Source organism: Roseburia sp. OF03-24, from assembly GCF_003463035.1.
Taxonomy (GTDB): domain Bacteria; phylum Bacillota; class Clostridia; order Lachnospirales; family Lachnospiraceae; genus Roseburia; species Roseburia rectibacter.
On record NZ_QSCK01000024.1, the window covers coordinates 1 to 57,671 of the forward strand.

The following is a 57,671-nucleotide window of genomic DNA, read 5'->3' on the forward strand; positions in this document are numbered from 1 at the left end:
TGGTGTGAGAGGTCGGGAAATCACTCAGATTTCCCTCCTACTCGATTATACGGTGATATGGATTTTAAAATACTTTGCTTAATGGGAAAATTCTGTTAGAATAAAAAACATCACGACGGAAGGGAAAAATAGACGATATAATGAAAAAAGCAGTATTTTTTGATATAGACGGTACATTATGGGATTTTAAGATGAATATACCGGAAAGCACAAAAGAAGCATTGAAAGAACTAAGAAAAAACGGGCATTATGCCTTCCTGTGCAGTGGAAGAAGCAGATCCAATATCAAAAGTCCCAAATTACTGGCACTCGGGTTTGATGGCATTGTGGCAGCATGCGGCACACATATTGAATTCGAGGGAGAAAAGTTATTTGAACTTTTACTGACCAACGAACAAATCAAACATATTCTTACAGTACTTAGAAAATACCAGATACCAATGGTACTAGAGGGACCAAATTATATTTATGTGGATGAAAAAGACTTCAAGGATGATCCATATGTCATTTATCTGAGAAATGAGCTTGGGGAAAACCTAAAAAGTATTACCGGAATTGCACAATATGAGGTAAATAAGCTGAGTGCGGAACTTGGAAATGCAGATGTAGAACTTGTCAGGAAAGAACTGGGAACGGAGTTTGATATGATCGTCCATGAGCCGGATGGAATATTAGAGATCGGGCAGGCGGGGCATTCCAAGGCAAGTGGCATTGAGCGTCTCTGTGCGTTTCTTGGAATCGCAAAAGAAGATACTTATGCATTCGGGGATAGTGCTAATGATGTGGAAATGCTTGAATTTGTGGCACATGGGATTGCCATGGGAAATGGTACGGATGTGGCAAAGAATGCGGCAGAATTTATTACCACAGATATCCATAAAGATGGGATCTGGAACGGACTGAAACATTATGGGCTGATCTGAATAAAAGACAGGGGGAAAAATATGGCAAATATCATGGATTATATGGACTGGCGCGGAGATTTATCGTTTGAGGCAGATGAATTTAATGAAGTTGATAATCTGATTTTAGCGCAGCTTGCATATGTTGATTTTGAGGGGATCGTTACAGCAGAGGAAAATGCGCCGGCTGTACCGCTTAAGGAGGCATCCGGACAATTTTGGGAAAAGAATGATAAAGACGAAATCTTGGCACGGGTATCCATGACGAAATCGGCCCCGTTTGTTATGGAGAAAATGGCGGAAACAAAACGTTTTTCGGATGTAAAACTACGCTGCTATGTCAATGAGATACGGGATGAGGAACAGTTTCAGTTTTCGGCGGTCTGTGTGGAACTGCCGGATGACAGCCTGTATGTGGCATTTCGCGGAACAGACAACACGATCACGGGCTGGCGGGAAGATTTTAATATGGGTTATCTGTCAGAAACGCCGGGACAGCTCCGGGCAGTGGAATATTTGAACCGTGCAGTGACAGACAAAAAGCAGAGGGTGCGTGTCGGCGGCCATTCAAAGGGTGGAAATTTTGCCGTGTATGCCTCCGTAAAATGTGATCCGCAGATCCAGAACCAGATTTTAAATGTGTACAGCAATGATGGTCCGGGATTCCGGAGCGATATGGTGGAAAGCACAGAGTACCAGCGCATGCTGCCGAAGCTGCACACGATCCTGCCGGAATCTTCCATTGTCGGAATGCTCTTAGAACATCAGGAGTCGTTTGAAGTTGTCAAGAGCTCAAACAGCGGGATCCAGCAGCACGATGCCATGTCATGGGAGGTACTCGGAAGATTTTTTGAACATGTGGATCAGGTTGCGGCGCAGAGCCTGTTGTTGGATGAAACGATAAAATCATGGATTTACCAGTTAGACGGGGAAGAGAGAGCACAGATCGTGGAGACGGCATTTGATATGATCGAAAAAGTCGGGATCCGTACGGTAGATGATTTTTACCACAGTAAATGGAAGAAAATACAGGAACTGATGAAAGAAACCAGTAAACTTTCACCGGAGCGGCAGAAACTGTTTTCAAGAGCCTTAAAACTGCTTTGGATGGAAGGAAATAAAGCAATGAAGGAGACAGTAAAACAGACCGTAAAACGCACGGTAAAACAGTCTCCGCTGAAAAAATAAAAAAAGTATAAAATCACAGAAAATGAGTGAACTTATAAAAAAACGAGAAAAAGAGAGAAAAAATAAGAAAATATTGGAATAAATAATTATAAATAGAAATATATTTGGTTGCAGATTCAAATATAAAAATCTATTATATGAACCATAAGTTAGCACTCAAAAGAAATGAGTGCTAATAACTACTCAAAAGAAATAAAACAGATGATCATAAGCAGGAGGTAAGCAACATGAAATTAGTTCCATTAAGCGACAGAGTCGTATTAAAACAGTGTGAGGCAGAGGAAACCACAAAATCAGGTATCATCCTTACAAGCAGTGCACAGGAAAAACCACAGGAGGCAGAGGTTATTGCCGTAGGTCCTGGTGGAATGGTTGATGGAAAAGAAGTTACCATGCAGGTAAAAGCCGGACAGAAGGTAATTTATTCAAAATACGCAGGAACAGAAGTAAAATTAGACGGAGAAGAATACATTATCGTAAAACAAAATGATATTCTTGCAGTCGTAGAATAAATAATTGTTCAATGTAAAACAGATTTTTATCATTAATAAATTTCAGAAAGAGGTAGACAGATATGGCAAAGGAAATTAAATATGGCACAGAAGCAAGAGCAGCATTAGGTGCAGGTGTAGATAAACTGGCAAATACCGTAAGAGTAACATTAGGACCGAAAGGAAGAAACGTAGTACTTGACAAATCCTATGGTGCTCCGCTGATCACAAATGATGGTGTTACGATCGCAAAAGAGATCGAGTTAGAAGATGCATTCGAGAACATGGGTGCACAGCTTGTAAAAGAAGTTGCAACAAAGACAAACGATGTTGCAGGTGATGGTACCACAACAGCAACTGTTTTAGCACAGGCAATGGTACAGGAAGGTATGAAGAACCTTGAGGCAGGTGCTAACCCGATCATCCTCCGCCGTGGTATGAAGAAAGCAACAGACAAAGCAGTAGAAGCAATTCTTGCAATGTCCTCAAAAGTAAATGGCAAAGACCAGATCGCAAAAGTAGCTGCAATCTCTGCAGGAGATGAGAATGTTGGTAACATGGTTGCTGATGCAATGGAAAAAGTTTCCAACGATGGTGTTATCACGATCGAGGAATCTAAGACAATGCAGACAGAGCTTGATTTAGTAGAAGGTATGCAGTTTGACCGTGGTTATGTATCTGCTTACATGTGCACAGATATGGATAAAATGGAAGCAGTATTAGACGATCCATATATCCTGATCACAGATAAGAAGATCAGCAACATTCAGGAGATCCTTCCTCTGTTAGAGCAGATCGTACAGAGCGGTGCAAGATTACTTATCATCGCTGAGGATATCGAGGGTGAGGCACTTACCACTTTGATCGTCAACAAACTGCGTGGTACATTCAATGTAGTAGCTGTCAAAGCACCTGGCTATGGTGACAGAAGAAAAGCAATGCTTGAAGATATCGCAATCTTAACAGGTGGTCAGGTGATCAGCTCTGATCTTGGTCTGGAATTAAAAGACACAACTATGGATCAGTTAGGCCGTGCAAAATCTGTAAAAGTCCAGAAAGAGAACACAGTGATCGTTGACGGTGCTGGTGACAAAGATGCGATCGCAAGCAGAGTAAACCAGATCCGTGGACAGATCGAGGAGACAACATCTGAGTTTGATAAAGAAAAATTACAGGAGAGACTTGCAAAATTAGCAGGTGGCGTTGCAGTTATCCGTGTCGGTGCAGCAACTGAGACAGAGATGAAAGAAGCAAAACTTCGTATGGAAGATGCTTTAAACGCAACAAGAGCAGCAGTCGAAGAAGGTATCATCGCAGGTGGCGGTTCTGCATATATCCATGCAACCAAAGCTGTTGCTGAGTTAGCTGACACCTTAGAGGGTGATGAGAAGACTGGTGCAAAAGTTATCTTAAAAGCTCTGGAAGCTCCATTATACTATATCTCTGCAAATGCAGGACTTGAGGGCGCTGTTATCATCAATAAGGTAAAAGAGTCTAAAGACGGTATCGGATTCAATGCAGCAACCGAAGAGTATGTAGATATGGTTGAGAACGGTATTCTTGACCCGGTTAAAGTTACAAGAACAGCATTACAGAACGCAACTTCTGTTGCATCTACACTGCTTACAACAGAGTCTGTTGTTGCTAATATCAAAGAAGATGCTCCGGCAGTTCCGGCAGGCAACCCTGGCATGGGAATGATGTAATAACAGGTCTCTAAGAGAAAAAACAATAGATTGTATGGCTTTGTGATACAATCTGTTGTAATAAATAAGAATGTGAAAAACACAGCAGATTGTAAAGATCTGCTGTGTTTTTTAAATTCATAGGAAATTACGCATCTCGCGGAGAAGAAGTTAGCTGTAAACAGCACCGCTCGAGCGCGAAAGAGTCGCAAGCGACTCTTTGTTCTAGGAAAATGCGTTGAAAATTGTGCTGAAAATAAGATTTTATATTTTGATGAATTACAAAAACAAATGCCGGTGAACAGATTTGTCTGACCGGATATTTACCGGAGCAGGCAGGCAAGCAGTCTGTCATTATCCTCTGGATTCATGATACAGAGCCGGATGTACTTGTTATCCAGAAATGGGAATGTGGAGCAGTCACGGATCATCATTTTTTCACGGATCGCACGGTCAAATAGATCCTGGGAAGTAAGGTCATCTTTTAAAATGCGTACCAGCATGAAATTGCCGCTTGGTTCATATACTTTAAAATCAGGGCTTTTCTGGAATGTCTGATAAATTCTTGCACGCTCTGAAGAGATCAGGTCTTTGGTAGCTTTGATGTATGCAGTGTCACGGAACATCGTCTCTCCGGCAACGACAGCCAGGGAATTGATCGTCCATGGATTTTTTCTGGTATTGATAGATTTGATCAGATCACGGTTGCCTGTGATCGCATAGCCGAGGCGGAGTCCCGGTGCCGCGAAAAATTTTGAGGTGCCACGTAAAATGACAATATTGTTATAATAGTTTGTCAGTGGCACAGCGGAGATATCAGCCATATTATCGGCAAATTCCACATAAGTTTCATCCACCATGACATAAATGTCATGTTCCTTGCATGCATCTAAGATGTGACGCATTTCTGTTCTTGTAATGCAGGATGATGTAGGGTTGTTCGGGTTACATATAACGATCAGATCAATGCTTTCGTTCAGATGAGAGATAAAATCATCAACATCTAAACGGAAATTATCCTTTTCGCGAAGCGGATAATAGAGTGTCGTACCTCCGCCAAGAGAGATCTCACGTTCGTATTCGGAATAAGTAGGACCGATGACCATTGCCTTTTTCGGGTGCTCAATCTGTATAAAAAGAGAGATCAGTTCTGTGGAACCGTTACCTACGATGACGTTTTCATATTCTGTACCGCAGTATTCTGCGATGCATTTACGAAGAGATGTATATTCCCTGTCAGGATATGTCGTGATCACATCGATCTGCTCGGAAAGAGCGGTACGAAGAAGCGGTGATACGCCAAGCGGGTTAACATTTGCAGAAAAACTGACGATCTCTTCTTTTCTGATGCCGTAGATCTGCTCTATTTTTTCTAAATCACTTCCGTGAAAATGGTCTTTGTGTTTTATCATTGCGAACTCCTCCAAATTGGTTTATAATCTATTATAATGATTGTCATTGAAAAAGCAAGCAATTAAAAGAGAAAAAGCGGGTGTCGATTTGCGAAGACGGATACAACAACTGGCAAGGGGAAAATTCGAACACTTAAAGCCATCTCTTTCAATTTCTGTGGATAAAATTGACATTACTGCAATGGAAGGAAATGATGTTTCGGGGGATTTTGTGATCACAAGCACAAATCATGTGCCGATGCGTGGAATCGTATATTCTTCCAATCCGAGGATGGAATGTCTGACACCACAGTTTGAAGGGGAAGAAATAAGGATTCGTTACCAATTTCATAGTTATGGTCTGGTTGAAGGTGATATTCAAAAAGGAGAGTTCTGTATTGTAGTAGAACAGGGTGAATATAACCTTTCTTTTGTTGTGTCTGTTTCTAAATTGTATGCGGAATCTTCTGTCGGGAAAATAAAAAATTTATCCGATTTTGCCAGACTGTCAGAAAATGATTTTGAAGAGGCATTTCATCTGTTTTATTCTGGAAAATTTAAAAATATATTTCATCCTGGTGAAAAAAGAGAAATGCTTTTGTATGAGGGATTGTCAAAAGGAACTCCCTCCGGTCAAAAGGTAGAAGAGTTTTTGATCGGTATTCATAAAAAGAAGCGTACAGAGGTTTTACTAAAAGAGAGCAATGCTGTATTTTATCAGGTACATGAAAACAGACTGGAAACTTTTCAGATAAACAGAAGCCAGCACGGTTATCTTGAAATCAGAGTCAGTTCAGATGCAGGTTTTTTAGCCTTGAAGAAGCCAAGGGTTACCGATGAGATGTTCGTGGGGAGCGTCTGCGATGTAGAATATTACATTGTGGCAGAAAAAATGCATGCCGGAAAGAATTTTGGAAAGATATGTCTGGAAGTGCCGGGACAGGAAACGTTAATTTATCATGTATGTGCCACATCAAAGCCGGAAAATGCTACAGAAAATGAACCTGTTTTTTTAGATATCCAGAAATCCAGAGCAAAATTAATGCAGCTTTATCTGGAATACCGCCTGAAGCGGATCGTGACAGGCGTATGGGCGAACCAGTCGGGAGTTATTTTAGACCATTTATCTACTTTGTGTAAGGATGAAAAAATATATGGACTGATGAAAGCACAGGCACTGATCATCAATCGCCAGAGACAGGAGGCATCCTGGATTTTAGATGATTTTAAACGGACATGTGAGGATCATACAAGCCCGGAATGGGGATATTATCTTTATCTGTGCACACTGATGGAACGGGAGCCGTCTTACGTAGATCGTCTGACGATAGAGGTGGAGCAGATTTTTAAAATGCATCCGGATGATTCAATGCTGTTCTGGGTGCTGTTATTTTTAAAAGAAGAGTATTATCAGAAACCGGCAGAAAGGTTAGAAGCAGTCCGGGACTGGATGCGTTATGATAACAGTCCGTATTTTTATCTGGAGGCATATTATCTGATCTGGCAGGACCCTTATTTACTGACAAAACTTGGAACATTTGAAACACGCATATTATACTGGACTGCAAAATGGGGTGTTATGACAAGGGATATTGCAATACAGGTAACGGGTCTTGTCGCAGGGAAAAAGGAGTATCATCCGTTTCTATACCGTATTTTAGAAGCATGTTATGAGGTAAAACCAGATGATGAAATGTTGACGACGGTGTTGGGATATCTGATCCGCAGCCAGTGCTTTGGTGCAAAATATCATCACTGGTATGAGCTTGGAATAGAACGAGAGATTCGTATTACAAGCCTGTATGAAGCATATCTTTTATCACTGGATGGAAGAAAACTTGAGCGTGTACCGAAGATGATTCAGATGTATTTTCAGTATGACAGTGGATTGTCCTGGCAGCAGAAGGCGGTTTTATTTGTCAATATTATTGCGGCAAAAAAAATACAGCCTGATGTATATCAGAAGTATCTGCCGATCATAGAACGCTTTGCGATGGAGCAGCTTGAGGCAGGTCATGTAGATGATAATCTGGCTGTGATTTATGATGAGATGTTTGCACAGGGTATCATAAATGCGGATATTGCACATTGGGCATCTGAAATTCTTTTTACACATAAGGTGATCTGCACAGATTCACGTGCCGCAAAGATAGAAGTTTATGAATACGCATGCAACAATGCAGATAATAAGGAAGCCGTGATCCGGAACGGAGCAGCATATTTTACCGTACATACAAAGGATTACTGCCTGATCATGGAAGATATTTATGGCAATCGTTTTTGCGGGGATATTGGTTATTACGAAGAGCCGTTGATGGACATTGACGGCTGTGTAAAGAAGTGTATGGAGTTTGCACAGGAAGAATTGCCTTATATTCTTTATTCCATGCAGCAGAAGGGCGGAGAAGAAGTTGATGACCCGGATTTTCCGGGTGTGTGGGCTGTTTTGAAATCACCGTTGGTAAGTGACCGCTATAAAAGAGATGTTGCAGAACAGGTTATATCATTTTATCGGAAAAGAAAGTATGAGGCAGGATGCCTGACTGGTCTGGATCATAAACTCTTATCAACAGCTTCGCGTCGTATGCTGATGCAGTATCTGACAGAAGAACATTTGTATGAAACAGCGTATCGAATGGCAGAAGAATGTGGATATGAGCATATGGATACGGCAGCATGTGTCTCTTTATGCAGTTATGCGATCCATACAGCAGGTTTTGAGGAAGATGATTTTCTGCTTGGATTTGCAGAGTACGTATTTTACAGGGGCATCTATAATGATGTAATTCTTATTTATCTCTGCAAATATTATAATGGCGCAACAAAGACCATGGCGGAAATCTGGAAAGCAGCCGGCGAGTTTGATATAGATACGTTTGATCTTGAGGAGCGTATTTTAAGTCAGATGCTTTATTCGACTGACTATATTGCGGATGTGGAAGATATCTATGAAAGTTATGTAAAAGGCGGGGGACGGGAACTGATCTGCATGGCATATTTATCTTATTTTGCAGATGCATGGCTGGTGCGGGATATGGTGGTACCTGAGTATGTGTTTGAACAGATTTTTGTACGCTATCAGGAAGGTAATCCGCTGAACGATGCATGTAAACTGGGGCTGCTGAAATATTTTTCGGAGAAAGAACACTTATCAGATGTAATGTACCGGGCGTCTGATGAGTTGTTGGAAGAGTACACATCACAGAACCGTTACTTTGATTTTTTTCTGGAGTTTGAGAAAAAATTGCGTTTGAAATATCATTTGTATGATAAAGCATTTGTAGAATATCATACAGATCCGGGACGAAAGATTATGATTCATTTTAGTCTGGATGGGGAGCATTATGAGCAATCGCTGCTAAATGAGGTTTATGATGGTATTTTTGTCAAAGAATTTATTTTGTTTTTTGGCGAATCTGTACTTTATTATATGACAGAGCAGGAAAAGACAGAGGAGAAGATAACGGAAAGTGCATGTTTAAATTGCAGAAATGTACCGGATGAAGAAAGTCATGGACGATATGAGATGTTAAATGATATGCTGATGCATCATGCGATGGGAGAACGCGATGCGCAAAAGAGAGAAATGAAACAATACTATGGAATGCAGATGGTAACAAAAGAGGTATTTCATATTTTATAAGTAAGAGGGAGAAAAGTGGAAAAAATGCCGTATTATCTGGGCATTGATCTTGATAATGACAATGCTGTGATAAGTTACTTCCAATTGAATATGAGAGAACCGGAGACGGTCAGTACGGTAGCAGGCAGTGAGGTGTACCAGATTCCTTTGATGCTGGCAAAAAAACATGGAATTGGTCAGTGGTTTGTTGGTGAAGAGGCGAAGCGTCTCGCACTTTTGCAGGGGGAGGAAGCAGTGTCCGGACTGCTTCATGCAGCCCTTTCGGGACAGGAATTTTTCGTGGAGGGAGAAACTTATAAAGCAGAAGAACTGCTGGCGCTTTACATAAAAAAACTGATATATCTGGCAGGAAAACTGGGGAATCCCGTGACACCTGATTTTTTGGTTATCACGCTTGAGCAGTTGTCAAGGGAGGTGACTGAACTCTTTATCCGTGTGGCAGAGCGGATTGGAATACACGATGGAAGACTGACACTCATTGACAGGAGAGAGAGCTTTTATTATTTTGCCTTCAGTCAGCAAAAAGAATTATGGCTGCATGATGTGTATCTGTTTGATAACCGTGGAGACGAAGTATGGTGCAGAAGACTTGAACGTGATCAAAGGACTATGCCACAGCTTGTCACGATCAGTGAGGAACAGCGCAATATAGACAGAGCAGGCAAGGATGCCAGCTTTTTGAAAGTTGTAACAGAAGCCGTATCGGGACATATTGTTTCAGCGGTATATCTGACTGGAGATGGTTTTGATGGTGAATGGATGAAAGAGTCTCTTTCTTTCTTATGTAAAGGCCGTCGGGTCTTTATGGGGAAAAATCTATATTCCAAGGGAGCGTGTTATGCAGCGGCAAGAAAGTGTATGAAAACAGAAAACAGCTGGCAGTTTGTCTATATGGGCGATAACGAGATGAAAGTAAACGTCAGCCTAAAAGTGCAAAGACAGGGGAAAACGGAGCTTTTGACACTAATCAATGCAGGGGATAACTGGTATGAGACAGTTGGAGAATGTGAGGTATTGCTGGATGGATCAAATGAGATCGATTTCTGGCTGCAGCTGCCAAACAGTAAGGAGGCGCAGATTGAAAAACTTACACTTGCGGATCTGCCAAAGCGGCCTCCGCGTACAACGCGTCTCCGTATCAAAGCACAGCCGGTTTCTGATATGGAAGTAAAGATTAAGATCAAAGATCTGGGGTTTGGAGAAATCTTTAAGAGCTCGGACAAAACGTGGGAATATATGATGTCACTGGGAGCAGTGAAATAGATGAAAGAGAGGCAGGAAAGACGAATGGGCGATTTGATCTTATGTAACCAGCAGTTGGCGGCGATGCCTTATTATATTGAAAATGTATCGTTAAATGTTTATTCGTTGGATGAACTGTGTTATTATATCAAAAATAATACCTGTCTTTTGGATGCGGATTTCATGGACGACGAATTGTGTGACTGGGTGGAACATGAGCTGGGGCTGCCGGAGGTGGCAGAGAACCTTAGACATATTAAGGATGGAGGGGGGGTTTTATCAGAATTTACCGGCTGCCTGATGTCTGCGTGTGGTTATTGCACACCAGAGGAACAAAAGCAGATCAGAAATACACTTCAGGATATGGAGCATAAATCGGCATTTGAATGCGGAAAAATCAAAGCTGACCGTTATCTTGAAAATCAAAAATACATAAACAGTATTACGGAGTACAGAAAGCTCTTGCAGTCGGAAGAGAATGAAAAGCCCCAGATGGTTGGTGCCGTGTGGCATAATCTTGGCACAGCATATGCAAGGCTGTTTTTATTTGAACAGGCAGCTGACTGCTATGCAAGGGCGTACGAAAAAAACGACGATGAAGAATCTTTGCGGGAGTGTCTGATGGCATGCCGTTGCAATCATGATGAGCGGGCGTTTGGACGCATGGTGGAATATTTTAAAATAACATCTGAGAAAGCAAAAGAAATTGCAGATGAATTGAGCAGATGCAGCAGAAGTGATGCGATATGTCAGTTTGAAACAATGCTTGATGAGTGGGATGCCGGGGATGAAAAGGTATGGGAGATGCAGCTTGAGGAATGGAAAAAACAGTACAGGAAGGATTGTATGGTATAAATGAAATTTTTTAACAGATGGAAGAAACGTAGTTTTGAAGAAAAAATGGATGATTTAAACCAGACTGTGCTGACGGAAAACAACATAAAAAATCCGAAACAGGTGGAACAATATGTTGTAGAGCGATTAGAACAGATGATCGATATCACACAGGAAATCGAGGAGGAAAAGTCAGAGTATCGCACAGTCACATCTTATCTTAACGACATTCAGAAATTAGAGGATCTTCCGGAGCCTGAAAAGAAAAAAATTGCAGATGTGGCACAGAATGTTGTGCAGTTAAACAGCGCGAGAAATTCGTTCCTGAATTCAGAAAAAAAACTGACTGATGCGCAGTTTGCGCAGCTTGAGCAGGAAGAGAAAGCCATGCCGGAAGCAATCAAGCGTCTCAGCTCGAATGAACTTTATCAGGATACTATAAAAAAAGATATGAAATACCTTGAAAGAGAAAAATCAAGGTGGCTGTTACACCGTGAATATCTGATGCATCAGCAGAAAAGTTTAAAAAATTTATTATATATCATTCTTGCGGTCGTGGCAGCAGTGGCAGTAACACTTATCACGTTACAGTTTGGATTTAAGGTTGATACATATTATGCATGGATGATACTGATTTTTGTTATGGCAGTGGCAGTTTGTGCAGATTATCTGAAGATGCTGCACAATGATTCTGAAATAAAATTAGCGGAACGAAGTGCAAACAAGGCAATTCTGTTACTTAATAAGGTGAAGTTTAAGTATGTCAATATCACAAATGCGATTGATTATGCCTGTGAGAAATATCATGTAAGAAGAGCTTCGGAATTGAATCAGCTGTGGCAGTATTATATGGATGCAGTGCGCGAACGTGAAAAATATCAGCGCACAAATGAAGATCTTGAATATTTTAACAGCAGACTGGTACGTGCCTTAAACCAGTATCAGCTATATGATGCACAGGTGTGGATCACACAGGCAGCTGCGCTGATCGATCCAAAGGAAATGGTAGAAGTTAAGCACGGACTGATTCTGCGCAGACAGAAATTAAGAGACAGGATTGAGTATAATGTCACAGAAATGAAAAACCAAAGGGAGGAAGCGTTAAAACTTTCTGTAAAAGCCGGAAATATGAAACCTCAGATTGATGAGATCATCAATGCGATTGACCGGTTGATGGAGACAATGTAGGTTTAGAACTGCGTGCAACATGTCTGTATAAGACGTGCTGCACGCAGTTTTTTGTCAGTTTGCTCTGTTATTTTCCACATCCCGGATCAAATTCCGGATTGCACATATAAAAGTTTTTGCTGTCGAGTTCTTCCAAAACAAGACGTAGACCCTCACCAAAACGCTGGAAGTGGACAATTTCCCGCTGGCGCAGAAAACGGATCGGTTCACAGACTTCCGGGTCTTTTACGAGACGTAAAATGTTATCGTAGGTAGTACGGGCTTTCTGTTCTGCAGCCATATCTTCAAACAGATCAGTGATCGCATCCCCTTTGCTTTGAAATTCACATGCATTAAACGGGATACCACCTGCCGCCTGCGGCCAGATTCCGGCAGTGTGGTCAACATAGTAAGGAGCAAAACCAGCGGATTCAAGTTCTTCCGCACTTAAACCTCTGGTAAGCTGCCGGACGATAGCAGCAATCATTTCAAGGTGGGCTAATTCTTCCGTTCCAATATCTGTCAGCAGCCCTGCTACCTTATTATAGGGCATGCTATATCTCTGCGAAAGGTAACGGAATGATGCAGCAGCCTCTCCATCTGGTCCTCCATACTGACTGATGATGATCTGTGCGATTTTGGCATTGGGTCTTGTAATGTTGACTGGGAACTGTAAACGCTTTTCATAGTTCCACATTTAACAGTCACCTCCTTCCCAAGGCCAGGGATCTGATGCCCAGCACCAGTAATTATCCGGATTTGCAGTGTCGATGGTAAGCGGTGTGTAATTTTGTGCGTATGCGCGCAGCGCTGTGCGCCGCAGATCAGCATAATGATTGAAATATTTTAAAGCATTTTCATCATCTGGATGAGTGTCAAGATATTCTGTGATTTCCACGACTGCAAAGCTGACCATGTCGATCCAGTGAAGAAGCTGTGATTGATTCATCTGACTGATCATCATCGGCATCTACCTCCTTTTGCAGCTAAAAATGGTTTATCCAGTTCTGGAAAGATTGTTCCTGCACTAAGTGCACGATCCGGTTCGTAAACAGAAGAAAATTGCTGCCAGGGAACATAGGCCATGGCGAGTACATGATCTGAATCGCAACTGGGATTCCCTGAAGGGGAGATACATTCCATGCAAGGCATAGATTCTGCATTTGGTGCAGAAGAAACAGGTGAACGTCCGCAGGAACGACCTGCATTCCCGGACATATGATAAGGTCTCATAATTGTTCTATTCCTTTTATCGTTAATTTTATAGTAAGATATGTAGAAAAGAAGATTTTTGTGCACGTATGAACATGATGTAAAAAAATAACTGAATATAGTCAAAAAAGCCTGCTTTTATATCGAAAAAAGCAAAAACGTGATTGATAAATATGTAAAAAGCCTGTAAAATAGATAAGTGATGTAGTGATAAGACGGCATAATACGAGAAAGGGGAATTAGAATGAAAAAAAGAATCGTTGCAGGAATGCTGTTTACGACAATCTTGTGTATGGCGTTCGGAGGCTGTGGAAATACGGCAGATCAGAAAAGTACAAACAGTGATGGCGCTGTGGAGTCAGTAGTACCGGGGGCAGAAGCATCTACAGAAATTGCTTTTGGAGATACGGAAGCGGATAACGGAGTGGTACAGCTGAAAGTCTGGTCAGAGGAAGATAATTTTGATATGTTAAACCAGATGATAGACAGTTTTAAACAGAAATATGCCGGGGAGGCAAAGCTTGAGATAACATTGGAGCAGAATGCAGATTCTGATACAAAGGATGTCTTATTAGGAGATATTCATAATGGTGCAGATGTTTTCTCGTTTGCGGATGACCAGCTTTCTGCAATGGTTGCAGCAGGTGCGTTATATCCGGTGCCAAATGCAGATGAGGTAAAAAATGCAAATTTAGAGGAGGCAGTTTCAGCTGCATCTATTAATGATACATTGTATGCTTATCCGATGACGGCAGATAATGGATATTTCCTTTATTATGATAAAAATGTTCTTTCTGATACAGATGTTCAGACGATGGATGGAATATTAGCAGCGCTGGATGCTGCCGGTAAATCGTTTTCCATGGAGTTAAATTCTGGATGGTATCTGTATTCGTTTTTTGGAAACACAGGTTTAGAGTTTGGTATCAATGATGATGGTGTGACAAACTATTGTAACTGGAATTCAACGGATGGAGCGATTAAGGGAATTGATGTAGCACAGTCTATTTTAAATATTACAACCAACCCGGCATTTATCAGTCAGCCGGATGGCGATTTTGTTACCGGAGTACAGAATGGTACAATCGGTGCCGGAATCAGTGGTGTATGGAATGCTGTTTCCATTAAAGAGGCTTGGGGAGACGACTATGGTGCAGTAAAGCTTCCGACCTATACAGTAGCAGGACAGCAGATACAGATGTCATCCTTTACCGGATATAAAATGATGGGTGTGAATACGTATTCAAAATATCCGGAATGGGCTGCAAAATTAGCAGACTGGCTTACAAACGAGGAAAACCAGACCATTCGTTTTGAAGAGAGAAATCAGGGACCGTCTAATACCAATGCGGCAGCGTCGGATGCTGTAAAACAGGTACCGGCAATCCAGGCTGTTATTGCACAGTCTGAGTTTGGTAAACTGCAGCGTGTTGGAAACAGTTACTGGGATGCATGTTCTGCATTTGGTGATACGATGGCAGCAGGCAATCCATCCGGACAGGATCTTCAGGAAATTATGGATATACTTGTTGATGGTATCACGGCATCCACGGCTAAATAAGTAACAGGAGGACAAATCACATTATGAAAAAACAGGGACGTTTCAGCACAAAAATGATCATACTGATTCCAGTGTTTGTTCTTGGAATTGTGTCCATTATTTCGAGTATTCTGGCAGTAAGGAATATCCGTAAAGTCAATGCAAATGCAACACAGATCGCAAATGGCTATATGGTCTGTATCGCAGATTTAGGGTCGATTCAGAAAGAAACGGAAAAAATTCACCGTCTTGGATTATCACATATTGTTGCAACAGATCTTGATTCCATGATTTCTCTTGTAGATGTCATCCGCTCAGAACAAACGGTGCTTGATGGATATCTGTCAGATTTTGAACAGTTTATAGATGATTCGGATCGTGAAAATTATGAAGCGATATTGTCAAATTATGATGGGTTAAAATATGAGATCGCAAATCTTATGGCATATAGTGCAAATGGAAATAAAGAGGCTGCCTATGCCTTGGCAAACGGCGCGATTTCAGAGTATGCAGACAAGATTGATCAGAATATCACGGCAATTCAGGAAATAGTAAATAACAATGCGGACACAGCAAAAACGCAGTTGACGGCTGTATATAATTATTCACTGACTGTTAGTTTTATTACCATTGCGGTAAGTATAGCATCTCTGCTGGTTGCAGTATTTTCCGTATTAAAGATGGTAATTGTACCTCTTTCTAAAACACAGAAAGAGATTACCGGAATCATTGACGGTATTGATAAACGGGAAGGTGACCTGACTAAACGTGTGACAATCATGTCGAACCAGGAAGTGGCAGCAGTCGGCAGTGGCATTAACCTTTTCATGGGAAAATTACAGGATATTTTTAAGACGATCATTCATAATTCAAAACGTATGGAAACGGTAGTCAATGAAGTCCGTGAAAGTGTTATGACATCAAACAGCAGTGTGTCTGATCTGTCTGCATTAACGGAGGAACTTTCAGCTACCATGCAGGAGATGTCAGATAATGCTTCTTTGATCAATTCCAATACGGAATCTGTTGCGGGAGAGGTAAATCAGATTGCGGAGCGTACAACTGAGATTAATAATTATACGAAGGAAATGAAAGGTCATGCGGATTCCATGGAATCTGCTGCGCGTTCTAATATGGAATCTACCGGCACGAAAGTCAATGAGATTCTTGAGGTGTTAAACAGGGCGATTGAGGACAGTAACAGTGTAAATCAGGTAAATAGCCTGACGGATGATATTTTGAATATTGCAAGCCAGACAAACCTGCTTGCATTAAATGCATCTATTGAAGCAGCCAGAGCAGGGGATGCAGGACGCGGTTTTGCTGTTGTTGCAACAGAGATCAGTCAGCTTGCAGCTGCCAGTCAGGAAGCTGCAAACCGTATCCAGCAGATCAACAGTGTTGTAACTCAGGCAGTGCATAATTTAGCAGACAATGCAAATGGACTGGTACAATATATGAACGAGTCGATTCTTCCAGAGTTTGAAGAATTTGTAACGGCCGGAAGTGAGTATAAAAACAAGGCAACCTACATAGAGAATGCCATGAATGAATTCGAATCAAAGACGGATTCATTAAAGAACACAATGATTGAGATACAGAAATCGATCAATACGATTGCACATGCCATCGAGGAGGGGGCAAAAGGTGTCAGCAATGCGGCAGACAGTACACAGGTACTTGTTACAGATATGGAGAATATCTCAAGCCGTATGGATGAGAACTTTGAAATTGCAACCGATTTAAAGAAAGAAACGGCGATATTTACAAAACTATAATGCTGGCATTGCACCTGAAGGGAAAATGTTTTAAGTATGCAGAGACAGGAGAACGATCCTGTCTCTGCTTTTTACCGTTATATTTCGATTTGTGAACTTGTCAGCAGGGAAAAATTGTTATATAATGACGTGTACGGCATTTGAAATTTGAAAATCTTTTCCGGATCATAAAGATGGAAAATGAGAATACAGGAGGAAAATAAAAAATGAGCAAAGTAAGAACAAGATTTGCACCAAGTCCGACAGGAAGAATGCATGTGGGAAATCTGCGTTCTGCATTATATGAATTTTTGATCGCAAAACATGCAGGCGGCGACTTTATGCTTCGTATCGAGGATACGGATCAGGAGCGCTTTGTAGAAGGTGCAGTTGATATTATATATCATACCTTAGAGGAGACAGGCTTAGTACATGATGAGGGACCAGATAAAGATGGCGGTTATGGTCCATACGTACAGAGTGAGCGTATGAAGACCGGTATCTATATGAAATATGCAAAAGAACTGGTCGAAAAAGGCGAGGCATATTACTGCTTCTGTGATAAGGAGCGTTTAGAGTCTTTAAAAACAGAGGTGGATGGTAAAGAGATCATGATGTATGATAAACACTGCCTGCATCTGAGCAAAGAAGAAGTAGAAGCAAATCTTGCTGCTGGCAAACCATTTGTAATCCGTCAGAATATTCCAAATGAAGGAACAACAACATTTCATGATGAACTGTACGGAGATATTACGGTAGATAATGCTGAGCTTGACGATATGATCCTGATCAAATCTGACGGATATCCAACCTATAATTTTGCAAACGTGGTTGACGATCATACCATGAACATCACACATGTGGTACGTGGAAATGAGTATCTTTCCTCTTCGCCAAAATATCAGCGTCTGTATGATGCATTTGGCTGGGAATCACCGGTTTACATCCATCTGCCGCTGATCACGGATGAAAACCACAAGAAACTTTCTAAGAGAAGCGGACATTCTTCTTTTGAAGATTTGTTAGAGCAGGGATTTTTAAGTGAAGCAGTTGTAAACTATATCTCACTGCTTGGCTGGAGTCCGGAAGATAACAGAGAAATTTTTACCTTAGATGAGCTGATCAAAGAATTTGATTACCACAGAATCAGCAAATCACCGGCGGTTTTTGATTATACAAAATTAAAATGGATGAATGGTGAATACATCAAAGCTATGGATTTTGACAGCTTCTATGAAAAAGCAGAGCCATATATCCGCGAGGTGATTACAAAGGATCTTGATTTAAAGAAAATTGCAGCAATGGTAAAGACCAGAATCGAGGTATTCCCGGATATCAAAGAGCATATTGATTTCTTTGAGGCGCTTCCGGAATATGATGTGGCAATGTACACGCACAAGAAGATGAAAACAAACGCAGAAACATCTTTAAAGGTATTAAAGGATGTACTTCCACTGTTAGAAGCACAGGAAGATTACAGCAATGACGCATTGTATGCAACATTATTGAAATATGTGGAAGAGACTGGCGTGAAGAATGGCTATGTAATGTGGCCGATCCGTACCGCTGTTTCCGGTAAGCAGATGACGCCGGGTGGTGCAACAGAACTGATGGAAGTGCTTGGAAAAGAAGAATCCATCGCGCGCATCAAAAAGGGTATTGAATTGTTAGAACAGTAAGATTTTTTGACAGGCAGGGAGATTTTAAATTTCCCTGCCGTTTCAAATCTATGAATTGAGGTAATCTATGAGCTTTAATGCATCACAGACACGGGCAATCCATCATAAAAATGGACCCATGCTCGTTCTCGCCGGACCAGGTTCCGGAAAAACCCTTGTAATTACGGAACGCACGAAATATCTGATCGAAGAGTGTGGGATAGATCCGGCGCAGATTCTTGTTATCACATTTACAAAAGCTGCGGCAACAGAGATGAAACGCAGGTTTCAGCGGAAGATGAACAGATCATGTCCGGTAACATTTGGTACATTCCATGCGGTTTATTTTGCAATCTTAAAGCATGCATATAATTACAGTGCGGATAATATTGCGAGAGAGGAACAACGCTATCAGTGTATGAGAGAGATCATAGCGAAGGAACATCTGACCTATGAGGATGAGACGGAATTTATCACTTCCTTGCTGGGGGAGATCAGTCTGGTCAAAAATTCAGGAATACAGATCGCAAATTATTATTCGAAAAACTGTGCGGAAACTGTGTTCCGGAAGGTGTACCGTGAATATCATGAGTTTTTGTATAAAAACAGACTGATCGATTTTGATGATATGCTGGTATACACGAAAGAACTTTTTGAGCAGCGCCCCGATATCCTTGCGGCGTGGCAGAATAAATACCGCTATATTTTGATTGATGAGTTCCAGGATATCAACCGGATTCAGTATGATATTATAAAAATGCTGGCAGGAGAGCGTAAAAATCTGTTTATCGTGGGAGACGATGACCAGTCAATCTATCGTTTCCGCGGCGCAAAACCGGAAATCATGCTGCATTTTAAAGATGATTATCCGGAAGCGGAGACTGTTCTTTTGGATGTGAATTACCGTTCGACAAAAAATATTGTGGCAAGTGCCGGCTGTCTTATCAGTCACAATAAAGAACGCTTTACGAAAAAAATCGAAGCTGCTGACCAGGGAGACATTCCGATCGAGTGGCAGCAGTTTGAAAGCCAGCGCAAAGAAAATGCGCGTATTATCTGGGATATTCAGGAGGCAGTGGAAAGAGGGGCAAAATATGAGGAATTTGCAGTACTTTTCCGTACCAATACGCAGCCGAGACTTCTGATGGAGCAGTTGATGGAATATAATATACCATTCCGGACAAGAGACACTGTACCAAATTTATATGAACACTGGATTGCAAAAGATATCTTTGCATATATAAGAATTGCGATGGGAAGCAGGGAAAGAAGGGATTTCCTGCAGATCATGAACCGGCCCAAACGCTATATCAGCAGGGAATCATTAGACGAGGAGACGGTGGCATTTGATGTATGGGAATGGTACTATGAGGAACAGCCGTGGGTGGCAAAGCGCATCGAAAAATTAGAGGGCGATATCCGTATGTTAGAGAGATTAAGTCCGTATGCGGCGATCAATTACATCCGGAAGGCAATCGGATATGATGAGTTTTGTACAGAATATGCGGATTACAGACGTATCAAAGCGGATGATCTGTTTGATGTTTTGGATGAGCTCCTGGATGCAGCGAGGGAATATAAGACTTATGATGCGTGGTTTGACCACATTGAAAATTACACAAAAGAGCTGCAGGAATTTTACCGCGTGCAGAATCAGAACCCGAACAGTGTTGCGTTAGCAACATTACATAGTGCAAAAGGTCTGGAATATGAAAATGTCTATATCATTGACGTCAATGAGGGTGTCATGCCATACAAAAAAGCAGTGCTGGAACCGGAAGTGGAAGAAGAGCGAAGGATGTTTTATGTAGGAATGACGAGAGCAAAAAAAAATCTGCATCTTTTTTCAGTCAAACAGCTGAACCATAAAGATGCAGAAATTTCCCGTTTTATCAAAGAAGCGCAGCCAACGGAAAAGAAGAAGGATTAATCATCCATCTCCTCGAAGGCTGCCTCGTCTAAAAGTTCGTCAAAACGGTCGGATACAGCTTCGTATTCATCATCATCCTCGATATTATCAAGGGAAGGATTGCCTTCACTGTCCTCAGAATAACGATAAATAAATACTTCGCCTTCCTCGTTCTCCTCGCCATTTTCATCGAGTGGGAGAAGTGCAATGTAATCACGTTCGCCAACAGTAAAAATGGTAAGAATCTCACATTCTACCTGACTTCCGTCGTCAAGATCAAGGGTTACAACGATATCTTCATCGTCATTGTTCTGGTTGAAATCACTCATGCCGATACCTCTCTTTTTTGTAATGGTCCTAATAAAGACAAAGACATCATAACATAATCGGGTGTGAATGAACATATTTTTCTATACAAAATGTAAAAAAAAAGGTATACTATTTTATTATAGAAAAAATACCGGGGTACGATAGAAAAGGTGGCAGACAGCATGGATTACACGATCAGAGAAGGCGATTACGAAAAATTAGGAGTACAGAAAAAGAATGATGCAGTTATTTTCACATTTGAAGGGGAAAAAGAAGAAAACTGCAGCATTCTTTTTTATGGGAAAAAAGCAGAGCATGTCTGCAGAATTCCTGTACCGGAAGAATATTGCCGCGGATCAGTACGTTCTGTAGCTGTAGCCGGCAAGTTATGGAAAAATTTAAGATACAATTACGAGATAAATGGAAAAATCATTACGGATACCTATGCGACCCGTATTATAGGCAGAGAAAAATGGAACGATAAAACCCGCAGTGAGAATGATTATTTTATCTGTGGCGGTGCATATCCGCAGCCGTTTGACTGGGGAAATGACAGACAGCCGGAGATTAAACGACAGCAGATGGTTATGTATAAACTGCATGTGCGTGGCTTCTCCATGGATGATGCATCCTGTCCGAGAAAAGAGAGGGGGACATTTCGTGCAGTCGCAGACAAAATCCCGTATCTGAAGGCACTGGGTGTTACGACAATAGAGCTAATGCCTGCTTATGAGTTTGAAGAGCAGATAATACCAAAGAAAATGACGCTGCCGGATTATCTTAAATGGGACAGCCAGAGCGATGATCTGATCAAACCGGAAATAGTACAGCCGGAGAAAAAAATTAATTATTGGGGATATGTTCCGGGCAACTATTTTGCTCCAAAGGCTTCTTACAGCAGCAGTATAGATGCTGCGTCTGAGTTTCGGGAGATGGTGCGCACATTACATCAGAATGGAATGGAATGTGTGATGGAATTTTATTTCGCACCTGGGATGAATCAGAATGTGATTCTGGATGCACTGCGGTTCTGGGTACGGGAATATCATGTAGATGGATTTCATCTGCAGGGGGATGCACTGCCGGTTACAGCAGCAGCGCAGGATCTTCTGCTTAGCAGAACGAAGTTATTTTATACGCACTTTGATCCGATCCTGTTGGAAAATGCAAAGAAATATCATCATTTATATGTATATAGTGATGAATATCTGTATCCGGCAAGGAAAATGCTGAATCATATGGAAGGCAGTCTTAACGAGCTTTTCTGTCAGCAGAGAAAGCAGAACAGTGTGGAAGGTTTTGTCAATTACATTACAAATAATAACGGATTTACCTTGTGGGATCTGTTTTCCTACTGCGAAAAGCATAATTTGGAAAATGGTGAGGATAACTGCGATGGAAATTGCTTCAATTACAGCAGTAATTGCGGCGCAGAGGGAAATACGAGAAAAAGATATATAGATAATTTGCGGAAAAAACAGGTCAGAAATGCATTGACCATGGAGTTTTTGGCACAGGGAGTTCCACTGGTTCTGGGAGGAGACGAATTTTTAAATTCACAGCAGGGCAATAACAATGCGTATTGTCAGGACAATAAGACAGGCTGGCTGAATTGGAAAAAACAAACAAAAGAAAGCTGGCTGTATGAATTTGTGAAAAAACTTGCAGGTTTCCGCAGGGAACATCCGATCATTGCTTCGGATCATCCGATGGAGCTAAGCGATTATGGGCGGAAAGGATTCCCGGATCTTTCCTATCATGGGGAGAATGCATGGATTTCTTCAATACCGGCTGACAGACAGGCTGCGGGGATGCTCTATTGCGGCGAATATGAGAAGAAGTCAGATCAGACACCGGATGATTATATCTATATTGGTTATAATTTTCACAGTGGTCTGTCGCATCTTGCACTGCCAAAACTTCCGCAAAATAAAAAATGGTATCTTCTGATGACTACGGCAGTGGAAAATTCATTTCTGCCGGAAAAGAGACTCCTCGAAGATCAGCATCTTTTGGCAATCGAAGGGCAGTCAATCAACATTGTAATTGGAATATAAAAGTAGTAAAGAGGGTAAAAGAATATGATAAAGGCATGGAAACATTTATGTACGATCCTGCATCACAAAAATTTAGTCCGGGCAGGCTGTTTTAAAATCGGACTTTATAAACAGGGATTATTGCATGACATGTCAAAGTATACGCCGACAGAATTTTTAGTAGGATGTAAATATTATCAGGGAACGATGAGCCCTAATAATGCAGAACGTGAAGATAAAGGATATTCTTCGGCATGGCTTCACCATAAGGGAAGAAATAAGCACCATATGGAATACTGGATGGATTATGGTGTTGGTGATGGGAGAGATGGTCAGAAACCGCATCGTGGGATCTGTGGTATGAAGATGCCAATTCAGTATGTGGCGGAGATGTATGTGGATCGTGTTTCAGCATCAAAGAATTATCAGCGGGATAAATTCAGACCGGACAGCCCGCTTCAGTACTATTTAAAAGGCAGACAGCATTATATTTTAAATGAGGACACGAAAGCGATGTTAGAACTTTTACTGGTTATGCTGGCAGTAAAAGGGGAAGATGAAGTAAATCATTTTCTGAAATATGAGGTATTAAAAGGAAAGGTTCCTTATGAGAAAGAATACCTCATTAATTTCAGAAAAAATCTGGAAAAAGGCAGTGCATATCGTCTGGAAGAGGAGCAGTGAGAACGAGCAGCCTGCCTGTGATAGGATGTGAAAATGTTAAGCGGTAGGAGTGAAGAGCCTGCCGCTTTATTGTTTTATCTGTTGGATTATAAAGAAAATCCCCGATCAGTGGATGACCGATCGATTTTAAGTGAACGCGGATCTGGTGTGTACGACCGGTCTCTAAATGCAGCGACAGCAGAGATAAACCATCGTGATAAGCAAGGCGTTCATAATGTGTGACGGCACGTTCTCCGTTTTTATAGTCGATCTGGCGTTCGATCGTCGATCCATCCACGCGTCCGATCGGAGCATCGATCGTTCCAGATTCAGGTGTTTTTCCGGAGACAATGGCGATATATTCCCTTGATATCTCGCGTCTGGCTGCTGCGGTACTTAATATAGCAGAACTTAACATGTGCTTTGCAATGAGGGTCAGCCCGGTTGTGTCACGGTCGAGACGATTGACACAGCGGAATGTATAAGGGATATTCTGGTCGTTATAATAGCCACATACAGCATTCGCAAGTGTATGGTCGTAGTGGTTGAGGGACGGGTGGATGGGCATATATGCCGGTTTATCCACAGCAAGGATGTCCTCGTCTTCATAACAGATGGAAAGCGGCAGGGAAACTGGCAGAATATGTGCGGAGGATGTATTTTCTTCCAGGTGGATAAAAAGTTCGTCGCCGCCAGATATACGTGTGCGCATGTAAGCCCATTCCCCGTTTAACAGGACGCTTTCGGGTGTCTTTTTCAGTTGTACGAAAACAGCATTTGGATATCCTTTTAGAGAGAGATACTCACGAATGCTGAAAGAATCATATTCCGGCTCTATCCGGTAATTAAATTTTCGAATCATATGGTCATTATATAATAAAACTTTGAAAAAATAAATGGGGAAAAGCACGCACAACCTGGCAAAAACATAGAATGTATCAATAAAGCTTTTAAGGTGCGTTTTGAAAACATTCTTATCTCCACTTACGCCAGAGCAGGAAAACGAATGCCTGAAAAAATTAAAAAAAGGTAGCCTTGAAGCAAAAAACGAACTGACACTTCACAATATGCGTCTGGTTGCGCATGTGGCAAAAAAATATCAGAACTCGGAAGAAGATATGGAGGATCTGATCTCGATTGGAACGATAGGACTGATGAAGGCAATTGCAACGTATAAAGAAGATTATGGGAGCAGGCTGGCAACCTATGCAGCCAGATGTATCGATAATGAACTTCTGATGTATTTTCGGGCAAAGAAGAAAGTGTCGCGTGAAGTATCGTTATATGAACCTATCGGTATGGATAAAGAGGGAAATCAGATCCATCTGCTTGATATTGTGGAGAGTGAAGAACCGGATGTTGTGGAACTGTTAGAACATACAAGGCAGATTGAAAAGCTGCTTGGGCTGGTTCCTAAAGTGTTACAGGAAAGAGAATTGTTTATTATTGTACATCGTTATGGACTTTTTGGGAATAAGGAGATGACGCAGAGAGAAATTGCTTCTGCAGTTGGAATCTCACGTTCATACGTGTCACGTATTGAAAAAAAAGCATTGGATAAATTGAAAAAAAGTTTTTGCGAATAAGGTTGTATTTCTTACTATGAATGTGTTATACTTAGGCGACGGCGGATGTCGCCGCCTTATGTTCGGATTTATATCAGGTCTTAGAAGCTGGGTATGGAATTGCTCAGTGTTTCTATGCACAGGTTGTCGTGTGCATATGTCAGTAAAAATCAACTGCAGCATTTCTGCTGTAAGAATCAGATGAATCAGAAAAATGAATAAAAAGGAGGAATACGTTGTATAGTATTGTATCAACAGCGATCATACACGGAATCCAAAGTGTGCCGATTTCTGTGGAAGCAGATGTGAGCGATGGCATGCCTGTATTTGAAATGGTAGGATTTCTTGCTTCAGAGGTACAGGAAGCAAAAGAGAGAGTGCGCACGGCACTGAAAAACTGTGGCTATGCATTGACTCCAAAACATATTACGATCAACTTTACACCTGCTAACATCCGGAAATCCGGATCTGGATTTGATCTTCCGGTTGCAGTTGCGGTCCTTACCGCATTTGGCTATGTCAGACAGGAACTGGTCGGAGAATACTTTGTAACAGGAGAGGTCGGGCTGAATGGAAAAGTACAGCCAGTAAATGGAGTTCTGCCAATGGTCGCGGAGGCAAAAGAACGAGGTATGAGGAAATGTATGGTTCCATGGGAAAATGCAAGTGAGGCAGCGCTGGTAGCGGACATGCAGGTGTTTGCCGTAAAAGATCTTGCGGAAGCTGTTACGGTTTTAAATGGAAAAGGGGAATATTATAATGAGCCATATAATATAGAAGAAATACAGGCAGAAAAGGCATTGGATTTTGCAGATGTATATGGACAGATATTAGTGAAACGTGCCTGTGAAACGGCTGTTTCAGGAATGCATAATCTGCTTTTGATGGGGTCTCCGGGTGCAGGAAAAACAATGATTGCAGAACGGATTCCTGAAATCCTGCCGCCCTTAAATGCAGAAGAACGGATGGAGCTTTCTAAAATATACAGTGTTTGCGGACTTTTAGAACATAAAAGAGGATTGATGCAGAAAAGACCGTTCCGTGCACCACATCATACGATCACACCGCAGGGACTTGCAGGTGGAGGTGCATTGCCGAAACCGGGGGAAATTTCGCTGGCACATAAGGGAATCTTGTTTTTAGATGAACTGACAGAATTTCAAAATGATACTCTGGAAATATTAAGACAGCCGATGGAGGATAAAAAAATATGTATCGCAAGACTGAATGCGAGCTATGAATATCCGGCTGATTTTATGCTTGTGGCTGCGATGAATCCCTGTAAATGCGGGTATTACCCGGATATGCAGAGATGTACCTGCACATCGGCAGCGATTAACCGGTATCTGAGGAAGATAAGCAGACCGCTTTTAGACCGGATTGATATATGTGTGGAAGTGCCGCCGATCGGATTTAAGGATCTTTACAATACCGGAAAAAGTGAACGGTCAGAAGAAATCAGAAAACGCGTTATACGGACACAAGAGATACAGAAAATGCGTTACTGTGGAGAAGAGTTCTGCTTTAACAGTCATATTCCGTCTTCTAAGATTTTTGAGTATTGTAAACTTGATAAAAAACAGGAAACTTACATGGAACGGATGTATAACAAATTAAATCTGACAGCACGGACTTATCATAAAATACTGCGTGTGGCACGCACACTGGCAGATATGGAAGAAAGTGAACAGATAAAAATGCGGCATTTAAATGAAGCGATCTGTTATAGAAATATTGATAAGAAGTTCTGGGAGGTATAGGGTGATAAATTATGCGTACTGGCTCTCAAATATTCCGGAAGTCGGAATACGCACCAGAAACAGGCTGATTGCCGCAGCAGGAAGTGCGAGGGAGATTTATGGACTGACAGAAAAACAGCTTCTTCTGATCCCTGGCGTGACGGAAAAACATGCTGCGAGGATCTTAGAGAGCAGAAAAAAAGATTATGATGCAATGTTTGAGGGGATGATAGAACAAGGAATCTGGTTTTTATCCAGAGAAGAACAGCTGTTCCCAGAACGTCTTGCCACAATCCCGGATGCACCATATAGCATTTATGTGAAAGGGAATATGCCGGCAGAGTGGAATAAAAAGACAGTGGCGATCGTTGGTGCACGCCGCTGTTCTGCTTACGGCAGATCAGTGGCAGAAAAAATAGCAGGAAAAATAGCAGAATCAGGTGCATGGGTTGTAAGCGGCATGGCATCCGGGGTTGATGGTGGCGGACATGCGGGTGCACTTGAGAAAAATGGATATACATGTGCAGTATTAGGGTGTGGGGTAGATATCTGTTATCCAAGATCAAATATTAGAATATACCAGGAGATACTTGAAAAAAATGGTGCGGTCATCTCAGAATATCCGCCGGGGACAAATCCGTCTGCGCCGCTTTTTCCTGCAAGAAACCGGATCATTGCAGGACTTGCGGATGTGGTGGTTGTTGTTGAGGCAAAAATAAAGAGTGGTTCGCTTATTACGGCGGATTATGCGTTAGAACAGGGGAGAGACATATATGCGGTGCCGGGACGTATATATGATGCGCTTAGCGGGGGATGCAATAATCTGATACGGCAGGGGGCAGGTATTATTTCTGATGTAGATGAATTCTTAAAAGAAATTGAATTACAGGGGGAGATAAATACCGGAGAAGATAATTTAAAAAATTTATTACTTGAAAAAGATGAGCGACTGGTGTATAGTTGTCTAAGTTTACGACCGAAAAACGTCGGGGAACTCTTGGAGAAGACTGGTATATTAGTACCGGACATAATGGACGTACTTGCAAGACTTCTGCAAAAAGGTTTTATTACCGAGACAGTTAAAAATTACTATATCAGAAAAATATGAAAGAAATTCTTAGACACAGCAATCTGCACAAATGGAACAGAGCTGCTGTCAGAAACAATAGATGGCACGTTTTGTACACTGCTCTATTGTCATGAATAAAAGGAGATGGATGCATGGCAAAGTATCTTGTTATTGTGGAGTCGCCCGCAAAGGTAAAGACAATTAAAAAATTTCTGGGAAAAAATTATGAGGTAGTGGCATCGAACGGACATGTGAGAGATCTGCCAAAAAGCCAGATGGGAATTGATACAGAGAATGATTTTGAACCCAAATATATTACGATCCGCGGAAAGGGAGATATCCTGGCAAAACTGCGAAAGGAAGCAAAAAAAGCAGATAAAGTTTATCTTGCAACTGACCCCGATCGTGAGGGAGAGGCGATTTCATGGCATTTGAGCCAGGCACTGAAGCTGGATGATAAAAATGCACAGAGAATTACTTTTAATGAGATTACGCAGAATGCAGTGAAGGCTTCGTTAAAAGAACCGCGCCAGATTGACATGAATCTTGTAGATGCACAGCAGACCAGACGAATTCTGGATCGTCTGGTGGGATATGAGATCAGTCCACTGCTATGGGCAAAAGTAAAAAGAGGACTTAGTGCCGGACGTGTCCAGTCGGTTGCGCTTCGCATTATCTGTGACCGGGAGGATGAGATTAATGCATTCATTCCGGAAGAATACTGGACACTGGATGCAGAACTGTCTGTAAAAGGTGAAAAAAAGGCATTGCTCGCCAAATTTTATGGAGATGAGAATGGAAAAGTTACAATTTCCAGTAAAGAGCAGGCAGACCGCATCATGGCAGAGATGCAGAAAGAAGAGTTTCACATTTTAGAGGTAAAAAAAGGAGAACGTGTGAAAAAAGCTCCATTACCGTTTACAACCAGTACGTTACAACAGGAAGCATCTAAGGCACTTAATTTTCCGATTTCAAAAACAATGCGTATTGCACAGCAGTTGTATGAAGGTGTGGATGTCAAAGGTCAGGGAACGGTTGGACTTATCACTTACTTAAGAACAGACTCTGTACGAATTTCAGAAGAGGCAGATGCACAGGCGCGGGAATATATTGCTGGAAATTATGGTGAGAACTATATTGCCAGTGAAAAAACAGCAAAGAAGAATGGAGCCAAAATTCAGGATGCGCATGAGGCGATCCGTCCGTCTGATATCAATCGTACACCTGTCATGGTGAAAGAGTCGTTATCGAGAGATCAGTTCCGCCTGTACCAGTTGATCTGGAAACGTTTTGTGGCAAGCAGAATGTCACAGGCGGTTTATGAGACAACAAATGTAAAAATTGGAGCAGGAAAATACCAGTTTACAGTATCTGCTTCTAAAATTGCATTTGACGGATTTATGTCAGTGTATACAAGCGATGATGATGAAAAGGCAGAGAATAATGTCCTGGTAGGCTCTATTGATGAGAATACAGTGCTTGGATTAAAAGAGTTTGATGAAAAACAGCATTTTACCCAGCCACCGGCCCACTATACAGAGGCATCACTGGTAAAAACATTAGAGGAGCTGGGAATAGGACGTCCGAGTACTTATTCACCGACAATCACGACACTGCTAGGAAGACGATATATTGTTAAGGAAGCGAAAAATTTATATGTGACGGAACTTGGAGAAGTGGTCAATCAGATTATGAAGGAATCATTTCCAAGCATTGTAGACGAACATTTTACCGCAAACATGGAATCGCTGCTTGATGGTGTTGAAGAAGGCAATGTAAACTGGAAAACAGTGGTACGTAATTTCTATCCGGATCTGGATGAAGCTGTGAAGGCAGCGCAGAAGGATCTGGAAAAAGTAAAGATAGAAGATGAAGTGACAGATGTTATCTGTGATGTCTGCGGCAGAAATATGGTAGTAAAATATGGTCCGCATGGCAAGTTCCTTGCATGTCCGGGATTCCCGGAATGCCGCAATACAAAACCTTATCTCGAAAAGATTGGAGTTGCATGTCCGAAGTGCGGTAAGGAAGTTGTACTTCGCAAAACGAAAAAAGGAAGAAAATATTTCGGCTGCGAGGATAATCCGGAATGTGATTTTATGAGCTGGTCAAGACCTGTTGCAGAAAAATGTCCGAAATGTGGCGGGTACATGGTAGTCAAAGGAAATAAGATTGTGTGTGCAGATGAACAGTGCGGTTATGTGACAGATCGTAAAAATGTTGAAAAAGATTCCGAATAATGAAATAATTTTAGGAAGAATATATTAAGAATATTGAATTTTCAGAATTGACGTGATAAAATATAGTACATCATGAAAGACATATATGTAGTCAGGAGGCACGCATTATGAGCGTTCAGTTGTTGGATAAAACAAGAAAAATCAATAAATTGCTTCACAATAATAATTCATCCAAAGTAGTATTTAATGATATATGCGACGTATTAAAAGAAATACTGGAATCAAATATCCTTGTCATCAGTAAAAAAGGAAAAGTACTTGGAACCGGAGTAAGACAGGATGTCGAAGAGATCAATGAATTGATCGTGGATGAAGTAGGAGGTTTTATTGATCCGCTTTTAAATGAACGTTTGCTTGGAATCCTGTCCACAAAAGAGAATGTTAATCTTGAAACATTGGGATTTGTGGATGATGTAAAAAAATATACAGCGATCATTACACCAATTGATATTGCCGGAGAACGGCTTGGAACATTGTTTGTATACCGTGAGAACCGTCAGTATGATATAGATGATATTATATTGAGCGAATATGGAACAACTGTGGTCGGACTTGAAATGATGCGTTCTGTAAATGAAGAAAATGCAGAAGAAACAAGAAAGGTACAGATTGTAAAATCTGCGATCAGTACATTATCTTTTTCAGAATTAGAAGCAATCACACATATTTTTGATGAGATGGACGGCAAAGAAGGAATCCTTGTTGCAAGTAAGATAGCAGACCGTGTTGGAATTACAAGATCGGTGATCGTAAACGCACTTCGCAAGTTTGAAAGTGCAGGTGTGATCGAATCGAGATCATCCGGAATGAAAGGAACATACATCAAGGTATTGAATGATGTTGTGTTTGATGAACTAGACAAGATAAAGAAAGAGAATCATAAGAATAGTTAAATGAAAAGGAATTTGTTACGCTATTTGAAAAACGTGACAAATTCTTTTTTTTATGAGGGTGCTTTTTACAGCATTCTGGCAGCATGTTCGCTAAAAAATGCAAAAAATGTCGAAAAAAAGAGAATTATGAAGAATCAGAACAAATTGTTGTACACGAAATCGTAAAATAATACAAGATACGGGGAAAAACAACGAAAAAAAGTAAAAAACTCTTGTGTTTTTTCTGAGATATTTTATAATAAAATAGAATAATGTAGAAAATAGTGCATGAAAGGAGCAACAGAATGTTTACAACGAATGCATTTGACTATACAAATATACTTGATAAAGCGGCTGATGCAAGCTGGATGCGTGAGAATGTTATCACTAATAATATTGCAAATATCGACACACCTGGATACAAGAGACAGGATGTTGATTTTGAATCTGTATTACAAAAGGCACTCGGTAAGACAAAATACAGCAGCCTTGATAAGAAGGTAAGAGAATTGAACCAGAATCTTGGAAAACTTACAGCGACATCTTATACGGATGCGGCAAATTATTCATACCGTCTTGACCGTAATAATGTGGATGAAAACACGGAAAATGCGGAGCTGGCTTCTGAATCATTGAGATATCAGCTATTGACGACAGCGATAACAAACAATTTTTCAAGAATGCAGACAGTCTTAAAATAAAAGAATAAAAAGAAACAAAGGATGGAAATTATATGGGATTATTTCAGGCATTTGATATCAGTGCAAGTGGTATGACAGCAGAACGCTTCCGTATGGATACGATTGCACAGAATATTGCAAATATTAATACAACAAGAACGGAAGATGGGACACCGTACCGGAGAAAGATTGTTACATTTGCGGAAAAGACAGAAACACCTTTTTCACAGTATTATGAGACGGCAAGAGCGAGAGCGGTTGGAAATGGTGTAAAAGTAACATCTGTAAAAGAAGATGATGAGACAGAAATGCGCATGGTTTATGACCCATCTCATCCGGATGCAGATGAAAACGGTTATGTTACATATCCGAATGTTAATACAGTAACTGAAATGACGAACCTGATTGATGCAACGAGAGCATATGAGGCGAATACAACAGCATTTGATGCAACAAAAAGTATGGTACAGGCTGCACTCAACATCAGCAAATAAGGAAAGGAATGACGGTAAATGGACATTACTTCGTTGACAGGGATTACATCAGATTATATTGAAAAAGTAGCAGAACAGAACAGACTCGTAAATACTTCAGATGACAGTTTCCAGTCAGTACTTGATTCTGCAATGAATGTGTTGACAGAAACAAGTGATTTGCAGAATGATGCAGAGGCTGCTCAGATAGAATTTGCCCTTGGGAAGGCAGACAATCCGCATGATATGCAGGTTGCAGCAAAGAAAGCGCTTACAGCACTTCAGTATACAACAGCAGTAAGGGATAAAATGTTGGATGCATATAAAGAGATCATGAATATGCAAATTTAATGAATGGAGTCAGATAACATGCCGGAACAGGTGCAGAATATATTAAATAAGATTACAGAGTGGTGGAAAAAATTCAATACAAAGCAGAAAGCATTACTGATCAGTATTGTGGCAGTAATCCTTGTTGCACTGGCAATACTGGCAGCAGTTGTGAGCAAACCCAATATGGTTACGCTGCATGAATGTCAGACAACAGCGGAAGCTGGTACAGTAAAAGATCTGCTGGATGGTGAAAGCATTTCATATCAGATGTCTCAGGATGGTCTGATCTTTTATGTAGATGCGAAGGATGAAGCAGCTGCGTCTATCCTGCTCGGCAAGAATGACATTCCGAGTCAGGGAGCTTCAATCGATAATGTTTTTGAGGGCGGATTCAGCTCAACTGAGGCAGATAAAACAAAAAAATATAAAGTTTATCTGCAGAAATATTTCGCAGAACAGTTAGAGACACTGTCAAATGTTGAAAGCGCTTCTGTTACTCTCGATATTCCGAATGATGATGGAACAATTCTTGCAAAAGATCAGGATTCATATGCCGCAGTCATTCTTACCTTAAGTGGAGATATGGATGAAGATCAGGCCGCAGGTCTTGCAAAATACATAGCAACACAGCTTGGTAATAAAAATACAGATAATATTCAGATTTTAGATTCTAATTCCAATGTTTTATTTTCGGGAGATTCTTCTGATACTTCGATAGGAACAGCAAACAGTCAGCTTTCAGTAAAATCAAAGGCAGAAAATCTTGTAAAAAGCAAAGTAAAAGATGTTATGGTTGGATCTTCCCTGTTTGATCATGTGGAAGTGGCACCGGAACTCGTGATGGATTTTGACACATCGGAAGAGGCAACCCATGAATATTACGCACCAGACGGACAGACGAATGGTATGGTTGGCAGCAAGAGCGAGTATGAATCAGATTCAGAAGGTGGCGCGGCTGCAACACCTGGAACAGATTCCAATGATGATACTTCTTATGTAATCGAAGATAATAATTACACACACAGTACAGTTACAGATACAACAACCAATTATCAGAATAATGAGAAAGTAACAAAGAAATCTTCCAATGGAGGAACTGTTGATTATGCAAGTTCTTCTGTTTCTCTGGTGGCAACAAAATATCGTATCTATGATGAAGATACATTGCGTGCATCCGGAGCACTGGAAAATATGACGTTTGATGAGTATGTTGCAGCAAACAGTGACCCGACACCGATCACGGTTGATCAGGAATACATTACAATGATCTCTAATGCAACAGGAATCCCGACTGATAAGATTACGATCATTGCGCAGGAAGAACCGGTTTTCCAGTATTCTTCCGGTGGAAGAAGTGCTTCCGATTATTTACAGATTGTGCTTGTGGTTCTGATCCTTCTTCTTCTTGGTTATGTGGTATTCCGCAGCACCAGAAAAGAGAAAACCGCAGAGATCGAACCGGAGCTTTCTGTTGAGAGCCTGCTTGAATCAACAAAAGAGAGCCAGGAAGAAATGCAGGATATTGGATACAATGAGAAGTCTGAGACCCGTATCCTGATCGAAAAATTTGTGGAAGATAATCCAGAGGCGGCAGCTTCATTATTGCGCAACTGGTTGAACGAGGAGTGGGAATAAGGTATGGCAACAAATACACAGGATTATACTGGAATACAAAAGGCGGCGATTCTTTTGATTGCCTTAGGACCGGAGCGGTCTGCTGATATTTTTAAACATTTAAAAGAAGATGAAATTGAAGAGCTGACACTTGAAATCGCAAATACCAGAAGCGTTTCACCGCAGGTTAAGGAAGATGTCTTAAATGAATTTTATCAGATCTGCCTTGCACAGCAGTATATTGCTGAAGGCGGTATTGGATATGCAAAAGAACTGCTGGACAAAGCTCTTGGTGAGGAAAAGGCACAGGAAGTTATTACGAAACTTACAGCATCATTGCAGGTACGTCCGTTTGAATTTGTGCGGAAAACAGATCCAAGCCAGTTACTGAACTTTATCCAGGATGAACATCCACAGACAATTGCCATGATCTTATCATATCTGACATCCGCGCAGGCGGCACTTGTGATCGGGGCACTTCCACCGGAAAAACAGGCGGATGTTGCAAAACGTATTGCAATGATGGATCGTACATCACCGGATGTGATTAAAGAGGTAGAGCGTGTTTTGGAAAAGAAACTTTCTTCACTTGTCAATCAGGACTACACGATTGTTGGTGGTGTGGATGCAATCGTAAATATTTTAAATACGGTAGACCGTACGACAGAGAAACATATCATGGAGTCTTTAGAGATCGAAGAACCGGAACTGGCAGACGAGATCCGCAAGAAGATGTTTGTATTCGAGGATATCTTGCTGCTTGATGACCGTGCAATCCAGCGTGTACTCCGCGATGTCGATAATGCAGATCTTGGTGTTGCACTTAAGGCTGCAAATGAGGAAGTACAGAATGTTATCTTTAAGAATCTTTCAAAACGTCTGGCAGCAATGATCAAAGAGGATATGGAGTTTATGGGTCCTGTCCGTATGAAGGATGTTGAGGAGGCTCAGCAGAAAGTTGTCAGTGTTATTCGTAAATTAGAGGATTCTGGAGAAATCGTAATCTCCAGAGGCGGAGGTGACGAGATCGTTGTCTAATCTTTACAAACCATGGTTCGTACATACAGAGAGTCAGAATGCGAGGGTGATCAATTCAAATGATCATATGCAGGAATTTCTGAAACAAAACATCATAAAAGAGGCACAGCCGAAAGAAGCACGGCCGGTAGGACCGGATGGTTTTGCAGAGGGAATCATTACTGAAAAAACAGATAATGTGATCCCTGTAGAAGAACCGGAACAGGATATGTCTGCTGCAAATGAAAAAGCGGAACAGATACTTTCGCAGGCGAGGGCACAGGCGGATGTGCTGATTGACGATGCAAGACAAGAAGCAGAAACGATACGCGAGAAAGCAAAGAAACAGGGATATCTGGAAGGACAGAGTACATTAGAACAGGAGTATGACCAGAAAAAACAGCAATTAGAACAGGAACAGCAGCGGAAAAAGGCACAATTGCAGAATTCCTACCAGGAAAAACACAAAAATATGGAAAGAGAACTGGTGGATGTAATATTGGATGTGTTTAATAAAGTTTTTCATGTCCAGTTTGATGGCAAAAAGGAGATCCTGCTTCATCTGATCGATAATGCTATTGCCAATATAGAGGATGAAAAGCGTTTCCGGATCAAAGTGGCAGGCGACAATGTCTCATTTCTGGAGGAACATAAAGAAAATATATTAGATTATGTGGGTCATGATATAGAATTGGAGATCGTTCCTGATTATACGCTGGATGAAAATGCATGTGTTATAGAAACCGATTCGGGAATCTTTGACTGCAGTCTGGATGTGCAGCTTGATAATCTGATGAAAGATATCAGATCCTTGTGTTCTTAAAAGTGAGGCGGCAGAATGTATACATTTGATAAATATCTTCAGCTTGCTGACAAGACATATTTTAACCGTCTGGGCAAGGTGACAAAGATTGTTGGTCTTACGATTGAATCTGTAGGACCAAATGCAAAACTGAATGATCTGTGCCGCATCATTATCGATCGGGAACAAAATCTTTCGACGATGGCTGAAGTGGTTGGTTTCCGTGACAAACATTTACTTTTGATGCCTTTTGAAAGCGTGGAAGGAATTGGTGTTGGCTGTATCGTAGAGAATACAGGACATCCTTTGACTGTAAAGGTTGGAGAAGAACTGTTAGGTCACACTTTAGATGGAATCGGGAGACCAACGGATGTGGATGAGTTGCTGGTTCCATATGATTACCCGGTTGAGGCACAGCCGCCGGACCCGATGGCAAGAAAGATCATTGATGAGGTTCTGCCTTTGGGCGTTAAGGCAGTCGATGGTCTGATCACAGTCGGCAAAGGACAGAGAATCGGTATCTTTGCGGGATCTGGTGTTGGAAAAAGTACTTTGCTTGGAATGTTTGCAAGAAATACAAAAGCAGATATCAATGTGATCGCGCTGATTGGTGAGCGTGGAAGGGAAGTAAGGGAATTTGTGGAACGTGATCTTGGTGAAGAGGGTATGAAGCGTTCCGTAGTCATTGTTGCAACATCTGACAAACCTGCACTGATCAGAAATAAAGCTGCAAAAACAGCAACGGCAATTGCTGAATATTTCAGAGATCAGGGAAAAGATGTGCTATTGATGATGGATTCACTGACACGATTTTCAATGGCGCAGAGAGAGATAGGACTGGCATCCGGAGAACCACCGGTAACGAGAGGATATCCGCCGAGCGTATATTCAGAAATGCCTAAACTCCTAGAACGTGCGGGAACCTCAGACAAAGGATCTATTACCGGACTTTATACCGTACTTGTAGATGGTGATGATATGAATGAACCAATTACAGATACGGCGAGAAGTATTCTGGATGGACATATCATGTTATCCAGAAAATTAGGACATAAAAATCATTATCCTGCAATTGATGTTTTACAGAGTATTTCCCGTGTTATGAGCTCAATTGCTACAAGTGAACATAAAGAACTTGCCGGAAAATTAAGAAATGTTATGGCTACTTATAATGAGGCAGAGGATCTGATCAATATTGGAGCCTATAAAAATGGAACCAATCGTGAAATAGATTATGCTATTCAGAAAATACAGGCAGTAAATGAATTTCTGATACAGAAGACCGATGAAAAATTTGAATTCAGTGAGGAAATTGATCTTCTTAGAAAACTGTTTGAAAACTAAGAAAGGTTTTTGACATGGCAAAGTTCAGATACAGAATGCAGAACATTCTTGATATCAAAGAGAAAATGGAAAATCAGGCAAAGACAGCCTATGGTATGGCAAATGCAAAACTGGCAACAGAACAGCAGAAACTTCAGGACATTCTGATCCGGAGAGCCGGGTATGAATCAAAAGCAAGGGAATTAGTAAGTGGAAACCTCAATGTTTTGGAAATTCGTGAATGTAGGCAGGCTATTGATGTTATGAAAAGCAAACAGCGCAGCCAGATGATGAATGTACATGCTGCGGAACGCAATGTTGAATTGGCAAGAAAACAGCTAAATGAAGCAATGGTTGAACGCAAAACACATGAAAAACTAAAAGAAAAAGCTTTTGAGGAATTTAAACAGGAACTTTTACATGAAGAGTCTAAAGAAATAGACGAACTTGTCAGTTATACCTATCACGATAATGGACAGCGCAGTTAGGCAGTTTGAGCGGACAGGAGGAAAACATGGCAGAAGAAAAAGAAGAAGTTGTAGATAAGAAAGCTGCAAAAAAAGAAGAAAAACAAAGAAAAAAAGAAGAGGCAAAAGCAAAAAAAACACAGCGGGCAGAAGATAGTGATGAGCTTGAGGAAGAAAGCGGCGGAAGCAAAGTGGCTGTATTCTTTGTCTCACTTCTGATCATAATTGTATGGCTTGCGATTATAGCACTTTTGATCAAATGGGATGTTGGTGGATTTGGCTCAGGCATGCTTGCACCGATCTTAAAGGATGTTCCTTATGTGAACAAGATTTTGCCGGATGATGCGGTGGAAGAAGTTTCAACAGAGGACAGTGCCTATGCATATGACACTATGGCAGATGCAGTGGAGCGCATCAAAGAGCTGGAAAAAGAACTGGCAGATGCCCAGAATACATCATCTGCAAATGCAGATTATATCAGCCAGCTGGAAGCACAGTCGGCAGAGTTACAGCAATATAAGGAAAACGAGGCAGAATTTGAAAAAGAAAAGCAGAGTTTTTATGAAGATGTTGTTTTTTCAGATGTAGCCCCGGATGTTGAGGAATATAAGAAATATTATGAAAGTATCGATCCTGCTAATGCAGAAGTATTGTATAAGCAGGTGGTAGCACAGACGGCAGAGGATGAGCAGCTTGATGATTATATCAAGACATATTCATCCATGAAGCCGAAAGAGGCGGCAGCAATTTTTGATACCATGACAGATAATCTGAAGCTGGTTGCACAGATTTTAAATGGAATGGATGCAGATTCAAGAGCTGCTATTCTTGGCAAAATGAGTTCTGATACCGCTGCAAAGGTAACAGAGATCATGAAGCCTTCAGAATAGATTATTAAGCGGCAGTACATGCAGCGAAAGAGAGAGGAGGAAGAAAAATGGGAAGCACGAGTGTTTCAGAAGTGACCGGTATCATGTCTGTTGGACAGGGAAGCCAGACACTCACAGGTACAAAAGAAGGAGATCTGAAAGTCCAGTTTGCAGAAGTGATGAGCCAGATGACAACACAGGTTGGATACGGATACAGTTATGGCGGACAGAACGGCAAACAGAACATGTCTGTTGTGACAGGGAAAAGCAGTGTCACAGATAACTATGAGCGTTATCAGAATAATGCTGCCAGTATAAAAAATAATCCGTCAGACAAAACAGATATCCAGACTGGGAATACAGATGAAAAGCTGGCTGCATTTGAAGAGGATGTTAGACAGGTTTTGAAAGAGAAACTTGGTGTGACAGATGAAGAGATCACGGATGCAATGCAGAAGCTGGGACTTACTGTGGCTGATCTTATACAGCCGAACCAGCTTACACAACTTACAGCTGAACTTACAGGATCTGAAAATATCGGCGAATTGTTATGCAATGATTCGTTTATGGAAATTGTAAATGAAATCGGTGGATTATCACAGGATCTGTTAGATGATCTTGGAATGACATCACAGATGTTTACTGAGACGGTTGCGGCAGCATCACAGGTTGTAACGACTCCGGAATCGGCAGGTATTGAACAGTTACCGGAAATGCAGGTAACAGAAAATGTTAAAGCAGACAAAACCGCAGCAAACGATACATCAGATCAGATGAATTCTGTTTTGAAGGAAGAAAACACAGTTCAGACAGCATCAGATGCAGATGAAGTGGAAATACAAAAACAGGAAGACAATATTCTCCTGCAAAAAGAAGTGGCAGAAGAAACAGATAATACAGACGATATGCAGGAAAAAACGACATTGTCAGAGGATAACAGCCTGATGCAGGAAGAAACAGATACAAAGGCAGATGACGGGCAGACAGGAAACAGAAATGAATCCGGGAACACGTCAAATCAGACAGCATTTGTGAGTCAGGAGCATACTGTTGATCCGGCAGCGGCAAAAACACCGGAGACTGTACCGGAATTTTCAAGACAGCTTGATACGTTAGATCTGATCCGGCAGGTGACAGAGTTTACAAAAGTTACTGTCCGTGAAGCACAGACGACGATGGAGATGCAGTTGAACCCGGAACACCTTGGCAAGATTTATATCGAAGTAACAACCAAAGAAGGTAACGTATCTGCTCATATTATGACACAGAACGAACTGGTAAAAGAAGCGTTAGAAGCGCAGATGGCAGAACTCAAACAGAGTATGAACCAGGCAGGTGTGAAGGTGGATGCCGTAGAAGTTACGGTTGGAAGCCATGAGTTTGAAAAAAACTTAGAGCAGAATGCAAAACAGGAAGAGAGACAGGCAGAGGAGCAGGAAAAAGCTTCGCCAAAGACTAGAAGAATCAACTTAGATGAGTTAGATGAACTCTCCGGAGTCATGAGTGAGGAAGAAGCCCTTGTGGCGCAGATTATGGCAGATCACGGTAATTCCGTAGATTATACTGCTTAAAACAAAAGAAAGGAGAAAAAAATGGCATTAATTCAGCCCGTTGTAGACGGAAAAATACCAAAGGATACCAGTACTACAAGCAAATCGGATACCAGCAATGACCTTGGCTATGACCAGTTCTTACAGCTGTTATGTGCAGAGATGCAGTATCAGGATCCGTTAGAGCCTACCAGCAATACGGAGTATGTTGCACAGCTTGCTACATTTTCACAGATGGAAGCAACACTTGGTATGCAGAGTACAATCGAGAGCAGCAATGCAAATGCACTTGTTGGAAAATATGTTATTATCAAGACAACATCTTCGACTGGAGAAACAACAGCAACAGAGGGATTTGTTGATTATGTACAGAAAGAAAACGGTGAGCAGAAGATCTGTGTAAATGGGGTGTTATATTCACTTTCTGATGTATATCAGGTTGCAGATACCGAATACATGGAGGCAGAGACACTTGCTAAGACGTTTGCAGCAGCGGTTGCTAAATTGCCATCCGCAGCACAGCTTACATTAAGTGACAAGGATGATGTCAAGAATTTAAAGACATATTACGATAATCTGAATTCTTATCAGCAGTCAAAGATCGATACAGATACTTTGAAAAAATATCAGGAACTGCTTGCACAGATGGAAAAACTTGCAGGAAAAGACTGGTATAAAAGTACTTCATCATCGACAGGTACAACAACAGATACGACAACAGGAACAGATACAAAAACGGATACAGACACAACGACAGGTACAGATAAAACCTGATATCTGACAGAAGGGAAATGCGATTATGAATAAGATCAGTAACCAGTTTGCTTCCATTGAGCAGGTAACTGACCAGTATCTGACTCGGAAAAGCACGGATGCGGTAACTTCGAGCGGTGTCTCCTTTGAAGATATTTTAAAGCAGAAGCAGGATGCAAAAGCAGGTGGGACACTTAAATTTTCCAAGCATGCCACGATGCGCCTGATGGATCGTAATATCAATTTGTCTAAAGAGCAGAATGAACGACTTGAGACAGGCGTTTTTAAGGCTGGTGAAAAGGGAATCAGAGAATCGTTAGTAATTGTTGATTCACTCGCTTTTATCGTAAATGTTCCGAACAGGACAGTCGTTACAGCAATGGACCGGACAGAGTCCGATGATAATATTTATACCAATATTGATGGTGCTGTGATCACGTAGCCGGACCGAAATGGAGGCTAGATTCCCGGAATGACAGAAGGGAAGGCAGCACAAAAGAACTTAGGAGGTCAATTTCAACTATGATGAGATCAATGTACTCTGCTGTGTCAGGTCTTAAGACACATCAGACAAAAATGGACGTTATTGGTAACAATATCGCCAACGTAAACACAGTAGCTTTTAAATCATCCTCAGTCGTATTTCAGGATGTTTTATATCAGATGACAAGCAATGCATCCGGTGCGAACGCAGCAACAGGTACCGGTGGTGTGAATGCAAAACAGATCGGTCTTGGTGTTACGACCGGTGCAACAAACTTAAGCATCACAACTTCCGGTGCGGCTGAAACAACCGGACGTGCATTCGATATCCGTTTATCAGACCAGTCTACGACAAACTTTTTTGTAGTTAACAACGGTTCTGAGAACCTGTTTACCAGAGCCGGTTCTTTCTATGTAGATGGTGCCGGTAACTTATGTATGACATCCACCGGTTATACAGTTATGGGATGGCAGGTAGATCCGACAACAGGAAATATCAAGAAGGATACCGTATCTGCACTTCGTGTCATGCAGACATCCAACCTGACATCTGCTCCGGAGGCAACCACACAGGCAAATGTTTCCGGTATTATTGATAAAAATGATAAGGATGTATTGTCAGACAACGGACTTGTCAAAACACTGACATTTTTTGATAATCTCGGTTATTCCTATACAGCGCGTTTTGCAATGAAATCTACCGGAACAGATGGAAAATATACGGTGGAACTGGAAAAAATCTTGAACAGCGATGGAACAACATTCTATGATCCAGCGACCAGTCAGGTTAAATTGGAGGATGTGTTTGGATCAAAGACAGCTGGTGCTACACTTGGTACTTATAATCAGGTGCAGAGTGGTTATTACTATGATGCCGCCAAAAAGAAGTTTTATGTAGGCAGTGATAATAATGGCACAGAGTTAGAATGGGACGATACTACATCTACATTTAAAGAAAAAAATGCTACAACCAATACACATAGCTTAAAACAAGTATACGGAATTTCGAATGGAATGGTTGAGAAGATAAAAAATGGTGCGAAAGCAACTGTAGATGACATGACTGGAAAGTTGACGATTTCCGGAGATGTAACTGATTACGCGATCGACTTCAGCACAAAAGATGGTACGTTTACAGGTGTTGGAGCAAGAAAATCCAACAATAAGACAAATTCTGTTACACTTAATATGAGTAAGCTGGGAAATAATCCAACCCAGTTTGATGATATTACCATTGATTTTTCGGGACTGAAAGATGCAAACAACGGTGGTAAATCCACAGCGGTTATGTCTACAGGATCTATAGATGATGGTGTGACAGGAAAAGGAAAGAAATTAGGTGCCATGATCGGTATTTCCATCGATAACAATGGTCTTATCAAAGGTACCTATGATAATGGTAATACAGAGATACTTGGACAGATCGCTGTTGCACAGTTTGCAAATGCATCCGGTCTTGAAAAGGTTGGAGAGAACTGTTACCGTACAACCTTAAACTCAGGTGAATTTGATGGAATTGGTGTTGAGATTTCTGCGGACGGAAGTTCCATGACATCCGGAGAACTTGAAATGTCTAACGTAGACTTGTCCACGGAGTTCACACAGATGATCATCACACAGCGTGGTTTCCAGGCAAACTCCCGTATCATCACAACATCAGATACCCTCTTAGAGGAACTGGTTAATCTGAAACGTTAATGTAAAGTAAGAAAAAGATAATATTTGCGTAAAACCTGTCTTAAAATGTTGAAACAGGTTTTACACAATCAGTTACATATGTTATACTGAACATTGTGACCGGTTTTTGAAAAAATCGGTCACAATAAAAACTGTTGATTAATAATGGAGGAATGATTACTTTATGATCGAAGTGACACGATTGAATGGAACAACAGTATTAATCAATTCGGATCTGATTGAAACGGTGGAGGAGACCCCGGATACAGTTATTTCTCTTACAACAGGTAAAAAGTTTATTGTAAAAGAAAGTAGACAAGAGGTCAAAAATTTAGTAAAATCATACAAAAGGGATATTTTTACAAATGGCCTTTTAAGAGAAGAATAAGTCCCACGGATGGGATTTTATAATCTGAAAAATCAAGGATGGTAGGTGGAAAAAGTGGATATAGCATCAATAGTAGGTATGTTATTAGGCGTTGTAATGTTTGTGTTTGGTGTACTTTCCAACGGAGGTGTTGCAAGTTTACACTCCATGTGGGATATGGCATCATTCATTATTACAATAGGAGGTTCCATAGCAGGTACGCTTGCATCTTTTAAATTGGCGGATTTTATCAATGGTATAAAATCAATAAAGTTGATTTTTAAGGATGAGGTTCAGGATCCGGCAGTTGTCATCAATCAGATCATTTCACTGTCGAATACAGCGAGAAAAGAAGGACTTCTGGCATTGGAAGAAGCCGCAAATGGAATTGAAGATGATTTCCTGAAAAAGGGCATTATGCTTGTTGTAGATGGTACGGATCCGGAACTGGTAAGAGGAATCATGGAGACAGACTTAGCCTGTGTCGAGAGCAGACATAAAGCTAAAATTGCTGTCTGGGAAAAATGGGCTGAATTAGGTCCTGCCTGGGGTATGATCGGTACCCTGATCGGATTGATCCTCATGTTGCAGAACATGGAAGATGCATCCACAATCGGACCGGCGATGGCAACAGCGCTTGTTACAACATTGTATGGTTCATTACTTGCAAACTGGTTATGTAACCCGATTGCAGGTAAGTTAAAACTGAATAATGATAATGAAATGATGATGAAGGAAATTTCCGTGGAAGGTATTCTGTCGATCCAGGCAGGAGAGAATCCGCGTGTTATAGAAGAAAAACTGAAATCATTCCTTGCACCTTCGGCGCGTAATACAGCGCAGGAAAGCGAGGCTGGAGGTGAAGAATAGTGAAAAGAAAGCCTGATGAACCAAAAGGATCACCAGCATGGATGAATACATTTGCAGATCTGATGAACCTGTTGTTGTGCTTCTTTGTATTGTTATTTTCTATGTCAACAGTAGATGCAGAAAAGTTTGAAAAAATGGTGGCTTCCTTTCAGAATACATTTAGTATTCTTCCCAATGGAGGATCTTCTATTGGAGATGGAACTCTGATATCATCTGGTGTGAGCCAGCTTGAAATGTTAGATTCCTATTATAAAGACAAAGCGAACTCTGAATCGGATCAGGAGACAGACGAAGAGAATGATGTAGTGGAAGAATATAAAGAACAGGCACTGGAAGAATCAGAAAAGATGTCTGAACAATTAGAGGATGCCATTGCAAGGTATGGAATTCAGGATCAGGTAGAAGTTGATTTTAATGCACAGTATGTCATGCTCAATATGAATGGAGCTCTTTTGTTTGACTCCGGGCATGCTGAAATCCGATCAGAGGCGTATCCGCTGATTGATAAGCTGGGTAAGCTGATCGAACCTTATCAGGATAATATCATAGAAGTAGAGGGACACACGGATAACGTGCCGATTCATTCTGCAAAATATGAAGATAATGATGTGCTTTCATTTTACAGGGCACGGGCGGTTACAGATTACTTGAGAGATATTACAACAGTGGAGCCCGCACATTTGAAGGCATCTGGAAGAGGTGAGTATGTACCTGTTGCAGATAATACAACGCAGGAGGGAAGAGCAAGAAACCGCCGCGTTATTATAAAAATATATAATTCTTATAGTTCAGATTTTAATTGAACAGGAAGGTAGCATTATGAAAAAGAATTTGATAACCGTAATTATTCTGGCACTGGTTTTAGCAAATCTTATTTTAACTGCAATTCTTGTGTTCACGATTATTCCGCAGACAAAAAAATCGAATCAGCTGATCGATCAGGTATGCTCTGCTATTAATCTGGAACTTCAGAGTGGAGAAAATACGCCGGCCACACCGGAAGTGCCAATCGAAGACATTGAAACTTATAAGATTACCGATGGATTTACCGTGAATTTAAAACAGAGCGATGATGGCAAACAACACTATGCTGTATTTTCAGTCAGTCTGTCTTTGAATACCAAGAGTGACGGATATAAGACTTATGGGGGATCGGAAGGGCTTGCTGCAAAAGAAACAATTATCCAGAGTGAGATCAACACGATCGTAAATGGATATACATTAGATGAGTTTGATGCAAATGGCTATCAGAATGTAAAAGACGATATATTAAAATCAATGCAGGATATGTTTGGAGGTTCAGACTTCATCGTTGGTGTAAACTTCTCAAGCGTTCAGACGGAATAGACCCAAATATTGTGTTAGGTGGTGAGAAAGAATGGGTGAAGTCTTATCTCAAAATGAGATAGATAGTTTGCTCAAAGCGTTAAGCAGTGGTGAACTTGATGTAGATGAAATGAAAGATGAAGATAAAAAACAGGTCAAAAATTATGATTTTGCCCGTCCTGCAAAGTTTTCAAAGGAACATCTGCGAACGCTGGAGATTATCTTTGAACATTACGGAAGACTCTTGTCAACCAATCTTCCTGTTTATTTACGGAAAAATGTTCAGGTTGAGGTGATGAACTCAGAAGCAGTTACATATTCAGAATTTTCAAATGCGTTATCGAATCCTGTATTACTTGGAATTGTAAATGCATCTCCATTGAATGGAAGCATTGTCATTGAGATGGCACAAAATCTTGGATATGCTGTAGTAGACAGAATGTTAGGTGGAAAGGGAGTGCCTCTGGATAAACCGAGGGATTTCTCGGAGATAGAATTGCTGATCATTGAGCGGATATTTAATGTGGCAGTAGATCTTTTAGTGGAGCCGTGGGAGAATGTATGTGAGTTAGAACCCCGGTTAGAGCGTATTGAGACGAATTCGCAGTTCGCACAGATTATATCGCCGACGGAGATGATAGCTCTGGTAACGCTCAATGTTAAGATTGGCGATGTGGAGGGATTACTGAATGTATGCCTTCCATATCTGACTTTAGAGAGTATTATGGACAAACTGAATACCAAATACTGGTATTCGAGTCTGCAGGAAAAAGATGAACAACAGTATACAGAAACGATCGAGGCACTTATTTCAAAAGCACCAATGCCGATCAAAGCTGTACTTGGTAACAGTTCCATTTCAGTAAATGATTTTTTGGGACTGCAGGTAGGAGATATTATCCGGCTGGATACGAAGGTTGATCAGGAACTGAGTGTCTTTGTTGGAAGTATAAAAAAATTTACTGCTCTGCCGGGAGAAACCGGTGATGACTATGCAGTAAGAATTACATCAGTGATTAGGGAGGAGCAGTAAGATGGATGGAACGATGTCACAGGAAGAAATCAATGCTTTACTGAACAATCCTTCAGGTACAGATGAAAATCCGGAAAATACATTGACAGAACAGGAAAAAGATGCGATCGGTGAGATCTCGAATATCAGTATGGGAACAGCGGCAACTACACTGTTTTCACTGGTAAACCGTAAGGTTGAGATTTCCACCCCAGTGGTTGCGTTTGCAAACTGGAGTGATATATGTGACGCATATGAAAAGCCATGTGTATTTATACGAATTGCGTATACCGTGGGATTAGATGGAAGCAATATCCTTGTGTTAAAGGAACATGATGTAAAAGTTATCACGGACCTGATGATGGGCGGTGATGGAACAAATACGGATGGAGAACTTGGAGAACTTCACCTGAGTGCAATCAGCGAGGCAATGAACCAGATGATGGGCTCGGCAGCAACATCATTGTCTTCCATGCTGAACAAGGTAATTGATATCAGCCCGCCAAGTGCAGATCTGATAGATTTGCAACAGACAATTGATGAGAGTCAGATTGATGAGTTCCTTGCAGGTGAATTTGTAAAAATTTCATTCCGGTTAGAGATTGGTGATCTTGTTGATAGTGAGATCATGCAGTTATATCCTGTTTCTTTTGCAAAAGAAATGTGTGCAAATGTAACAAGCAATATGGAAGAAGACAGTAATTCCACTGCAGGAATGAGTGAAAAAGAGAACACCCAGAGTACACCGGCAGCTCAGCCGACACCTGCACCGCAGCCACAACCTCAGATGGCAGCACAGCAGCCAATGATGGGACAGCCGATGATGGGGCAGCCAATGATGGGTCAGCCGATGATGGGACAACCAATGATGGGTCAGGAGATGTCGCAGATGTATGGACAACAGCAGGTAAATGTACAGCCGGCACAATTCCAGGCATTTACTGGAGCAGTACCGGGGAATTTTCAACCGGAAAATATTGATTTGATTATGGATGTACCACTTGAAGTTACGGTAGAACTTGGAAGAACTTCCAAATCAATTAAAGAAATACTTGATTTTACACCGGGAACCATTATAGAATTAAACAGGATTGCCGGAGAACCGATTGATGTTCTGGTAAATGGTAAATTCGTAGCCAAAGGCGAGGTAGTAGTAATAGAAGAAAGCTATGGTATACGAATTACTGAAATTATAAAATAAAAAACAAAAAAGAAGAGTTAAAGATAGGAGAGAAAATTATGGCTAAGGTTATGATTTGTGATGATGCTGCATTTATGAGAATGATGATTAAGGACATTCTTACAAAGAATGGTTATGAGATTGCAGCGGAGGCTGAAAATGGTGCTATTGCAGTGGAAAAATATCCTGAAGCAAAACCGGATCTGGTATTAATGGATATTACTATGCCGGATATGGATGGTATCCAGGCACTTAAAAAAATCAAAGAGATCGATCCGAATGCAAATATTATCATGTGTTCTGCAATGGGACAGCAGGCAATGGTTATTGAAGCGATTCAGTCAGGAGCAAAGGATTTTATTGTGAAGCCATTCCAGGCTGAGCGTGTACTTGAGGCAGTAAAAAAAGTAGTGGGTTAGTATGATTTTATTAAGCGCCTCTTTTCGAAGTCTGATGCAGCTGATTGGAGTACTGATCATATTTGTGTTTGTTTTGATTATTACCTACTTCACGACAAAGTGGGTAGGTGGTTTTCAAAAAATACAAATGTCCAAAGGAAATCTTATGGTTCTCGAAACAATCCGGATTGCAAATGGTAAATTTTTACAGCTTGTTAAGGCAGGAGAACAGTATTTTGTAATCGCTGTGGGTAAGGATGAAGTAACAAAAATTGCGGAACTTACAGAAGATCAGTTATCAGTCCAGACATCGGATGATATGAAAAATTCACAGGAAAATTTTCAGGAGATATTTAGTAGACTGAAAGATCATTTTCCGAAAAAGCAGGATTGATAGAATTATGACAAAATTAAAAAAGACATATTGTATACTGTCATTAATATTTGCAATAGCAGTGTTTGTGGCAGTGTTGTTTGCCTCACAAAACAGAACGACTGTTTATGCAGCTTCCATGGATCCGGACAGCATTGATTCGCTGGATAATACAGCAGCGAATACCAGCACAGGTTCAGGTAGTGAGTCAGACAGCAAAGGTGGTCTGTCCATCTCGATAAATAATGATGAGGCGGGGGTTGCTTCAGAAGTACGTGCATTATTGTTACTGACAATTATTGCAGTGTCACCATCGCTTTTGATTATGCTTACATCGTATACCAGAATTGTAATTGTACTTCATTTTTTAAGAACGGCAATTGGAACACAGACGGCACCGCCAAACCAGATTTTGATTGGACTGGCATTGTTTTTGACATTTTTTATCATGTGGCCGACGTTTCAGCAGATCAATGAGAATGCAATCCAGCCACTGGATAATGGAGATATTACCATAGAAAAGGCATTAAAAGAAGCGGAAGTGCCAATTCGCCAGTTTATGTATGGACAGGTACAGCGAAAGGATGTCAAGCTTTTCGTGGATATGGCTGGTGACAGTTATGATATTGACAGTGCTGCACTGGAAAAGGAATATGAGGAATCCGGGCAGAGTGCATATGATGCGATTCCGATGACAATTATGATTCCATCGTTTATAATCGGGGAACTGAGACAGGCATTTATCATGGGATTTGTAATTTATATCCCGTTTATTGTAATTGATATGGTAGTTGCATCCGTGCTTATGTCGATGGGTATGATGATGCTTCCACCGACAACAATCTCTTTGCCGTTTAAAATATTACTGTTTATACTGGCGGATGGATGGAATCTTGTAATAGGAAGCGTAGTAAAGACGTTTTATTGATGATAACAGAATGTTCGAAGAATGTGCATTCTGTTATAGATACAGATTAAAATGTATATAGATAGCAAAGAGGTGAGAACAAAATGACAGAAGGACAGGTACTTGATATAGCAAAAGAAGCGATTTATACGATTATAATCTGTTCCGCTCCGATGTTGATCATTTCACTGGTTGTTGGTTTGATTGTCAGTATTTTCCAGACGGTTACATCTATTCAGGAGCAGACATTGACGTTTGTTCCTAAGATCATTGCAGTATTTGTTGGCATTATGATTTTTGGATCATGGATTCTGACAAATCTGACTGAATTTGTGACGACGTTATGGTCGAATTTTAGTATATATCTTGGTTAGGACGCTCTATGTTAGAATATACGTTTTCATTGGCTAATTTTGAAATACTGATATTAATATTGGTTCGCATATCGTGTTTTGTGTACATCGCTCCTTTTTTTGGGACAAGGAATGCACCTTCACAGGCAAAGATAGCTTTTTCGTTCTTTGTTGCGCTTTTGGTCTATGGTTTTGTTGATAAGACAGCAATCGAGTATACAGGTATGATTGGATATGCGATAATAGTGTTAAAAGAAGGAATTACAGGGTTGCTGATAGGATTTGCTGCAAACATTTGTAATTCCATTATTTTATTTGCGGGAAATATTATTGATATGGATATCGGATTATCCATGGTGACTGAATTTGACCCGACAATGAATACGCAGGTAACGATCACTGGAAACCTGTACAATTATTTTATACTTCTTCTTTTGATCGCAACAAATATGCATCATGTGATTTTACAGGCGGTGGTGGATTCTTTTACGGTAATACCGATCAATGGTCAGATCTTTAACTGGGATTCCCTTGCAGGTTCCATGACACAGTATATGACGGACATGTTTGTAATCGGATTCCGGATTTTTCTCCCGATATTTGCCTGTATGATGATTTTAAATTGTATCTTAGGTATTCTTGCAAAGGTTGCACCACAGATGAACATGTTTGCGGTTGGTATGCAGATGAAAATACTGGTTGGTTTTGGAGTTTTATTTCTTACAATTTCACTTTTGCCTGGAATCGCCAGTTTTATATTTACCGAAATGAAAAAGATGATGGTTTTATTTATAGAGGGAATGTACTAAGGTGGAATGGAAAGACAGATTACTATTTGCATATGACCTTCAGTGGTTCGCAAAAGATGGACCCGGAGGGGAAAAAACAGAGCCGGCAACAGAAAAGAAGTTAAGAGAAGCACGAGAGGATGGTAAGGTTGCAAAGAGTAAGGAACTTACCGCAGCATTTGATCTGATAGTATTGTTCCTCGTGTTGAAGGTTTTTATTTCGTTAATTGGCAATGGCTTTTTGGAAGTTTTTTATTATGTATATAAGCTGATGCCTGATTTTGTAAGTGTTAATGCGATGGAATCATCTACAAAGGAGATTACTTCGTTTTTACATAATGTGTATATAGAAATGTTCAAGATGGCTGCCCCGTTTTTTGTGTTTGGTGTTGCGGTGACAGCCCTTGTAAGTATCCTTCAGGTAGGGTGGAAAGTCACGGCTAAGCCGTTAAAACCTAAGGGGGATAAATTTAATCCGATCAATGGATTTAAACGTATTTTTTCAAAAGATTCATTATTTGAGCTGCTTAAATCTATTTTAAAAATAGGTTTGATCATATATGTTGCTTATACATCCATAAAGGGTGAGGCAAATGATATTTTTATTTTATATGACATACCGCTGAATCAGGCAGTTGTATTATGCGGGAATGTTATCATTAATGCAGGTTTTAAAATCAGCCTTGTTTATCTGGTGGTCGGAATTGCAGATTTTGTTTATCAGAAACATCGTTTCAATGAAGATATGAAGATGACCAAGCAGGAATTAAAGGATGAGTATAAAAATACTGAGGGAAATCCTGAGATCAAAGGAAGACAGAGACAACGTATGAGAGAAGCTTCTCAAAGGCGTATGATGCAGGATGTACCAAAGGCAGATGTGGTTATTACGAACCCGACACACCTGGCAGTTGCAATCAAATATGATGCCGAGGTGTCAAGAGCTCCGATCGTTATTGCAAAAGGAGAAGATTATCTTGCACAGAAAATTCGTGAAAAAGCAAAGGAAAACCACATTGAAATTGTTGAAAATAAACCGTTGGCAAGAATGTTATATGCGAATGTAGATATAGGGGCAGAAATACCGCCGGAATTGTATCAGGCAGTAGCGGAAATTCTTGCTATGGTATATAATATGAGAAACAGGGAGGATAGGTCATGAAGAAAGCTGACATAGGTGTTGCACTGTATCTACTGGCTGCAGTCATCTTTTTTATAGTGCCAATCAGTTCCAATTTACTCGACGTTATGCTGGCACTGAACATTTCAATCGCATTGATTGTTCTTTTTAATACATTGTTTGTAAAAGAAGTACTGGATATGTCTTTTTTTCCGACTTTACTTTTGTTTACGACAATCTTTCGAATTTCTCTGAACGTGTCTTCAACACGACTGATCTTAACAACCGGTAATCCGGGTAATGTCGTACAGACATTTGGACAGTTCGTCGGTGGTGGAGATCTGATCGTTGGTGCCATCGTATTCATTATTCTGGTTATTATCCAGTTTGTTGTTATCAATAAAGGTTCCGAGCGTGTCGCTGAGGTAACGGCGAGATTTACACTTGATGCGATGCCTGGTAAGCAGATGGCGATTGATGCGGATTTAAATACCGGAGCGATCACGGAAAAACAGGCAAGGGAGCGGAGAAATAAGATTCAGGAAGAATCTGCGTTCTTTGGTTCCATGGATGGTGCTACCAAGTATGTAAAGGGAGATGCGGCAGCTGGTCTTATTATCACGTTTGTAAACCTTGCGGGTGGAACCATTATGGGTATACTGCGGGGCGGAATGACGTTTCAGGAGGCAATCGAACATTACGGTGTGCTAACGATTGGTGATGGACTTTCTTCCCAGATACCGTCCCTTCTGATTTCACTTGCAACCGGCATTCTTGTTACAAAAGCGTCGAAAGAAGCGGATTTTTCCAATATCCTTGTCAGTCAGTTATTTGGTATTCCCAAAGTACTTTATATTGTAGGTACTACGCTGGCGGTTTTAGGAATTGCAACACCGTTAAATACCTTATTGTTTCTTGCGTTTGGTGCAACTTTTATTATTGCAGGACGACAGGTCGACAAAAATATCGGTATTGAGAGTATAGAAGAAGAGGTCAATGCGGAGGAAACGGAAGCAGAAGAGGTACGAAAACCAGAGAATGTGGTGTCGCTGCTTCAGGTTGATCCGATAGAACTTGAATTTGGATATGGTATCATTCCGTTAGCAGATGTAAATCAGGGAGGAGATCTCCTGGATCGTGTTGTTATGATACGACGGCAGATTGCTCTTGAACTTGGTACTATCGTACCGATTATTCGTTTGAGAGATAATATTCAGCTAAATCCGAACCAGTATATCATTAAGATCAAAGGTGTGCAGGTAACAGAGGGAGAAATCCTTTTTGATCACTATATGGCAATGAATCCAGGATATGTGGAGGAAGAGATCACAGGTATTCCTACGTTTGAACCTTCATTTCATCTCCCTGCTATCTGGATCACGGAAAGTCAGCGTGAACGTGCAGAGAGCCTTGGTTACACAGTTGTTGATCCGCCATCGATCATTGCAACACATCTGACGGAGGTGATCCGGTCACATATTGCAGAGCTGCTTACCAGACAGGATGTGCAGAATCTTGTCAATAATCTGAAAGAGAGCAATCCGGTATTAGTGGACGAGCTGATTCCTAAAATGCTTGGACTTGGCGAGGTTCAGAAGGTATTACAGAATCTGCTGGATGAGGGAATTTCAATCCGGGATCTTCTGACAATTTTTGAAACGCTTGCCGATCATGCAGCAACAACAAGAGATACGGATGTATTGACGGAGTATGTACGTCAGAGTTTAAAGAGAGCGATTTCCAGCAAGTATTTCCCTGCAAATGAAACAACCAGTGTCATTACACTTGATCCGAAGGTTGAGCAGGAAATTATGGCTTCCGTAAAACAGACGGAGCAGGGTGCATATCTCACACTTGATCCGGAGACAACAAAAGCAATTATGAATTCTGTACAGAATGAAGTGACAAAACTTGAAAACATGGGTAAAACTCCAATTGTGATCACATCTCCGATTGTACGAATGTACTTTAAAAAATTAACGGAAGATTATTTTAAGGACTTGATCGTGGTTTCATATAATGAAATTGAGTCTAATGTAGAATTACAGTCAGTAGGGATAATCAGCAGGGACGGTGACAAGTGAAATGACCATAAATAAGTATCAGGGAAAAACGAAAGAAGAAGCAATTGAAAAAGCAAAACAGGAGCTTGGCGAAGGCGCGGTTGTGATGAATGTTAAGGAGATCAAACCGACAGGTATGTTTAAGGCCTGGAAAAGTTCCGTGTTTGAGGTTACAGCAGCAAAAGAAGAGAAAGATGATTTTGTAGATCCAAGACAGGTTGCCGATCTGGCGGCAAAAACAGTTAAAACATTAAATCTTGCAGCAGATGAGAAAATCAGTCCAAAAGAGTTCTCAAATGACAGAACACAGGATATCCTGTCAGGACGTCTTACAAGTGCACCGGAACTGCATGCACCAGAGCTGCATGCATCAGAGCTGCATGCAAAAGATGGATTGGAGAAAAGACTCGAAAATCTTTCTAATATACTGGAAAAACAGCTGTCTGCTGAGGAAAGCAGACAGAAGGAAGTAAAGGAAGAAGAAAAAGAACATCAGGTTGTGAACCCGGAGGGATTGCAGTTCATAAAAATGCTTTACAGAACGCTGCTGGAAAATGAGGTAAACGAAAAGTATGTCAACCAGATTTTAGACGAAGCAGAGAAAGTGATGCACAGTGGAAGCAGCGTGGATGTGATATTGTCAAATGTGTACCAGAAAATGATCTTAAAATTAGGACAGCCGGATACAATCTGTGTTACCGGTAAAAAACCGAGAATTATTTTCTTTGTTGGCCCGACAGGTGTGGGAAAGACAACAACGATTGCCAAGATTGCCTCTAAGTATAAACTTGAGATGGGGATGAAGATTGCGTTCCTGACAGCGGATACTTATCGTATTGCTGCTACGGAGCAGCTTCGGGTGTATGCCAATATCTTAGATGCACCGATGAGCATCATTTATTCTTCCGAGGAGATGAATGCCGCGATTGAAAGAGTCAGTGAATATGATCTCATTTTTGTAGATACGGCAGGTTTTTCCCACAAAAATGATGAGCAGTGCAATGATATGAAAAAAATGCTTGCGGGACTTGATGAAGCATATGAAAGAGAGGTATATCTGGTAGTCAGTGCGACAACTAAGTATAAAGATCTTCTGGAAATTGCTGACCGTTATAAAGAGATTGCCGATTACAAGCTGATATTTACCAAATTGGATGAAACTGAGGCTTATGGTAATATTTACAACATCAAGATGTATTCGGGAGCACCGCTTTCCTACATGACAAACGGACAGAATGTGCCGGATGATATAGAGGAATTTAATACACAAAAAATAGTAAAACAACTTCTGGGAGGCAGATAATGATATGGATCAGGCTCAAAATCTCAGAAATGTAATTAAAGTAAAAAATCAGAGCCGGAAACTGGATGCACGTGTGATTACCGTGACGAGTGGAAAAGGTGGAGTTGGAAAATCGAATGTTGCAGTGAATCTTGCTGTGCAGATTAGTAAATTAGGAAAGAAAGTACTGATTTTTGATGCTGATTTTGGACTTGCCAATGTTGAGGTTATGTTTGGAGCAGTTCCCCGTTATAATCTGGGAGATTTTCTGTTCCAGAGAAAGAGTATGACAGAAATCATAACAGAAGGTCCTATGGGGATTGGATTTATCTCAGGTGGAGCAGGGGTCTTATGTATGAACCAGCTGGCAGACGAACAGATCAGATATCTGATCCGTGGTTTATCTGAATTAGATCAGTATGCAGATGTGATCCTGATCGATACAGGAGCGGGGATATCAAATCAGGTTATGGAGTTTGTCATGGCGAGTCCGGAAGTTCTTGTTGTAACAACTCCTGAACCGAGTTCTTTGACCGATTCCTATTCATTGCTTAAAGCATTATATCATAACCCTTTATTTTCACGCGAACAGACAGATATCCGGATCGTATCAAACCGTGTGGTATCTAATGAAGAGGGACAGCAGGTATATGAAAAATTGAATTCTGTAGTAGAACAGTTTCTGGATGGTTCTGTGAATTATCTTGGGATGATTCCTCAGGATCACATGCTGGAACGTTCGGTAAGACAGCAGAAACCTGTTTCACTGAATGCACCGATGGCAAAGTCAGCAAGAGCATTTGAAACTATGGCAGCGAATCTGATTTTACAGGAACAGAAAATACCGGATAAACGGTTGGGAATTGCCAGAATGTTTTCAGATTTCTGGTGGCAGAAATACTAAGGAGGAATGGATATGAAGGTTTCAGACATTATACGTATAGGCGATAAGATTGATATCCGTGTTCTTCAGGAAGTTGAACAGGCAGAAAAAACGGATGTCACTGTTAAAACATATAAGAGTAAAGTACTTGATTTCTGTTCAAATGGGAATATGGAGATAGCAATGCCAATGGAGGCGGGTAAACTGGTATTATTACAGCTTGGTGTCCGCTATGAACTCGTGTTTTTCTCACGCGAGTCACTGTATCGAGCCGTTGGTCAGGTAAAAGAACGATATAAAAAAGACAATATATATATGCTTGAGATGGAATTGAAATCCCAGCCGGAAAAATTTCAACGGAGAGAATACTTCAGATTTCCGTGTCTGCTCGATTTTAAATATTATGAACTGACGGCTGAACAGGCTATGCTTGACAGTGTGGAGGCTATTTTTTCAGAAATCCGTGATGAACACTTTTATGAGAAAGAACGAAAAGGAAAAATCATGGATTTAAGTGGCGGAGGAATCCGTTTTACAACAGAACAGGAGCAGAAACCTGGTACGTGGATATTGGCAGAATTAAGGCTGAAGAGCCAGACAATGGATAATCAGTATTATATTGTTGCAAATGTGATAGAATCAGGTAAAATAGAATCAGCGGCGGAATATGGATTTATGTCGCGTGCAAAATTCAGTATCAAGAATGATCGTGTAAGGGAAGAAATTATTCGTTACATCTTCGAAGAAGAGAGAAGAATGCGTCAGCAAAATGGCAGTGAGAGGATAAAAAAATGAAAAAAAATATTCTTGTTGTTGATGACTCTGCACTCATGAGAAGGGTGATCTGTGATATTATTAATTCGGATGAAACATTTCAGGCAATCGATACCTGCAGAGACGGTCTGGATGCACTTGAAAAATTAAGAGCAAAAAGATATGACGGTGTGGTATTGGATGTTAATATGCCGCGGATGGATGGACTTGCTTTATTAGAGCATCTTCAAAAAGAAAAAATCCGTGCTACGGTCATCATGGTCAGTACTACGACTACAAAGGATGCCGAAGTTACCATGCTTGCCATGGAACGGGGGGCAGTTGATTTTGTGCCGAAGCCGACGAATGTGATCGAGGCAAAAGGTGAAGCATTTAAGGGTAAACTTCTTGGAGTGCTGAATGCAGTTTTAAAAACACAGAAGATGGCTTTGGGCAGCAAATCGGCTGCAACACCGGAAAAAGTAGTCTTGCGCAGAAACACAGAGCCGGTTCGAAGCAGAAATAAATTAGTTGCATTGGCATGTTCGACGGGAGGTCCGAAAGCTCTTCAGAGTGTGATTCCATATCTTCCTAAAAATCTGGATGCACCAATGGTTTTAGTGCAGCATATGCCTGCAGGATTTACAAAATCCATGGCAGACAGACTTAACGAAGTCAGTGACATACATGTCAAAGAGGCGGAAGATGGAGATGTGCTCAAAAAGGGAACGATATATATTGCTCCCGGCGGAAAGCATATGGAAATAAAGAAAAGTCCTGACGGAAGCCATAAAATCAGACTCAATGATGAATTGCCTCCTATCGGCGGATTAAAACCGTGTG

55 protein-coding genes (1 of these 55 running past the window's edge) are annotated in these 57,671 nt (G+C 40.9%); 49 read left to right on the forward strand and 6 right to left on the reverse strand.

Annotated elements, in window-relative coordinates:
• Positions 1-140: 140 nt before the first annotated feature.
• The 4 genes from DXA60_RS12630 (at position 141) to groL (ending at position 4,287) form a co-directional block, all read left to right on the forward strand.
• Complete coding sequence (locus DXA60_RS12630) at positions 141-923, forward strand: Cof-type HAD-IIB family hydrolase (RefSeq protein ID WP_117921725.1); 783 nt, start codon at positions 141-143, stop codon at positions 921-923.
• A gap of 21 nt (positions 924-944) precedes the next feature.
• Positions 945-2,090 carry a DUF2974 domain-containing protein gene (locus DXA60_RS12635; RefSeq protein WP_117921727.1) on the forward strand — a complete coding sequence of 382 codons (1,146 nt, stop codon included), beginning with the start codon at positions 945-947 and terminating at the stop codon, positions 2,088-2,090.
• A 227-nt stretch (positions 2,091-2,317) separates the two neighbouring features.
• Complete coding sequence (gene groES / locus DXA60_RS12640; RefSeq protein WP_006857823.1) at positions 2,318-2,602, forward strand: co-chaperone GroES; 285 nt, start codon at positions 2,318-2,320, stop codon at positions 2,600-2,602.
• Positions 2,603-2,664: 62 nt separating this feature from the next.
• Positions 2,665-4,287, forward strand: a complete 1,623-nt coding sequence (gene groL, locus DXA60_RS12645; RefSeq protein ID WP_117921728.1) for a chaperonin GroEL — start codon at positions 2,665-2,667, stop codon at positions 4,285-4,287.
• A 302-nt stretch (positions 4,288-4,589) separates the two neighbouring features.
• Here groL and DXA60_RS12650 read toward each other — a convergent pair whose 3' ends face one another.
• Complete coding sequence (locus DXA60_RS12650; RefSeq protein ID WP_117921730.1) at positions 4,590-5,678, reverse strand: pyridoxal phosphate-dependent aminotransferase; 1,089 nt, start codon at positions 5,676-5,678, stop codon at positions 4,590-4,592.
• A gap of 88 nt (positions 5,679-5,766) precedes the next feature.
• On the opposite strand from DXA60_RS12650, the gene DXA60_RS12655 reads away from it, so the two are divergent.
• The 4 genes from DXA60_RS12655 to DXA60_RS12670 are packed head-to-tail and all read left to right on the forward strand — an operon-like array spanning position 5,767 to position 12,564.
• The gene (locus DXA60_RS12655) at positions 5,767-9,300 is read left to right on the forward strand and encodes a DUF5717 family protein (RefSeq protein ID WP_243006877.1); all 3,534 of its coding nucleotides are present in this window, start codon (positions 5,767-5,769) and stop codon (positions 9,298-9,300) included.
• 24 nt (positions 9,301-9,324) lie between these two features.
• The gene (locus DXA60_RS12660) at positions 9,325-10,563 is read left to right on the forward strand and encodes a DUF5716 family protein (RefSeq protein WP_117921732.1); all 1,239 of its coding nucleotides are present in this window, start codon (positions 9,325-9,327) and stop codon (positions 10,561-10,563) included.
• Positions 10,564-11,397, forward strand: coding sequence for a hypothetical protein (locus DXA60_RS12665; protein WP_243006878.1), 834 nt, complete (start codon positions 10,564-10,566; stop codon positions 11,395-11,397).
• Complete coding sequence (locus tag DXA60_RS12670) at positions 11,398-12,564, forward strand: hypothetical protein (protein WP_117921734.1); 1,167 nt, start codon at positions 11,398-11,400, stop codon at positions 12,562-12,564.
• Between the two features lie 67 nt (positions 12,565-12,631).
• Here DXA60_RS12670 and DXA60_RS12675 read toward each other — a convergent pair whose 3' ends face one another.
• The 3 genes from DXA60_RS12675 to DXA60_RS19585 are packed head-to-tail and all read right to left on the reverse strand — an operon-like array spanning position 12,632 to position 13,776.
• The gene (locus DXA60_RS12675) at positions 12,632-13,240 is read right to left on the reverse strand and encodes a manganese catalase family protein (RefSeq protein WP_117921736.1); all 609 of its coding nucleotides are present in this window, start codon (positions 13,238-13,240) and stop codon (positions 12,632-12,634) included.
• The gene (locus tag DXA60_RS12680; RefSeq protein WP_117921738.1) at positions 13,241-13,513 is read right to left on the reverse strand and encodes a spore coat protein CotJB; all 273 of its coding nucleotides are present in this window, start codon (positions 13,511-13,513) and stop codon (positions 13,241-13,243) included.
• Complete coding sequence (locus DXA60_RS19585; RefSeq protein ID WP_330418424.1) at positions 13,504-13,776, reverse strand: spore coat associated protein CotJA; 273 nt, start codon at positions 13,774-13,776, stop codon at positions 13,504-13,506. Before DXA60_RS19585 ends, DXA60_RS12680 begins: the two co-directional genes overlap by 10 nt.
• A 223-nt stretch (positions 13,777-13,999) precedes the next feature.
• On the opposite strand from DXA60_RS19585, the gene DXA60_RS12690 reads away from it, so the two are divergent.
• The 4 genes from DXA60_RS12690 (at position 14,000) to DXA60_RS12705 (ending at position 20,640) form a co-directional block, all read left to right on the forward strand.
• Positions 14,000-15,316, forward strand: a complete 1,317-nt coding sequence (locus DXA60_RS12690) for an extracellular solute-binding protein (protein ID WP_117921742.1) — start codon at positions 14,000-14,002, stop codon at positions 15,314-15,316.
• A 23-nt stretch (positions 15,317-15,339) separates the two neighbouring features.
• Positions 15,340-17,073 (forward strand): methyl-accepting chemotaxis protein, encoded by a 1,734-nt coding sequence (locus tag DXA60_RS12695; protein ID WP_117921744.1) that lies wholly within the window; start codon positions 15,340-15,342, stop codon positions 17,071-17,073.
• A 206-nt stretch (positions 17,074-17,279) separates the two neighbouring features.
• A complete protein-coding gene (gltX, locus tag DXA60_RS12700) occupies positions 17,280-18,731 on the forward strand; it encodes a glutamate--tRNA ligase (protein ID WP_015520425.1) in 1,452 nt (483 codons plus the stop codon).
• Between the two features lie 67 nt (positions 18,732-18,798).
• Complete coding sequence (locus tag DXA60_RS12705) at positions 18,799-20,640, forward strand: ATP-dependent helicase (protein ID WP_117921746.1); 1,842 nt, start codon at positions 18,799-18,801, stop codon at positions 20,638-20,640.
• Here DXA60_RS12705 and DXA60_RS12710 read toward each other — a convergent pair.
• Positions 20,637-20,948: a DUF1292 domain-containing protein gene (locus DXA60_RS12710; RefSeq protein ID WP_117921748.1), complete on the reverse strand. Its 312-nt coding sequence runs from the start codon at positions 20,946-20,948 to the stop codon at positions 20,637-20,639. The genes DXA60_RS12705 and DXA60_RS12710 overlap by 4 nt on opposite strands.
• A 162-nt stretch (positions 20,949-21,110) precedes the next feature.
• Between DXA60_RS12710 and DXA60_RS12715 the strand changes: the two genes are divergently transcribed.
• Entirely contained in the window at positions 21,111-22,985 is a 1,875-nt protein-coding gene (locus tag DXA60_RS12715; protein ID WP_117921750.1) for a glycogen operon protein GlgX, read from the forward strand.
• A 24-nt stretch (positions 22,986-23,009) separates the two neighbouring features.
• Positions 23,010-23,648, forward strand: a complete 639-nt coding sequence (locus tag DXA60_RS12720; protein ID WP_117921752.1) for a DUF5662 family protein — start codon at positions 23,010-23,012, stop codon at positions 23,646-23,648.
• On the opposite strand, the gene DXA60_RS12725 is transcribed toward DXA60_RS12720, so the two are convergent.
• Positions 23,596-24,489, reverse strand: coding sequence for an RluA family pseudouridine synthase (locus DXA60_RS12725; RefSeq protein WP_117921831.1), 894 nt, complete (start codon positions 24,487-24,489; stop codon positions 23,596-23,598). The two genes, DXA60_RS12720 and DXA60_RS12725, sit on opposite strands and share 53 nt — an antisense overlap.
• Positions 24,490-24,589: 100 nt before the next feature.
• Between DXA60_RS12725 and sigK the strand changes: the two genes are divergently transcribed.
• The 35 genes from sigK to DXA60_RS12900 form a co-directional block, all read left to right on the forward strand.
• The gene (sigK, locus tag DXA60_RS12730; protein ID WP_117921753.1) at positions 24,590-25,213 is read left to right on the forward strand and encodes an RNA polymerase sporulation sigma factor SigK; all 624 of its coding nucleotides are present in this window, start codon (positions 24,590-24,592) and stop codon (positions 25,211-25,213) included.
• Between the two features lie 215 nt (positions 25,214-25,428).
• Positions 25,429-26,952 (forward strand): YifB family Mg chelatase-like AAA ATPase, encoded by a 1,524-nt coding sequence (locus tag DXA60_RS12735; RefSeq protein WP_117921755.1) that lies wholly within the window; start codon positions 25,429-25,431, stop codon positions 26,950-26,952.
• A gap of 1 nt (position 26,953) precedes the next feature.
• The gene (dprA, locus tag DXA60_RS12740) at positions 26,954-28,039 is read left to right on the forward strand and encodes a DNA-processing protein DprA (RefSeq protein WP_117921757.1); all 1,086 of its coding nucleotides are present in this window, start codon (positions 26,954-26,956) and stop codon (positions 28,037-28,039) included.
• A 113-nt stretch (positions 28,040-28,152) separates the two neighbouring features.
• Positions 28,153-30,240 (forward strand): type I DNA topoisomerase, encoded by a 2,088-nt coding sequence (gene topA / locus DXA60_RS12745; RefSeq protein WP_117921759.1) that lies wholly within the window; start codon positions 28,153-28,155, stop codon positions 30,238-30,240.
• A 107-nt stretch (positions 30,241-30,347) separates the two neighbouring features.
• Positions 30,348-31,133 carry a GTP-sensing pleiotropic transcriptional regulator CodY gene (gene codY, locus DXA60_RS12750; protein ID WP_117921761.1) on the forward strand — a complete coding sequence of 262 codons (786 nt, stop codon included), beginning with the start codon at positions 30,348-30,350 and terminating at the stop codon, positions 31,131-31,133.
• 284 nt (positions 31,134-31,417) lie between these two features.
• Positions 31,418-31,813, forward strand: coding sequence for a flagellar basal body rod protein FlgB (gene flgB / locus DXA60_RS12755; protein ID WP_117921763.1), 396 nt, complete (start codon positions 31,418-31,420; stop codon positions 31,811-31,813).
• A 32-nt stretch (positions 31,814-31,845) separates the two neighbouring features.
• A complete protein-coding gene (flgC, locus tag DXA60_RS12760; protein WP_006857500.1) occupies positions 31,846-32,286 on the forward strand; it encodes a flagellar basal body rod protein FlgC in 441 nt (146 codons plus the stop codon).
• Between the two features lie 18 nt (positions 32,287-32,304).
• A complete protein-coding gene (gene fliE / locus DXA60_RS12765; protein WP_117921765.1) occupies positions 32,305-32,616 on the forward strand; it encodes a flagellar hook-basal body complex protein FliE in 312 nt (103 codons plus the stop codon).
• A gap of 18 nt (positions 32,617-32,634) precedes the next feature.
• Positions 32,635-34,233, forward strand: a complete 1,599-nt coding sequence (gene fliF / locus DXA60_RS12770) for a flagellar basal-body MS-ring/collar protein FliF (protein WP_243006879.1) — start codon at positions 32,635-32,637, stop codon at positions 34,231-34,233.
• Positions 34,234-34,236: 3 nt separating this feature from the next.
• Positions 34,237-35,250, forward strand: a complete 1,014-nt coding sequence (gene fliG, locus DXA60_RS12775; protein WP_117921770.1) for a flagellar motor switch protein FliG — start codon at positions 34,237-34,239, stop codon at positions 35,248-35,250.
• Complete coding sequence (locus tag DXA60_RS12780) at positions 35,243-36,052, forward strand: FliH/SctL family protein (RefSeq protein WP_241070988.1); 810 nt, start codon at positions 35,243-35,245, stop codon at positions 36,050-36,052. The genes fliG and DXA60_RS12780 overlap by 8 nt, the downstream gene beginning before the upstream one ends.
• Before the next feature lie 15 nt (positions 36,053-36,067).
• Positions 36,068-37,375: a flagellar protein export ATPase FliI gene (fliI, locus tag DXA60_RS12785; protein WP_117921772.1), complete on the forward strand. Its 1,308-nt coding sequence runs from the start codon at positions 36,068-36,070 to the stop codon at positions 37,373-37,375.
• 14 nt (positions 37,376-37,389) lie between these two features.
• The gene (gene fliJ, locus DXA60_RS12790; RefSeq protein WP_117921774.1) at positions 37,390-37,842 is read left to right on the forward strand and encodes a flagellar export protein FliJ; all 453 of its coding nucleotides are present in this window, start codon (positions 37,390-37,392) and stop codon (positions 37,840-37,842) included.
• A 26-nt stretch (positions 37,843-37,868) separates the two neighbouring features.
• Entirely contained in the window at positions 37,869-38,711 is an 843-nt protein-coding gene (locus tag DXA60_RS12795) for a MotE family protein (RefSeq protein WP_117921776.1), read from the forward strand.
• Between the two features lie 47 nt (positions 38,712-38,758).
• Positions 38,759-40,261: a flagellar hook-length control protein FliK gene (locus DXA60_RS12800; protein WP_117921778.1), complete on the forward strand. Its 1,503-nt coding sequence runs from the start codon at positions 38,759-38,761 to the stop codon at positions 40,259-40,261.
• Between the two features lie 21 nt (positions 40,262-40,282).
• A complete protein-coding gene (locus DXA60_RS12805; protein WP_022112318.1) occupies positions 40,283-41,014 on the forward strand; it encodes a flagellar hook assembly protein FlgD in 732 nt (243 codons plus the stop codon).
• A gap of 25 nt (positions 41,015-41,039) precedes the next feature.
• Positions 41,040-41,435, forward strand: a complete 396-nt coding sequence (locus DXA60_RS12810) for a TIGR02530 family flagellar biosynthesis protein (RefSeq protein ID WP_015520434.1) — start codon at positions 41,040-41,042, stop codon at positions 41,433-41,435.
• Positions 41,436-41,515: 80 nt separating this feature from the next.
• Entirely contained in the window at positions 41,516-43,174 is a 1,659-nt protein-coding gene (locus DXA60_RS12815) for a flagellar hook protein FlgE (protein ID WP_117921780.1), read from the forward strand.
• 163 nt (positions 43,175-43,337) lie between these two features.
• Positions 43,338-43,541 (forward strand): flagellar FlbD family protein, encoded by a 204-nt coding sequence (locus DXA60_RS12820; RefSeq protein WP_006857488.1) that lies wholly within the window; start codon positions 43,338-43,340, stop codon positions 43,539-43,541.
• A 54-nt stretch (positions 43,542-43,595) separates the two neighbouring features.
• Positions 43,596-44,390, forward strand: coding sequence for a motility protein A (locus DXA60_RS12825; RefSeq protein WP_278336450.1), 795 nt, complete (start codon positions 43,596-43,598; stop codon positions 44,388-44,390).
• The gene (locus DXA60_RS12830) at positions 44,390-45,193 is read left to right on the forward strand and encodes an OmpA/MotB family protein (RefSeq protein WP_117921784.1); all 804 of its coding nucleotides are present in this window, start codon (positions 44,390-44,392) and stop codon (positions 45,191-45,193) included. Before DXA60_RS12825 ends, DXA60_RS12830 begins: the two co-directional genes overlap by 1 nt.
• Positions 45,194-45,209: 16 nt before the next feature.
• Positions 45,210-45,737, forward strand: coding sequence for a flagellar basal body-associated FliL family protein (locus tag DXA60_RS12835; RefSeq protein WP_117921786.1), 528 nt, complete (start codon positions 45,210-45,212; stop codon positions 45,735-45,737).
• 31 nt (positions 45,738-45,768) lie between these two features.
• Complete coding sequence (fliM, locus tag DXA60_RS12840) at positions 45,769-46,749, forward strand: flagellar motor switch protein FliM (RefSeq protein ID WP_015520438.1); 981 nt, start codon at positions 45,769-45,771, stop codon at positions 46,747-46,749.
• 1 nt (position 46,750) lies between these two features.
• The gene (fliY, locus tag DXA60_RS12845; RefSeq protein ID WP_117921788.1) at positions 46,751-47,929 is read left to right on the forward strand and encodes a flagellar motor switch phosphatase FliY; all 1,179 of its coding nucleotides are present in this window, start codon (positions 46,751-46,753) and stop codon (positions 47,927-47,929) included.
• Positions 47,930-47,967: 38 nt separating this feature from the next.
• The gene (locus tag DXA60_RS12850) at positions 47,968-48,327 is read left to right on the forward strand and encodes a response regulator (RefSeq protein ID WP_117921790.1); all 360 of its coding nucleotides are present in this window, start codon (positions 47,968-47,970) and stop codon (positions 48,325-48,327) included.
• A 1-nt stretch (position 48,328) separates the two neighbouring features.
• A complete protein-coding gene (locus tag DXA60_RS12855; protein WP_022112313.1) occupies positions 48,329-48,700 on the forward strand; it encodes a flagellar biosynthetic protein FliO in 372 nt (123 codons plus the stop codon).
• 7 nt (positions 48,701-48,707) lie between these two features.
• Positions 48,708-49,607 carry a flagellar type III secretion system pore protein FliP gene (fliP, locus tag DXA60_RS12860; protein WP_117921792.1) on the forward strand — a complete coding sequence of 300 codons (900 nt, stop codon included), beginning with the start codon at positions 48,708-48,710 and terminating at the stop codon, positions 49,605-49,607.
• Between the two features lie 83 nt (positions 49,608-49,690).
• Complete coding sequence (gene fliQ / locus DXA60_RS12865; RefSeq protein WP_117921794.1) at positions 49,691-49,960, forward strand: flagellar biosynthesis protein FliQ; 270 nt, start codon at positions 49,691-49,693, stop codon at positions 49,958-49,960.
• An 8-nt stretch (positions 49,961-49,968) separates the two neighbouring features.
• Positions 49,969-50,748 (forward strand): flagellar biosynthetic protein FliR, encoded by a 780-nt coding sequence (gene fliR / locus DXA60_RS12870; protein WP_117921795.1) that lies wholly within the window; start codon positions 49,969-49,971, stop codon positions 50,746-50,748.
• 1 nt (position 50,749) lies between these two features.
• Positions 50,750-51,889 (forward strand): flagellar biosynthesis protein FlhB, encoded by a 1,140-nt coding sequence (gene flhB / locus DXA60_RS12875; protein ID WP_117921797.1) that lies wholly within the window; start codon positions 50,750-50,752, stop codon positions 51,887-51,889.
• The gene (gene flhA / locus DXA60_RS12880) at positions 51,886-53,931 is read left to right on the forward strand and encodes a flagellar biosynthesis protein FlhA (protein ID WP_015560458.1); all 2,046 of its coding nucleotides are present in this window, start codon (positions 51,886-51,888) and stop codon (positions 53,929-53,931) included. The genes flhB and flhA overlap by 4 nt, the downstream gene beginning before the upstream one ends.
• Before the next feature lies 1 nt (position 53,932).
• Complete coding sequence (gene flhF / locus DXA60_RS12885; RefSeq protein WP_117921799.1) at positions 53,933-55,213, forward strand: flagellar biosynthesis protein FlhF; 1,281 nt, start codon at positions 53,933-53,935, stop codon at positions 55,211-55,213.
• Positions 55,214-55,217: 4 nt separating this feature from the next.
• A complete protein-coding gene (locus DXA60_RS12890; protein ID WP_117921801.1) occupies positions 55,218-56,096 on the forward strand; it encodes a MinD/ParA family protein in 879 nt (292 codons plus the stop codon).
• A gap of 12 nt (positions 56,097-56,108) precedes the next feature.
• Positions 56,109-56,870, forward strand: a complete 762-nt coding sequence (locus DXA60_RS12895) for a flagellar brake protein (protein ID WP_241070989.1) — start codon at positions 56,109-56,111, stop codon at positions 56,868-56,870.
• On the forward strand, positions 56,867-57,671 hold the 5' portion of the coding sequence (locus DXA60_RS12900) for a protein-glutamate methylesterase/protein-glutamine glutaminase (protein WP_117921805.1). Its footprint extends 260 nt past the window's final position; only the first 805 of its 1,065 coding nucleotides appear in the window; its start codon is at positions 56,867-56,869; the stop codon falls past the right edge of the window. The genes DXA60_RS12895 and DXA60_RS12900 overlap by 4 nt, the downstream gene beginning before the upstream one ends.

Bases quoted from the DNA above. Each gene is read 5' to 3' on its own strand.
- DXA60_RS12630 (WP_117921725.1), top strand. From the start codon at position 141: ATGAAAAAAGCAGTATTTTTTGATATAGACGGTACATTATGGGATTTT.
- DXA60_RS12635 (WP_117921727.1), top strand. From the start codon at position 945: ATGGCAAATATCATGGATTATATGGACTGGCGCGGAGATTTATCGTTT.
- groES (WP_006857823.1), top strand. From the start codon at position 2,318: ATGAAATTAGTTCCATTAAGCGACAGAGTCGTATTAAAACAGTGTGAG.
- groL (WP_117921728.1), top strand. From the start codon at position 2,665: ATGGCAAAGGAAATTAAATATGGCACAGAAGCAAGAGCAGCATTAGGT.
- DXA60_RS12650 (WP_117921730.1), bottom strand. From the start codon at position 5,678: ATGATAAAACACAAAGACCATTTTCACGGAAGTGATTTAGAAAAAATA.
- DXA60_RS12660 (WP_117921732.1), top strand. From the start codon at position 9,325: ATGCCGTATTATCTGGGCATTGATCTTGATAATGACAATGCTGTGATA.
- DXA60_RS12665 (WP_243006878.1), top strand. From the start codon at position 10,564: ATGAAAGAGAGGCAGGAAAGACGAATGGGCGATTTGATCTTATGTAAC.
- DXA60_RS12670 (WP_117921734.1), top strand. From the start codon at position 11,398: ATGAAATTTTTTAACAGATGGAAGAAACGTAGTTTTGAAGAAAAAATG.
- DXA60_RS12675 (WP_117921736.1), bottom strand. From the start codon at position 13,240: ATGTGGAACTATGAAAAGCGTTTACAGTTCCCAGTCAACATTACAAGA.
- DXA60_RS12680 (WP_117921738.1), bottom strand. From the start codon at position 13,513: ATGCCGATGATGATCAGTCAGATGAATCAATCACAGCTTCTTCACTGG.
- DXA60_RS19585 (WP_330418424.1), bottom strand. From the start codon at position 13,776: ATGAGACCTTATCATATGTCCGGGAATGCAGGTCGTTCCTGCGGACGT.
- DXA60_RS12690 (WP_117921742.1), top strand. From the start codon at position 14,000: ATGAAAAAAAGAATCGTTGCAGGAATGCTGTTTACGACAATCTTGTGT.
- DXA60_RS12695 (WP_117921744.1), top strand. From the start codon at position 15,340: ATGAAAAAACAGGGACGTTTCAGCACAAAAATGATCATACTGATTCCA.
- gltX (WP_015520425.1), top strand. From the start codon at position 17,280: ATGAGCAAAGTAAGAACAAGATTTGCACCAAGTCCGACAGGAAGAATG.
- DXA60_RS12705 (WP_117921746.1), top strand. From the start codon at position 18,799: ATGAGCTTTAATGCATCACAGACACGGGCAATCCATCATAAAAATGGA.
- DXA60_RS12710 (WP_117921748.1), bottom strand. From the start codon at position 20,948: ATGAGTGATTTCAACCAGAACAATGACGATGAAGATATCGTTGTAACC.
- DXA60_RS12715 (WP_117921750.1), top strand. From the start codon at position 21,111: ATGGATTACACGATCAGAGAAGGCGATTACGAAAAATTAGGAGTACAG.
- DXA60_RS12720 (WP_117921752.1), top strand. From the start codon at position 23,010: ATGATAAAGGCATGGAAACATTTATGTACGATCCTGCATCACAAAAAT.
- DXA60_RS12725 (WP_117921831.1), bottom strand. From the start codon at position 24,489: ATGATTCGAAAATTTAATTACCGGATAGAGCCGGAATATGATTCTTTC.
- topA (WP_117921759.1), top strand. From the start codon at position 28,153: ATGGCAAAGTATCTTGTTATTGTGGAGTCGCCCGCAAAGGTAAAGACA.
- codY (WP_117921761.1), top strand. From the start codon at position 30,348: ATGAGCGTTCAGTTGTTGGATAAAACAAGAAAAATCAATAAATTGCTT.
- flgB (WP_117921763.1), top strand. From the start codon at position 31,418: ATGTTTACAACGAATGCATTTGACTATACAAATATACTTGATAAAGCG.
- flgC (WP_006857500.1), top strand. From the start codon at position 31,846: ATGGGATTATTTCAGGCATTTGATATCAGTGCAAGTGGTATGACAGCA.
- fliE (WP_117921765.1), top strand. From the start codon at position 32,305: ATGGACATTACTTCGTTGACAGGGATTACATCAGATTATATTGAAAAA.
- fliF (WP_243006879.1), top strand. From the start codon at position 32,635: ATGCCGGAACAGGTGCAGAATATATTAAATAAGATTACAGAGTGGTGG.
- fliG (WP_117921770.1), top strand. From the start codon at position 34,237: ATGGCAACAAATACACAGGATTATACTGGAATACAAAAGGCGGCGATT.
- fliI (WP_117921772.1), top strand. From the start codon at position 36,068: ATGTATACATTTGATAAATATCTTCAGCTTGCTGACAAGACATATTTT.
- fliJ (WP_117921774.1), top strand. From the start codon at position 37,390: ATGGCAAAGTTCAGATACAGAATGCAGAACATTCTTGATATCAAAGAG.
- DXA60_RS12795 (WP_117921776.1), top strand. From the start codon at position 37,869: ATGGCAGAAGAAAAAGAAGAAGTTGTAGATAAGAAAGCTGCAAAAAAA.
- DXA60_RS12800 (WP_117921778.1), top strand. From the start codon at position 38,759: ATGGGAAGCACGAGTGTTTCAGAAGTGACCGGTATCATGTCTGTTGGA.
- DXA60_RS12805 (WP_022112318.1), top strand. From the start codon at position 40,283: ATGGCATTAATTCAGCCCGTTGTAGACGGAAAAATACCAAAGGATACC.
- DXA60_RS12810 (WP_015520434.1), top strand. From the start codon at position 41,040: ATGAATAAGATCAGTAACCAGTTTGCTTCCATTGAGCAGGTAACTGAC.
- DXA60_RS12815 (WP_117921780.1), top strand. From the start codon at position 41,516: ATGATGAGATCAATGTACTCTGCTGTGTCAGGTCTTAAGACACATCAG.
- DXA60_RS12820 (WP_006857488.1), top strand. From the start codon at position 43,338: ATGATCGAAGTGACACGATTGAATGGAACAACAGTATTAATCAATTCG.
- DXA60_RS12835 (WP_117921786.1), top strand. From the start codon at position 45,210: ATGAAAAAGAATTTGATAACCGTAATTATTCTGGCACTGGTTTTAGCA.
- fliM (WP_015520438.1), top strand. From the start codon at position 45,769: ATGGGTGAAGTCTTATCTCAAAATGAGATAGATAGTTTGCTCAAAGCG.
- fliY (WP_117921788.1), top strand. From the start codon at position 46,751: ATGGATGGAACGATGTCACAGGAAGAAATCAATGCTTTACTGAACAAT.
- DXA60_RS12850 (WP_117921790.1), top strand. From the start codon at position 47,968: ATGGCTAAGGTTATGATTTGTGATGATGCTGCATTTATGAGAATGATG.
- DXA60_RS12855 (WP_022112313.1), top strand. From the start codon at position 48,329: ATGATTTTATTAAGCGCCTCTTTTCGAAGTCTGATGCAGCTGATTGGA.
- fliP (WP_117921792.1), top strand. From the start codon at position 48,708: ATGACAAAATTAAAAAAGACATATTGTATACTGTCATTAATATTTGCA.
- fliQ (WP_117921794.1), top strand. From the start codon at position 49,691: ATGACAGAAGGACAGGTACTTGATATAGCAAAAGAAGCGATTTATACG.
- fliR (WP_117921795.1), top strand. From the start codon at position 49,969: ATGTTAGAATATACGTTTTCATTGGCTAATTTTGAAATACTGATATTA.
- flhA (WP_015560458.1), top strand. From the start codon at position 51,886: ATGAAGAAAGCTGACATAGGTGTTGCACTGTATCTACTGGCTGCAGTC.
- flhF (WP_117921799.1), top strand. From the start codon at position 53,933: ATGACCATAAATAAGTATCAGGGAAAAACGAAAGAAGAAGCAATTGAA.
- DXA60_RS12890 (WP_117921801.1), top strand. From the start codon at position 55,218: ATGGATCAGGCTCAAAATCTCAGAAATGTAATTAAAGTAAAAAATCAG.
- DXA60_RS12895 (WP_241070989.1), top strand. From the start codon at position 56,109: ATGAAGGTTTCAGACATTATACGTATAGGCGATAAGATTGATATCCGT.